The sequence below is a fragment of the Spirillospora sp. NPDC052242 genome, assembly GCF_040679555.1.
GTDB lineage: Bacteria > Actinomycetota > Actinomycetes > Streptosporangiales > Streptosporangiaceae > Spirillospora.
This window is the reverse complement of record NZ_JBFAUZ010000035.1, coordinates 1-57,671: the sequence shown is the minus strand read 5'-3', so window position 1 is coordinate 57,671 and position 57,671 is coordinate 1. Positions and strand designations below refer to the sequence as shown.

43 protein-coding genes are annotated in these 57,671 nt (G+C 72.5%); 20 read left to right on the top strand and 23 right to left on the bottom strand.

Features of this window, described 5'->3' with window-relative positions:
• Positions 1-262: 262 nt before the first annotated feature.
• From AB0L25_RS26715 to AB0L25_RS26695, 5 genes are all read right to left on the bottom strand, one after another.
• Positions 263-1,837: a protein kinase domain-containing protein gene (locus AB0L25_RS26715; RefSeq protein ID WP_500175435.1), complete on the bottom strand. Its 1,575-nt coding sequence runs from the start codon at positions 1,835-1,837 to the stop codon at positions 263-265.
• Positions 1,838-1,963: 126 nt separating this feature from the next.
• Positions 1,964-5,107, bottom strand: coding sequence for a type I restriction endonuclease subunit R (locus AB0L25_RS26710; protein ID WP_500175434.1), 3,144 nt, complete (start codon positions 5,105-5,107; stop codon positions 1,964-1,966).
• A 3-nt stretch (positions 5,108-5,110) separates the two neighbouring features.
• Positions 5,111-6,349 (bottom strand): restriction endonuclease subunit S, encoded by a 1,239-nt coding sequence (locus tag AB0L25_RS26705; protein ID WP_500175433.1) that lies wholly within the window; start codon positions 6,347-6,349, stop codon positions 5,111-5,113.
• Entirely contained in the window at positions 6,346-8,349 is a 2,004-nt protein-coding gene (locus tag AB0L25_RS26700; RefSeq protein WP_500175432.1) for a type I restriction-modification system subunit M, read from the bottom strand. Before AB0L25_RS26700 ends, AB0L25_RS26705 begins: the two co-directional genes overlap by 4 nt.
• A gap of 80 nt (positions 8,350-8,429) precedes the next feature.
• Entirely contained in the window at positions 8,430-10,490 is a 2,061-nt protein-coding gene (locus AB0L25_RS26695; RefSeq protein WP_500175430.1) for an N-6 DNA methylase, read from the bottom strand.
• Positions 10,491-10,621: 131 nt separating this feature from the next.
• On the opposite strand from AB0L25_RS26695, the gene AB0L25_RS26690 reads away from it, so the two are divergent.
• From AB0L25_RS26690 to AB0L25_RS26675, 4 genes are all read left to right on the top strand, one after another.
• Positions 10,622-11,548, top strand: a complete 927-nt coding sequence (locus AB0L25_RS26690) for an exonuclease domain-containing protein (protein WP_500175429.1) — start codon at positions 10,622-10,624, stop codon at positions 11,546-11,548.
• Between the two features lie 119 nt (positions 11,549-11,667).
• Positions 11,668-12,159: a DUF4352 domain-containing protein gene (locus tag AB0L25_RS26685; RefSeq protein WP_500175428.1), complete on the top strand. Its 492-nt coding sequence runs from the start codon at positions 11,668-11,670 to the stop codon at positions 12,157-12,159.
• 62 nt (positions 12,160-12,221) lie between these two features.
• On the top strand, positions 12,222-13,451 hold the full coding sequence (locus AB0L25_RS26680; protein ID WP_500175427.1) for a metallophosphoesterase family protein: 1,230 nt from the start codon (positions 12,222-12,224) through the stop codon (positions 13,449-13,451).
• A 5-nt stretch (positions 13,452-13,456) separates the two neighbouring features.
• Positions 13,457-16,909, top strand: coding sequence for an ATP-binding protein (locus AB0L25_RS26675; protein WP_500175426.1), 3,453 nt, complete (start codon positions 13,457-13,459; stop codon positions 16,907-16,909).
• Positions 16,910-16,963: 54 nt separating this feature from the next.
• Here AB0L25_RS26675 and AB0L25_RS26670 read toward each other — a convergent pair whose 3' ends face one another.
• A complete protein-coding gene (locus AB0L25_RS26670; protein WP_500175425.1) occupies positions 16,964-18,655 on the bottom strand; it encodes a sialidase family protein in 1,692 nt (563 codons plus the stop codon).
• 231 nt (positions 18,656-18,886) lie between these two features.
• On the opposite strand from AB0L25_RS26670, the gene AB0L25_RS26665 reads away from it, so the two are divergent.
• On the top strand, positions 18,887-19,786 hold the full coding sequence (locus AB0L25_RS26665; protein ID WP_500175424.1) for a Rieske (2Fe-2S) protein: 900 nt from the start codon (positions 18,887-18,889) through the stop codon (positions 19,784-19,786).
• Positions 19,787-19,826: 40 nt separating this feature from the next.
• Here the strand turns inward: AB0L25_RS26665 and AB0L25_RS26660 are convergent, their stop codons facing one another.
• Positions 19,827-20,558: a FadR/GntR family transcriptional regulator gene (locus AB0L25_RS26660; RefSeq protein WP_500175423.1), complete on the bottom strand. Its 732-nt coding sequence runs from the start codon at positions 20,556-20,558 to the stop codon at positions 19,827-19,829.
• Positions 20,559-20,732: 174 nt separating this feature from the next.
• Here AB0L25_RS26660 and AB0L25_RS26655 point away from each other — a divergent pair, with 174 nt between their 5' ends.
• Genes AB0L25_RS26655 through AB0L25_RS26625 form a run of 7 tightly spaced genes read left to right on the top strand, consistent with a single transcriptional unit; the run spans position 20,733 to position 28,998 of the window.
• Positions 20,733-22,319, top strand: a complete 1,587-nt coding sequence (locus AB0L25_RS26655) for an ABC transporter substrate-binding protein (protein WP_500175422.1) — start codon at positions 20,733-20,735, stop codon at positions 22,317-22,319.
• A gap of 33 nt (positions 22,320-22,352) precedes the next feature.
• Positions 22,353-23,312 (top strand): ABC transporter permease, encoded by a 960-nt coding sequence (locus AB0L25_RS26650; RefSeq protein ID WP_500175421.1) that lies wholly within the window; start codon positions 22,353-22,355, stop codon positions 23,310-23,312.
• Positions 23,309-25,309, top strand: coding sequence for a dipeptide/oligopeptide/nickel ABC transporter permease/ATP-binding protein (locus tag AB0L25_RS26645; protein ID WP_500175420.1), 2,001 nt, complete (start codon positions 23,309-23,311; stop codon positions 25,307-25,309). The genes AB0L25_RS26650 and AB0L25_RS26645 overlap by 4 nt, the downstream gene beginning before the upstream one ends.
• Entirely contained in the window at positions 25,306-26,322 is a 1,017-nt protein-coding gene (locus AB0L25_RS26640; RefSeq protein WP_500175419.1) for an oligopeptide/dipeptide ABC transporter ATP-binding protein, read from the top strand. The genes AB0L25_RS26645 and AB0L25_RS26640 overlap by 4 nt, the downstream gene beginning before the upstream one ends.
• Positions 26,319-27,266, top strand: a complete 948-nt coding sequence (locus tag AB0L25_RS26635; protein ID WP_500175418.1) for a dihydrodipicolinate synthase family protein — start codon at positions 26,319-26,321, stop codon at positions 27,264-27,266. The genes AB0L25_RS26640 and AB0L25_RS26635 overlap by 4 nt, the downstream gene beginning before the upstream one ends.
• Positions 27,263-28,312: an ROK family protein gene (locus AB0L25_RS26630; RefSeq protein ID WP_500175417.1), complete on the top strand. Its 1,050-nt coding sequence runs from the start codon at positions 27,263-27,265 to the stop codon at positions 28,310-28,312. Before AB0L25_RS26635 ends, AB0L25_RS26630 begins: the two co-directional genes overlap by 4 nt.
• Positions 28,309-28,998: a putative N-acetylmannosamine-6-phosphate 2-epimerase gene (locus AB0L25_RS26625; RefSeq protein ID WP_500175416.1), complete on the top strand. Its 690-nt coding sequence runs from the start codon at positions 28,309-28,311 to the stop codon at positions 28,996-28,998. The genes AB0L25_RS26630 and AB0L25_RS26625 overlap by 4 nt, the downstream gene beginning before the upstream one ends.
• A 50-nt stretch (positions 28,999-29,048) precedes the next feature.
• On the opposite strand, the gene AB0L25_RS26620 is transcribed toward AB0L25_RS26625, so the two are convergent.
• The gene (locus tag AB0L25_RS26620) at positions 29,049-29,999 is read right to left on the bottom strand and encodes an alpha/beta hydrolase (protein ID WP_500175415.1); all 951 of its coding nucleotides are present in this window, start codon (positions 29,997-29,999) and stop codon (positions 29,049-29,051) included.
• A 142-nt stretch (positions 30,000-30,141) separates the two neighbouring features.
• On the opposite strand from AB0L25_RS26620, the gene AB0L25_RS26615 reads away from it, so the two are divergent.
• A complete protein-coding gene (locus AB0L25_RS26615; protein WP_500175414.1) occupies positions 30,142-31,143 on the top strand; it encodes a hypothetical protein in 1,002 nt (333 codons plus the stop codon).
• 48 nt (positions 31,144-31,191) lie between these two features.
• Here the strand turns inward: AB0L25_RS26615 and AB0L25_RS26610 are convergent, their stop codons facing one another.
• The 4 genes from AB0L25_RS26610 to AB0L25_RS26595 form a co-directional block, all read right to left on the bottom strand.
• A complete protein-coding gene (locus AB0L25_RS26610) occupies positions 31,192-32,532 on the bottom strand; it encodes an SPFH domain-containing protein (RefSeq protein ID WP_500175413.1) in 1,341 nt (446 codons plus the stop codon).
• Between the two features lie 232 nt (positions 32,533-32,764).
• Positions 32,765-32,965, bottom strand: coding sequence for an NfeD C-terminal domain-containing protein (locus AB0L25_RS26605; RefSeq protein ID WP_500175412.1), 201 nt, complete (start codon positions 32,963-32,965; stop codon positions 32,765-32,767).
• Positions 32,966-33,030: 65 nt separating this feature from the next.
• Entirely contained in the window at positions 33,031-33,735 is a 705-nt protein-coding gene (locus AB0L25_RS26600; RefSeq protein WP_500175411.1) for a hypothetical protein, read from the bottom strand.
• Positions 33,736-33,816: 81 nt separating this feature from the next.
• Positions 33,817-34,491, bottom strand: a complete 675-nt coding sequence (locus tag AB0L25_RS26595; RefSeq protein ID WP_500175410.1) for a lysophospholipid acyltransferase family protein — start codon at positions 34,489-34,491, stop codon at positions 33,817-33,819.
• Positions 34,492-34,907: 416 nt separating this feature from the next.
• On the opposite strand from AB0L25_RS26595, the gene AB0L25_RS26590 reads away from it, so the two are divergent.
• Entirely contained in the window at positions 34,908-35,261 is a 354-nt protein-coding gene (locus AB0L25_RS26590) for an STAS domain-containing protein (RefSeq protein WP_500175409.1), read from the top strand.
• Positions 35,262-35,297: 36 nt separating this feature from the next.
• Here the strand turns inward: AB0L25_RS26590 and AB0L25_RS26585 are convergent, their stop codons facing one another.
• The 6 genes from AB0L25_RS26585 to AB0L25_RS26560 all read right to left on the bottom strand — a co-directional run bounded on the left by AB0L25_RS26585 (position 35,298) and on the right by AB0L25_RS26560 (position 43,432).
• On the bottom strand, positions 35,298-36,125 hold the full coding sequence (locus AB0L25_RS26585; protein ID WP_500175408.1) for a glutamate ABC transporter substrate-binding protein: 828 nt from the start codon (positions 36,123-36,125) through the stop codon (positions 35,298-35,300).
• Between the two features lie 28 nt (positions 36,126-36,153).
• On the bottom strand, positions 36,154-37,683 hold the full coding sequence (locus tag AB0L25_RS26580) for a GlnX family signal transduction membrane protein (RefSeq protein WP_500175407.1): 1,530 nt from the start codon (positions 37,681-37,683) through the stop codon (positions 36,154-36,156).
• Positions 37,680-38,354, bottom strand: coding sequence for an FHA domain-containing protein (locus AB0L25_RS26575; protein WP_500175406.1), 675 nt, complete (start codon positions 38,352-38,354; stop codon positions 37,680-37,682). Before AB0L25_RS26575 ends, AB0L25_RS26580 begins: the two co-directional genes overlap by 4 nt.
• Positions 38,355-38,358: 4 nt before the next feature.
• Positions 38,359-39,750 (bottom strand): vWA domain-containing protein, encoded by a 1,392-nt coding sequence (locus tag AB0L25_RS26570; RefSeq protein ID WP_500175405.1) that lies wholly within the window; start codon positions 39,748-39,750, stop codon positions 38,359-38,361.
• Positions 39,751-39,863: 113 nt separating this feature from the next.
• Positions 39,864-42,200, bottom strand: a complete 2,337-nt coding sequence (locus AB0L25_RS26565; protein ID WP_500175404.1) for a serine/threonine-protein kinase — start codon at positions 42,198-42,200, stop codon at positions 39,864-39,866.
• On the bottom strand, positions 42,197-43,432 hold the full coding sequence (locus AB0L25_RS26560) for a hypothetical protein (protein ID WP_500175403.1): 1,236 nt from the start codon (positions 43,430-43,432) through the stop codon (positions 42,197-42,199). The genes AB0L25_RS26565 and AB0L25_RS26560 overlap by 4 nt, the downstream gene beginning before the upstream one ends.
• Before the next feature lie 305 nt (positions 43,433-43,737).
• Between AB0L25_RS26560 and AB0L25_RS26555 the strand changes: the two genes are divergently transcribed.
• The 3 genes from AB0L25_RS26555 to AB0L25_RS26545 all read left to right on the top strand — a co-directional run bounded on the left by AB0L25_RS26555 (position 43,738) and on the right by AB0L25_RS26545 (position 50,180).
• A complete protein-coding gene (locus tag AB0L25_RS26555; RefSeq protein WP_500175402.1) occupies positions 43,738-45,249 on the top strand; it encodes a hemolysin family protein in 1,512 nt (503 codons plus the stop codon).
• On the top strand, positions 45,237-46,247 hold the full coding sequence (locus AB0L25_RS26550) for a hemolysin family protein (RefSeq protein ID WP_500175401.1): 1,011 nt from the start codon (positions 45,237-45,239) through the stop codon (positions 46,245-46,247). Before AB0L25_RS26555 ends, AB0L25_RS26550 begins: the two co-directional genes overlap by 13 nt.
• Before the next feature lie 117 nt (positions 46,248-46,364).
• The gene (locus AB0L25_RS26545; protein ID WP_500175400.1) at positions 46,365-50,180 is read left to right on the top strand and encodes a hypothetical protein; all 3,816 of its coding nucleotides are present in this window, start codon (positions 46,365-46,367) and stop codon (positions 50,178-50,180) included.
• Between the two features lie 70 nt (positions 50,181-50,250).
• Here AB0L25_RS26545 and AB0L25_RS26540 read toward each other — a convergent pair whose 3' ends face one another.
• Complete coding sequence (locus AB0L25_RS26540) at positions 50,251-50,640, bottom strand: phage holin family protein (protein WP_500175399.1); 390 nt, start codon at positions 50,638-50,640, stop codon at positions 50,251-50,253.
• Positions 50,641-50,732: 92 nt separating this feature from the next.
• Entirely contained in the window at positions 50,733-51,188 is a 456-nt protein-coding gene (locus AB0L25_RS26535) for a hypothetical protein (protein WP_500175398.1), read from the bottom strand.
• Between the two features lie 212 nt (positions 51,189-51,400).
• Between AB0L25_RS26535 and AB0L25_RS26530 the strand changes: the two genes are divergently transcribed.
• The 3 genes from AB0L25_RS26530 to AB0L25_RS26520 all read left to right on the top strand — a co-directional run bounded on the left by AB0L25_RS26530 (position 51,401) and on the right by AB0L25_RS26520 (position 55,154).
• Complete coding sequence (locus AB0L25_RS26530) at positions 51,401-52,060, top strand: HAD family hydrolase (RefSeq protein WP_500175397.1); 660 nt, start codon at positions 51,401-51,403, stop codon at positions 52,058-52,060.
• A 35-nt stretch (positions 52,061-52,095) separates the two neighbouring features.
• A complete protein-coding gene (gene recQ, locus AB0L25_RS26525) occupies positions 52,096-53,943 on the top strand; it encodes a DNA helicase RecQ (protein ID WP_500175396.1) in 1,848 nt (615 codons plus the stop codon).
• Positions 53,944-54,131: 188 nt separating this feature from the next.
• Positions 54,132-55,154 (top strand): alpha/beta hydrolase, encoded by a 1,023-nt coding sequence (locus tag AB0L25_RS26520; protein WP_500175395.1) that lies wholly within the window; start codon positions 54,132-54,134, stop codon positions 55,152-55,154.
• Between the two features lie 57 nt (positions 55,155-55,211).
• Here AB0L25_RS26520 and AB0L25_RS26515 read toward each other — a convergent pair whose 3' ends face one another.
• The 3 genes from AB0L25_RS26515 to AB0L25_RS26505 all read right to left on the bottom strand — a co-directional run bounded on the left by AB0L25_RS26515 (position 55,212) and on the right by AB0L25_RS26505 (position 57,548).
• Entirely contained in the window at positions 55,212-56,099 is an 888-nt protein-coding gene (locus tag AB0L25_RS26515) for an AurF N-oxygenase family protein (protein WP_500175394.1), read from the bottom strand.
• Positions 56,100-56,200: 101 nt separating this feature from the next.
• Positions 56,201-56,668: a macro domain-containing protein gene (locus AB0L25_RS26510; protein WP_500175393.1), complete on the bottom strand. Its 468-nt coding sequence runs from the start codon at positions 56,666-56,668 to the stop codon at positions 56,201-56,203.
• A gap of 43 nt (positions 56,669-56,711) precedes the next feature.
• Positions 56,712-57,548, bottom strand: a complete 837-nt coding sequence (locus AB0L25_RS26505; protein WP_500175392.1) for a metallophosphoesterase family protein — start codon at positions 57,546-57,548, stop codon at positions 56,712-56,714.
• Positions 57,549-57,671 lie beyond the last annotated feature (123 nt).

The window sequence follows — 57,671 nt, the reverse complement described above, 5'->3', positions numbered from 1 at the left end:
CACTGATGTCACTGCTTGCCGCCTCACCGTGCGCGCCGACGGGCTCGTGATGTAGGGCGGGGCAGGAAGGTCGTCCTCTAGTACCGCGCGGGGCACCGTCTCGTCGACGGGCGCCGATTGCCGGACGGCATGCTCGCGCGAGGCCGGGGCCATGGTCGGCCCGCAGGACGTCCCGCACCTCCGGGCGTCGCTGCGCCGGTTCGCCGGTGACCGCTACGTCGGTCGCCCGGCATGACCCCGCCCCGCCTCAAGGCCCGCCGCCTCACCCCTCGTCGGCTCGGATGCGGGCGAGGATTTCGGCGACCTCGCGGGTGCGGTCGTCGTTCGGGCCGTTGATGACGAGGTGGTCTTGGTGGAGCGCCTCGAAGACGTCCTCGGCCGCCGCCTTGTCTCCCTCGGAGTAGTGCAGCATGCCGATGCTGTACCGCACGTCCAGGGCGAGGTCACAGGCGTCGCTGTCGGCTTCCGCGACGTCCGTGAGCAGGTTCTGGAATTCCTCGAGCGCCGTGGCGCTCTGGCCGAGGTTGGCGCGGCAGTCCGCGGCGTAACGCCTGGACTGGAGCGCCATGTCGCTGGACGGTCCGACGGTGCGGGCGTACGCGTCGGCGAGGGCGTCGAACTCAGCGACCACGCTGCGGGAATCACCGCCGAGGAAGAGCACCAGCGCACGCTGGAAACGCACCTTGAGCAGCTCGGGATTCTCGGAGCCGAGCGCCTTCGCCGCGGGCGTGATGACCGCTTGCAGGACGTCGGCGGCCTGCGCGAACCGGGCGTCCTCCAGCAGTTCGAAGGACTCCTTGAGCGCGTCGCCGAGGGCGTTGCGAAGCTGCGTCGGCGGGGTGGTCGGCGCGTCCGACACCGTCTGCGGCGCCGCGACCGCGACCGCGACCGGCTGACGTTCACGCCGGCGCGGCTCGTTGGGCCTCCGGTACATGACGGTCGGGTCGGGAATGGTGAGCAGGCGTTCGCTCGTCCCGGGCATGGCCGACCCCTCCGGCGGCAGGAACGGCAGCAGCCGGTCGTAGACCTCGTAGGCGTCGGCGGGACGCTGCTCGGGCTTCTTCTTCAGCAGGTCCAGGACGAGCGTTTCCAGTTCGCCGTGCACGTCGGAGCGAAGCTGGCGCAGCGGCGTGGGGTGCCCGTGCATGTGCTGCTTCCACAGCCGGTACTGCCCCTCTGCGTCGAAGACGGGCCTGCCCGCGATCAGCTCGTGCAGGATGCAGCCCAGCGCGTAGAGGTCGCTCTGCGGGGTCACCTTGGCGGCCATGACCTGTTCGGGGGACATGTAGTGGTTGGTGCCCAGCGGCTGGCCGGTCGCGGTGATCTTGGTGACGTCCCGGCGGAGGATCGCCGCGATGCCGAAGTCGAGGACCTTGACCGTCCCGTCGAAGGTCACCAGGACGTTCCCGGGCTTCAGGTCCCGGTGGACGACGGGGATCGCGTGGGCGTGCGACAGCACCGTGGCGATCTGCGCCACCACGGCCGCTGCCCACGCCACCGGCAGCGGATCGGCCGGGTCGATGTAGGCCCGCAGGCCGGTCCCGTGGATGTACTCCATGACGAGGTACAGGCGGTCGGCGGAGTCCGCGTCGAGAACCGCGTCGTACACCTGCGGGACACCGTGATGCCGGATGCGGGCGGTGATCCGCGCCTCCCGGCGGAAACGCTCGGCCAGTTCGCCGACGAGCTCGGACGTCATCAACATCCTCGGATGGATGACCTTGACCGCGACTTCCCGGTCGAGGACCGAGTCGTATCCGCGCCAGACGACGCCCATGCCTCCCGAATCGATTTCCTTGATCAACTCGTAGCGCCCGGCGATGGTCCTGACCGGCATGTTTTCTCCGCCTGTGCTCGCATTTGCCCGCCTGCCCGGTCAGTTTCGCGGCGGCGTGGAACGCGTGTCCAGCCGCCCGCCGATTCCACGGCGGACGGCTGGATAAGCCTGTGAAACGGACGCGGCTCAGGCCACCCCGGCCTGTTCCCGCAGCAACTGCCAGGCCGCCCGGCGGGCCCGGCTGTTCAGCGCCGACCTGAACTCGGGGTCCTGCCCGAAGTACTGCCGGCCGAGGTTCGCCGTCGTGTCGATGTGGTCCATCATCTTCTCTTCGAACTTCTTGTCGAAGACGACGCCGAAGTTCTCGACATCGTTGTTGGCGACCGCGGCGGCCTTCACCTTCGGATCCGCCATCGCCTCCTCGAACGGCTTGACGAAATCCGCCTCGGTGAAGTCGGTCCCGAACTTGGCGTTGAACTTCTCGATCAGTTCGGAAAGGAGGGACTTCTCCGGATCCTTGGCACCGCCCGATCCGTCGCCGAAGCCCGGCACGACCTCCGGCCCCTCGGGCTTGAGGCTGATGTCATGCTCGCCGGTCTTGTCGACCCGCATGTGGCTGAGGTCGATCTCACCGACGTCCACCCCGCCATCGGACCGCCGGGGCAACCGGTTCAGCAGGTGCCGCCCGTAGAGGTAGAGCCGCTCCAGTTCGGCGTCCTGGTAGGGGATGATCTGCGCCAGGAACCCGTACTTGCGGACGTAGTCGTTCAGGTCCGCCCGGAAGTCCTCGGCGGTCTCGCGGTCGTCCTCGTCACCGTCCACCAGGGCGGTGAAGCGCTCGACGGCCGGGGCCAGCAGCCGGTACAGCTCGGCGTGCAGCTTCTTCCACTTCTCCTGGGACCCGCCCGCCTTCTCCTCCGCCTCCAGGTACGCGGAGACGAACGCGTCCATCTCGTCGTTCGTGAGGATCTGCGCGGCCATCACGCGACTCTGCGCCGTGTAGAGCAGGTTCGGGTCCGACGGGAGCGTCATCGCCTCTTCGTGGTACGGACGGAACGCCGCCTGGATGTCCTCGGCCTCGTTGACGAAGTCGAGGACCGCCAGGTCCGTCTGCGTCTTGCGCTCCGCCGTCCGGTTGAGCCGCGACAGCGTCTGGACGGCAGAGATGCCCGACAGCTTCTTGTTGACGTACATCGTCGTCAGCAAGGGCTGGTCGAACCCGGTCTGGTACTTCTCCGCGACGACCAGGATCCGGTACTCGGGCTGCCCGACCTGCGTCCCGATGTCGTCCGCCCGCGTGTACGCGAACGCCTTCGGGAGGGCGCTCTCCGCCAGCCCGCCGTTCTCCTTCGGCTCGGTGACCTCCTCGCCCTCGTAGGTCAAGGAGCCGGAGAAAGCCACCAGCACGCCGATGCCGTAGCCCATGTCCTTCACGTGCTGCTTGATCGCGCGCGACATCTGGACGGCGCTCTGCCGGGACGCGGTCACCACCATCGCCTTCGCCCGTCCGCCGAGCCGGCCGTGCGTGTGGGCGCGGAAATGCTCCACGATGACCTTCGCCTGCTGAGCCACGGTCGACGGGTGCGTCACCGCGTACCGCGCCAGCAGCGTGTTCGCCTTGGACGGGTCCACCTCGCGCTCGTCCGGGTTCTTGTTGACGAGCTTCCAGTACGTCCCGTACGTGACGTACGTCCGCAGCGGGTCGAGGATGAACCCTTCCTCGATCGCCTGCCGCATCGAGTACGTGTGGAACGGACGGTACGTGGGCTTGCCGTCCACGGTGTCCATCGTCCCGAACAGTTCGAGCGTCTTGCTCTTCGGCGTCGCGGTGAACGCGAAGTACGACAGGTTCGACGCCTGCGACCGCTCCGCCGCCTTCCGCCCGAGCTTCGCCTCGACGGTGGTCGCGCCCTCGTCGTCCGAGTCGGCGTCGAGCCCGAGGTCCCTCAGTGCCGACTTCACGGCCGTCGCCGCGTCCCCCGACTGGGACGAGTGCGCCTCGTCCACGACGATCGCGAACCGGCTCCCGGCGATCTCGGTCGGGTTGCGCTTCAGGAAGTCGATCAGTGCCGGGAACGTCTGCAGCGTCACCGTGACGATCTTCCCGGCGTGCTGCGACAGGGCCTTCGCGAGCTGCTCGGACTTCGCGCCGACCTTCTCGTCGATCTTCACGACGAGCCCGGCCGTCTGCTCGAACGACCCGATCGTCTCGCGCAACTGCGCGTCCAGGTTCCGCCGGTCGGTGATCACGATGACCTTGTCGAAGACCGGAACACCGGCCTTCAGCCCCGCCGCCACCGCCTCCGGATCCAGCTCGTTCACGTTGGTCGACGTGTGCAGCGACGACAGCCGATGCGCCAGCCACGCGATCGTGTTCGACTTCCCGGACCCGGCCGACGCCATCACGAGGTAGTTCCGCCCCGCGCCATGCCGTCCGGCATGCGCGGTCAGCTTCTTCACGACGTCCCACTGGTGGTAGCGCGGGAAGATCAGCGTCTTGGTCGTCCGTCCGCCGGCGCTCTTGGCCTTCTGCTCGTGCACGAACCGCTGGAGCATCTCCAGCCAGTCGTCCCGCTGCCAGACCTGCTCCCAGAGGTACGACGTCGAGTACGTCCCCGCCTTGGCCGGAGCCGGGTTCCCCGCCCCGCCCGGCAGGCCCGGCCCCTCGGACCCGGTGTTGAACGGCAGGAACCGCGTCTTCCGCCCCCGCAACTGCGTCGCGACGAACACGAGATCGGGATCGACGGCGAAGTTCGCCACCACCCGCTGCCGGAAGATCAGCTCGGTCGGGTCGCGGTCGGCCCGATACTGCTTCTTGGCCTCCTCGACCCCCTGCCCGGTCAGCGGGTTCTTGAGCTCGGCCGTCGCGACCGGAATCCCGTTGAGGAACAAGGCCAGATCAAGCCGGTTCCCCTTGTCCGCCTGCTTGGTCGCGTACTCCAGTTCCCGGACGACCGTCAGCCGGTTGGCCCGGTACCCGGCCAACACGGATTCATCGAGCACGAGATCCGGCTTGAAGTACGCGAGCCGGATCAGAACCCCGCGATCCTTCACCCCGCTCCGAAGCACGGAGAGAACACCGTCCTGCGCAATGGCCTGATCCAGCCGCTTCGCGAACCCGAGCTGCGCGGCGTCGGGATCATTCCCGTAGAGCCCGAGCAGCCGCTCCCAGCTCTCGGCCTGGCTCTCCCCGATGAACTTGTACAGCTCACCCGTGTCGAGCCCGAGTTCCGTCCGATAGTCGCGCGGATCCCCTTCCCGCCACCCACGCTCGACCATCGCCGCAACGATCGCGTCCCCGAACGCCCGCTCATGGTGCACAGGACTCATGCCCTACTCCGTAACCCCACGCCCCGAGGCCGTGGACACATCGAACTGCCCGGTCACCGCAGCCGTAATCAACGCCCGCCGCCGCTCCTCCAGCAACTTGATTTGCGACACAACACGTGGACGAAGATCTTCGATCTTGCGGCCATTTATCGCGACCTCGGCAACGAACTCACGTTGCGCATTCAGATCAATCACCGGCACCGGCCATGCCTTGATTTCCTCAAATCGAATATTCGCCATTGATTGCGAAGCGCCATTTGATGAAGCTGCACAAAGGGCGCGAATACGACTCCCTCGAGCAACAGTAGACACATACTCCGGCAGCATTGCACCTGAAAGCCGTACGCGGAATATCTTGTCCGACAAGAGAAGCTTTGGGCGGACATTTTTCACGACGGCCGTCGAACCTACGAGTGCAGGTGTATTGGCGCGCGTGATCAGTAGATCACCTTCTCGCACCTCACCTTCTCGGTGCGGTTCGATGTCATCAGGAAGCCGCTTATTTTCCTCCGACATAAAGTGACCAGGCCGAAGGCAGCTAACCCTCAAAACCCCCCATTCGCCTTCGGCGGCCGGAACTGCATCACATTGAGGGCTAACGCCCTGGTCGACGCTCCATATAAATCGCCTTAGAGGAGCCGAACTCGACTCCGCCACGAGCTGATCTATCCGTGCATCGAGATACGCCACCTCCCGTTCTTCGAGAGTCGCCATAAGCTGGCCTTGGACTTCAATAATGCGGTTGATCCGGGCGGTCTCGGCGTCGAGGAAGTCGGCGATGCGCCGCTGCCCCTCCAACGAAGGGAGCGTGACGCGTATGTTCGCCAAGTCTTCCGGATTTATCCGCGGCGTGCGAACTGACCCATTTTCTGTGCCACCAATTCCGCGCAGACGTGAGGACATCTCTCCAACAAACCATGCGGATCGGAATAGATGGTGCAGGTAACGCGCTTCGACTCCATCTCGAGGGCGCAAGACCATATAGTCTGGGCTGACCAGACCTCGCTCACTACTAAGTCCGATCGCCCCCTGGAATGCACGCATACGATTAAGCACTATGTCACCCGGCTCACAGAGCTTATAATCTCTCAAATCTTCCGCACGAGGAAGATCGTTCGTTAGCTGATGACGCGGCACAACCCCATGATGTATTGATACGGCAAGCAAAGGCGGCTGATCGCAACCAGCCCGCCGGTCTATAACTCGATAATTAAATTTCAGGCGAACTTCTTTATGCATCATTCTGTCACCTCGCTGAGGAGCTGCTGGATTTCAACTTCGAGGGTCTTCAGTTCTGCGTCGATCTCCGACAACGGGCGGGGAGGCTTGTAGACGTAGAAGTGGCGGGTGAAGGGGATTTCGTAGCCCATCTTCGTCTTCGTGTGGTCGATCCAGGCGTCGGGGACGTGGGGGAGGACTTCGCGCTTCAGGTAGTCCTCGACGTCCTCGTCGAGCGGGACGTTCTCGTAGTCGCGGAGGTCGGTGTCCGGCTCGATGGTGCCCTTTCGATCCTTCTGGACCTCGCCTTCGGGGTCGCGGACGCCGATGGTGTCGCGGACGGCCTTGGCGAACGGGGCGCCGGTGGGCCAGTGGAGGCCGGCGTCAACGACCGCGCCCATGAGGGCGTTGAGGGCGTCGAACTTGGTCGGCCACGTCGAGCCGAGGAGGGGGCGGAGCGCGTCGATGAAGCCTTCGGTGTCGTCCAGCTTCTGGACGGGCTTGGCGGCTTCGAGGGCTGCGAGGGTTTCCTCGGTCAGCTCGAAGCGGAGCTTGAGGGGGCGTTCGACGGTGATGCGCCGGTAGCCGAAGTCCTGGTTGTCGAAGACCTTCACCTTGGCGTGCAGGGGGTGCTCGGGGTCCTTCGCGACGTGGAGGGCCTCGCTGTAGAGCTGCGTCAGCTCGGCGATGTGGTTCGGGCGTCCGTTCTCGCCGTCGCCGATCTCCTTGCGCTTGTCGCCGAGGGACTTGCGCATCTTCTGCCAGTAGTCGCGGGCGTCGAGGAGAACCACCTTGCCCCGGTGGTCGACGTCCTTGCGGTTCGTGACGATCCAGAAGTACGTGGAGATCCCGGTGTTGTAGAAGAGCTGGTCGGGCAGGGCGACGATCGCTTCGAGCCAGTCGTTCTCGATGATCCACTGGCGGATACGCGACTCGCCGGACTCGGCGGCGCCGGTGAACAGCGGGGAGCCGTTGAAGACGATGGCGATCCGGCTGCCGCCTTTCTCCACCGGCTTCATCTTCGAGATCATGTGCTGCAGGAACAGGAACGAGCCGTCGTTGATGCGCGGCAACCCGGCGCCGAAGCGTCCGGAGTCGCCGAGACGCTCGTGCTCGAACTCGACCTCGTCCTTGACCTTCTTCCACTCCACGCCGAACGGCGGGTTGGCGAGCAGGTAGTCGAACGTCTCGTTGCGGTGGCCGTCGTCGCTGAACGAGTTGCCGAACGCGATGTTGTCCGGGTCCTGGCCCTTGATCATCAGGTCCGATCGGCAGATCGCCCACGACTCGGGGTTGAGCTCCTGCCCGTACACCTCGACGTTGGCGTCCGGGTTCAGCTCGGTGATGTACTCCTCCGCCGTGCTGAGCATCCCGCCCGTGCCGCAGGCCGGGTCGAGGACCTTGCGGACGACGCCCGGGACGCTGAGCGCGTCGGCGTCCGGGGCGATGAGGAGGTTCACCATCAGCTTGATGACCTCGCGCGGGGTGAAGTGCTCACCGGCCGTCTCGTTCGAGAGTTCGGAGAAGCGCCGGATGAGGTCCTCGAAGAAGTAGCCCATCTGGTGGTTCGAGACCACTTCCGGACGGACGTCCAGGTCCGCGAAGCGTCCCACGACCTTGTACAGCAGCTTCGCGCCGTCCAGCCGCTCGACCTGCTCGGTGAAGCGGTACTTGTCCAGCACCTCGCGCGCGTTCGGGGAGAAGCCGGCGACGTAGGCGGCCAGGTTCGTCGCCGCGTGCTCGGGGTCGCCGGAGATCTTGCGGAGCGTGTAGGACGTCGTGTTGTAGAACGACTGGCCCGACGCGCGCCGGAGGAAGGCGTCCGTGTCGATGCCTCCGCCCTTGAACCGCTCGACCGTCTGCAGAACCTCGTCCCGGGTGGGTTCGAGGACGGTCTCCAGGCGCCGCAGCAGCGTGAACGGCAGGATGACCTTGCCGTAGTCCGACTGCTTGAAGTCGCCGCGCAGCAGGTCGGCGACCGACCAGGCGTGGTTCACCAGTTCGGTGTGCTTGGCGGTGTCCAAAGGTTCTCTTCTCCTGTGGTCCCGAGCCGGCCGGGGAGTGGGATTCTCAAGTTTCCTCTACGGGCAGTGGGTCGCGCCCGTCATTCCGGGGATTCTCGCTCCGGCGGAAGTAGCGCTCCGCTGGTGAGTCCGGTGGTCAGCAGGTCCGCCGCTTCGGCCGCGCGGGCGGCGGTGGTGCGGGCGGCGGAGCGCAGGTCGTGGACGATCCGGAACGCGCGGCCATACGTCCGCTGCTCCGGCAGGGGAAGCAGTGGGACCCGCAACCGGGACGCGACCAGCGTGTGCGACGAGGTGCCCGTGGTCGCCTGGGCGACGTTGTCGGCCGCGCTCACGAAACCCGCGAGGAACCACGAGTCGAGGCGTTCGGGGTCGGGTCTCAGCAGGTACACGTGACTGCCGAGCAGGCATCCGGCGTCCTGCTCCCCCGCCACGCGGGCGGCCACGCCCTGCGGAGTGACGGCCTGGGCGAGCAGGACGTCTCCGCCTTGGACGATCGTCGGTTCGGCTAGGGGGATCTCGCGTGGATCGCCGCCGGCCTCGGCTCCCGCTATCAGGTCGCGTGCTCGCAGGATGCGGCGCTTCAGCAGTTCGGCGGGGGTCGGTTCGTCGGACGATCCCCGCACCCCGCGGTGGAGCGCGACGGCGCGTCCTCGGACGAGGTCGGCGACGGTCGCGGTGCGCCAGGTGCGGTTGGCGTGCCCGGCCGGTTCCCATGTGCCGAGCTTGGCGGACTCCGCCAGCGCCGCCACTTCGGCGGCGAGCAGGCGCGTGACGTCCGCGAGGTGGCGGGCGGCGGCATCCGGCTCGATGGCCGGTGCGGACCGGACGTGCCGGGCGGGGGTGAGGTCGATCAGGTCGTCGAGCAGGTCGATGGCGGGGACGGTCTGCGCCCGTCCGGGGACGGGGTCGAAGCCTTCGGGATCGGCGGCGAACGCCTCCCAGGTGCGCAGGATCGTCTCGCGGAGGGCGCCCTCGTCGGGCTTGGACTCCTGCGCGTCGGCCGACACCTCGTCGGTCGTGTCCATGAGGAGGACGAGGTCGGTGGCGGGGCGATCGTCCTCTGGGCGTCGAAGAACCCACAGGTGGAGGCCGATGTGGAACGGCACCGCGAGCCCGGGCGGGAGCGCGATGACCGCGCGGACGGCTCCCCGCCGCAGCAGTTCCTTGCGGATCCGGCGCCCGGACGAGCGTGACGCGGTGGCGGGCGGCAGCAGGAGCACCGCGTGCCCGCCCTCGTTCAGGTGCGCCAGGGCGTGCTGGACCCAGACCATTTCGGGTTCGCCGCGCGGCGGCACCCCGTACGCCCAGCGCTCGTCGAGGGCCAGTTCGTCGTGCCCCCAGTCGCGGTCGCCGTACGGCGGGTTGCACACCACGGCGTCCACGCGGAGATCGGGGAAGGCGTCGTCGCGCAGGCTGTCGCCGACCCTGACGGTCACGGAGACGCCGGGCGCCTCCTCCCGGATCCGGGCCTCGGCCTGCGCGGCCGCCACTGGACGGAACTCCTGTCCGTGGACGTCGGCTCCGGGGGCGAGCCGCGCCGCGGCCGCGGCGAGCAGGCGCCCGCCGCCGCAGGCCGGGTCGAGGACGCTGCGGGCCCGGCCGCCGCTCACGGCGAGACCCGCCATCGTTTCGGCGACGCCCGCCGGGGTCCCGTGGAGCCCGCGGACGCCGACGGGCGCCTCCGAGAGCTCCTCGACCACGGTGAGGGCGGCGAAGGCGCCCTCCCGCACGGTGACCTCCGCCGCCGAGCGCAGCAGTGAGGGCGGGACGTCCGACCGGCCCGAGGCGTCCTCGCACAGCTTGCCGAGTTCGCCGTCGGTGAGCGCCGCGACCCCGGCGCGTTTCCGCTCGTCCAGTCCGGCCAGGTGGGCGGCGAACAGGGCCACGGCCTCGCCGTCGCGCGATGGGCGACCGCGGAGCCCGGCGCGCAGGTCGTCCCGGGGAGACCGCGCCGGCAGCCGGCCGCGCGCGTCCAGCCACTTCTCAATCTGCCGCCGGTCGTAGGTGGGGCTGCCCTCGGTTCCGCCACTGGGCTGCGGAAAGTCGGAGTGACGGCGGCGCCAGTTGCTGACGGTCGCACGAGTCACGCCCGCGAGCCGGGAAATCTCGGCGGCGGTCAACTGCTCTGACTGCGATGACATCGGACCATCCTGCTCAGCTTTCACGACTACCACCACTATACACATCTCGTCTTTCGTTAGTCGTTTGACAGTGCTTTCACGTCATGCTCTCATGGTGATGCTTTCAGCGGTGCTCGACCCGAGGAGCAGACATGAGCAGCTGGGTGGCGATCGACTTCGAGACGGCGAACTCCTTCCGCGGGAGCCCCTGCGCGGTGGGACTCGTCCGGGTGAAGGAGGGAGAGATCGTCGAAGAGTGGTCGACGCTGATCAGGCCGCCGGACGGGCACGGCCGCTTCGACCCGATGAACGTCGCGATCCACGGCATCACCGCGGCCCGCGTGGCGGACGCGCCTCCCTGGCAGCGGGTGCTCGGCCAGATCACGGAGTTCGCCGCCGGTGACCCGTTCGTGGCGCACAACGCGGCGTTCGACGTGGGAGTCCTCGCCGACGCGTGCCGGGCGAGCGGCTCGGCCGTCCCCGACCTGGAGTACGCCTGCACGCTGGTGGTCGCACGCCGGGTCTGGGACGGGATGCTCTCGTACAAGCTCCCCGTGCTGGCCGGCGTGCTGGGCATCGAGCCGGCCCGGCACCACGACGCCGCCGCCGACGCGCGCGCCGCGGCCGAGGTGATGCTCGCCGCGCTCCGGCGGCACGGCACGTCCGAACTCGATCGGCTCCTCGGCGCCCACCGGGTCCAGATGGGTTCCTACCGCGGCGGGAACCGCCGGGCCTGCAAGCACCGGGGGCCGGTACGCAAGCCGCCGCCCGGCGCCGACCCCGACGCCGACCCGGACAACCCGTTCTACGGCCGCACCGTCTGCTTCACCGGAACGATCAACGGCATGACCCGCCCGGTCGCCGAGCAGCGGATCGCCGCGCTCGGCGCCCAGGCCGTCCGCGACGTCACCACGTCGGTCGATCTGCTGGTGGTCGGGGAGATCGACTTCCGCCGGCTCGCTCCGGGCGCGGCGAAAACCGGGAAGCTCGCGAAGGCCGAGCGGTACCGGAACGACGGCCACGGCATCACGGTCATCGACGCCGAGGAGTTCCGCGAGCTCCTCGCCGCCTGGACCTGACCGGTCACGTCCCTCGCCCGTCGCTCGTCCGGACGCCTCAAGCACCGAACGGGCGACGGGCCCGCATCTCGAACACCCCATTCCGCGCGGCGTACGCGCCCGCACCTCAAGGAGAACCCATGCGCAAGATCGTCCTGTGCGTCGGCCTCGCGGCCGTCCTGACCGCCGGGTGCGAGCTCGCGACGGAGCCCGTGCCCGTCCAGCCCGCCGAGGAAGACCAGAAGGCCGCCGGAGGAGGCGGCGGCGAGTCCGCGGACGGCGGCACGGCCGAGCCCGTTCCGATCAAGCTGCAGGCGAAGCGCGCCAAGGCGCGCAAGAGCATGCTGAGCACCGGCGACCCGCTGTCCTGCGTGAAGGTGACCGTCACCAACCAGACCGAGGAGAACCTCGAGGTCAACCCGCTGTACTTCTCGCTGACCGACACCGAGAACAGCAAGCACGACACGACCACGGCGCTCGGCGAGTACGAGGACCAGATCGCCGCCACGACGCTCGCGCCCGGCGAGAACACCACCGGGATCGTGTGCGCCCGGGGCGAGTTCCGTCCCAAGATCGTCGCGATGACGAACCCGCTGCTGTCCGAGGCGGCGCGGGCCAAGGTCTCCTCCTGACGGATCGGCGGGCCGCGCGCGGCCCGTCCACCGTCTTCCAGCTTTCCCCGGAAGGAAGACGCATGAAGCTTCTGCACGCCGCCGACCTGCACATCGACAGCCCGCTGCGGGGCCTGTCCCGCTACGAGGGCGCCCCCGCCGAGGACCTGCGGCTCGCCCCCCGGCGCGCGCTGGACAACCTCGTCCGGCTCGCACTCGAAACGCCCGTGGACGCCGTCCTGCTGGCGGGCGACGTCTACGACGGTGAATGGAACGACTACCAGACCGGGCTCTACTTCGGCAGGCAGATGGCCCGCCTGGGAGAGGCGGGCATCCCCGTGTTCATGGTCTCGGGCAACCACGACGCCAAGAACCGGACGATGCGGCACCTGAAGCCGCCGAAGAACCTCCACGTCTTCCGGACCGACGTGCCCGACACCCTCACGGAGGAGGGGATCGGCTTGGTGGTCCACGGCCAAGGCTTCGCCCGCTGGGACCTGAGCGAGAACCTCGCGGCGAGCTATCCGGCCCGGCGCGGTGGCCTTTTCAACGTCGGGCTCCTCCATACCGCCCTCGACGGCCGCCGCGACCACGCGCGGTACGCGCCGTGCACGGTGACCGATCTCGAGGCGCGCGGCTACGACTACTGGGCGCTCGGGCACGTCCACAGCCGTGAGATCGTCCGGAGCGAGCCGTGGATCGTCTACCCCGGCAACATCCAGGGGCGCCACGCCAGGGAGACCGGGCCCAAGGGATGCACGATCGTCACGGTGGACGACGACCTCAAGGTGCAGTCGGTCGAACCCCATGTCCTGGACGTCACCCGCTGGGAGCACCTCACCGTCGATCTCACCGGCGTCGACGACACGGACCAGGCCCTCAGCCTCGCCCAGCAGGAGTTCCAGAGGCTGCCTGACGACAAGCTGGTCGCCGTGCGCGTCACCTTCACGGGGCGCACGTCCGCGCATGCGGCCCTGTGGCGGGAACGCGACCAGATGCGCAACGAGCTGCGCGCCGCGGCGAATTACCAGCCCAACGTCTGGCTCGAGAAGGTGAAGTACGAGACCGCCCATGAGGATCTGACCGACGCCGACAGGGCCGGTCTCCTCGCCGATCTGCGTCGCACGCTGAAGAGCCTCGGCTCCGAGACCGGCGGGCTCGGCAGGAAGCTCGAGCGGCACCCGGTCTTCGGTGCCATCCCCGACGAGATCAAGGGCGCCCACGGCATCGCCCCGTCCGATCCGCAGTGGCTGGAGCGGACGGCCGAGGAGGCGTACCAGCTCGTGGAGTCCCTTCTGCAGGAAGCCCGGTGACCGGCATGCGCATCGAACGTCTCGACCTCATCGCCTACGGCCGGTTCGAGGGCCGGAGCCTGGACGGCCTGGGCGCGCCGGGCGTCCATCTGGTGCACGGCGCCAATGAGGCCGGCAAGTCCACCACGCTCAGTGCGCTGGACCAGCTGCTGTACGGCATCGATCACAACTGCCGGTACGCGTTCGCGCACGGCGGCAGTACGCGGCTGGGCGCCCGGCTGTCGACGACCGAGGGGGTCGCGCTCGAGATCGTCCGGAGGAAGAAGCGCAAGAACTCCCTCGTGGACGCCGCCGGAGAGCCGCTCGGCGAAGACGCACTCGCACCCTTCCTCGGCGACGTCGGCCGCCAGACCTTCGTCACCGAGTTCGCGCTCGGCAGCGATGAGCTGCGCAGGGGCGGCGAACTGCTCTCCTCGGGAGAGGGCGACCTGGCCCAGCTCATGGCCGCCGCCCGGTCGGGCATGCGGTTGAACACTCTCCTGGAGGTGATCGAAGAGCGCCAGAAGGCGTTGTATCTGCGGCGAGGCCACAAGCCGAGCGTGAACGCCGGTCTGGGGCGACTGAGAAACGCTCGGCAGGACGTTCAGGCCGCAACCCTGCGTCCCGAGCAGTACCGGGACGCCGAACGCGCCGTGGCCGACGCCGAACTCGAACTCGCGAACGTCTCCGCCGATCTGAGGAACGCGCGGCAACGCGAGCAGATGTTGCAACTGCTCAAGGCGCACCTCCCGGCCCTCGACGAACGTCGCGAAGTCGAGCAGCGCATCGCGGCGATCCGCGCGGACGGCCCCGCCGCCCCCGACGACATCCGCGAGCAGGCGCCCGGCCTGTTCACGGAACGGAGCGAGCGCCTGGGGATGGCGAAGGCGCACACCGCGGCGCTCGCCGACATCGATGCGCGTCTCGCGGAGGTCGAGGTGGACGAAACCCTGCTGCGGCACGGTGCGTCCATCGACCGGCTGAACCGGGAGGTTCTGGCGATACTGGAGGCGGTGGACGGGCAACGGTCGGGCACAGGTGAAGCCGAGCTGCTGCGGACACGGGCCGAAGCGCGGCTGCGCACCGTGCACCCTGACGCCTCCCTCACGGATACCGCGTTGTACCGGGTCCCCCGCGCCCTTCTCGCGAAGGTCAAGGAGCTGCGCGATCAAGGCATCGCACGCCGGGACGCCCTGCGCCTCGCTCGCGGCGAGGCGGAGCGGCGCCGGCACGCGCGCGAGCAGGCGGGCAAGCAGCTCGCCGAGCTTCCGCCGCTCGAGGACGTCTCCGAACTGCAGGCCGCGCTCGACGCCGTTCCCCGGGACCTGCTCACGACCATGACCGACGCCGAGATCGGCCACGAGCAGCAGGAACTCCGGTTCCGGCAGCTCGTGGCGGGGCTCGCTCTTCCCGACATGGCGCCCGCCGACCTCCTGCACCTGCGCCTCCCGTCCGGGGAGCGGCTGGCCGAGGTCGAGGCGCGGGACGACGAACTCGCCCAGGAGGAACGCGACCTCGACAAGGAGGTCGGCCGTGCGCAGCGCGAACTGGACGAATGCCGCGCGAAGCTCTCCGGGCTGACCTCCGGCCTCACCGTGCCGTCGCATGACCAGCTGCGCGCACTGCGGGCCGGGCGCGACGAGCTGATCGCCGTGCTCTCGGACGACCCGGCCCACCGCGCGTCGCTGCGCGCCGCCGTCCGGGAGGCCGACGAAGCCGCTGACGGCATGGTGCGGCACGCGAAGCTCGTCGCGTCCCGCACCGCCCTCGACGAGCGGATCGCCGCACTCGAGGCGCTGATCCCCCGGCACCGGGAACGGCTCGCCGAGCTGGCGGCCGCCCGGACGCGCACCCGGCAGGACTGGGCGGGCCTTTGGGAGACGTTCCCGGCCGACGCACCCGCGATCGGCGGTGCATCGGCCCTCGTCGCCGACGTCGACCGGCTCAAGGACATGGCCCGGACCCTGGCCGAAACGCGCATCGAGCTGGACCGCCGCGGCGAGCGGCTCGCCGAGCACGCCGCGAGGCTCGAGCACCTCCTCCGGCCCGCGCAGGACGGCCGGCAGAGCGGCGACCGCCCGTCGGCCCTCCTCGCGCACCTCGCGGAACTGCTGGAGGCGGGCGACGCCCGGCTCGCCGAGCATCGCTCCGCCGTGGCGCGACGCGCGGAGGCGGAACAGGAGCTCGGCAGAGCCGAAGCCGAGCTGGCCGACGCCGAAGCAGCCGTGGCCGTCGCCGAACGGGAACGCGACGAGCACGCACGGACATGGCGGCAGTTCCTGACAGGTGCCGGGCTGCCCGCCGAGCGCGACCTCGACACCGCCCTCGCCGATGTGGAGAGCCTGCTCGAGGTCGCGAAGGACGTCGACGAGGCAGAGCGGATCGAACGCGGTGCCGCACGGGACGAGCAGCGGATCGGGGAGTTCGAGCGGCTGCTGCAGGACACGCTTCGGGCATGCCGCCGGGATGTCCCCACGACTCCGCTCGGCTGGGAACAGGCGGTCGAGACGCTGGCACGGGACCTGCGGGAGCACCGGAACTCCGCGCGCCGACGGGACGAGTTGCAGGAGAACCGCCAGAAGCTGTCCGGCGAACTCGAACAGGGAGAGGCGGAACTCCGGGGTGTCGACGGCCGGCTGCAGGACTTCGCCGAACGGGTAGAGGTCGGTTCGTTCCAGGAACTCGAAGCCGCCGTGCGCAGGGCCGAGGAACTGCGTGAGCAGGCGTCCGCGCTGATGTCCGTGCAGAAGTCGCTGCCCAGGGGACGTGAACTCGACGTTCTCGTCGAGCAGGCGGAGCAGTGCTCTCTGGACGACCTGGGAAGCGAGCTGGCCGAACTCCGCGACGACATCGCCGGACTGGAGGAGCGCAAGGACGACTCGGCCGGGCGGCTGGCGGATGCACGCAGGCACCTTGACGGCCTCGACGGCAGCGGAGACGCCGCGCGGGCCGAGCAGGAGTTCGCGCAGATCTGCGCCGCCCTGGCCGACGACGCCGAGGAGTACCTGCGGTTGGAGACCGCGCGGCTCGCCATCGTCGCCTGCATGGAGGAATACCGCCACAGCGACCAGGACTCCGTGCTGGCCCGAGCCTCGGCACTGTTCGAGCAGCTGAGCCTCGGCCGATACAGCGGGCTGGAGCTGTCGGACGAGGAGCGCCCGAGCGTTCGGGCCCGCACGTCCGGCGGCCACCCGCGCACGCCCGGCGAACTGAGCGAGGGCACCCGCGACCAGCTGTATCTCGCGCTGCGTCTCGCCACCCTCGAGCGTCACGCGGACGCGGGCAACACGCTGCCCATCGCCGTGGACGACATCTTCATGACGTTCGACGAGGCGCGCACCGACGCTGCGCTCCACGTTCTCGACGGCATGGCTGACCGGTTCCAGGTCATCGTCTTCACCCACCACGAGCACGTCGTGCACAACGCCGAGAAGACTCTGCCCGCGGGCCGGTGCCACGTGCATCGCCTGACCCCCTGAAGGCGGGAGGCCCGGCCGGACGGGTGGTCCGGCCGGGCCTCGTGGGGCGGGGTGTCAGTTCTCTAGCCAGGGGAGGGTGAAGCGGGTGAAGACGATGCCGCCGGTGTCGCCGATCTCGTGGAGGGCGGCGACGGAGCCGTCGGGGAGGACGGCGAGGGTGGAGTAGCCGGACGCGCCGGGCTTGAGGAGGGCGTGGTGCGGCCAGCTCGCGCCGTCGTCGCGGCTGAGGCGGACGGTCAGGTCGGTGCGGGACGTGTCGGCGGTGTTGCTGTGCAGGGCGACGTCCGTGAGGGACGGGGTGCCCGCGCCGGGCCGCAGGTACGAGATCTCGTCGCCGTTGTTGCCCGGGTCGATCAGGCCGCTCTTCCAGGCGGTGCCCCACGGGGCGGTGACGTCGTCGGCCATCGCGTACCAGCGGTCGCCGCCCGCGTTGTGGCGCATGTTCTGCGCGACGCGGCCGGTGGAGCGCTGGATCAGCTTGCTCTCGTTGACGCCGGAGGCGGCGGTGGTGCCGTTGTGCCAGCTGGCGCCGTGGTCGTCGGAGTAGATGTTCGCGGCGTGGGTGGCGCCGCCTGAGTCCATGTAGACGATCGGCTGGACGAGGCGGCCGGAGTCGAGCTGGACGCCGTGGCCTGAGGAGGCGAACATGCCCGCCCAGTCGGGCTTGCGGACGTGCGGGTTCAGGTCGACCGGGGCGCTCCAGGAGGCGCCGCCGTCGGTCGAGGTGATGTAGGTGATGTGGGTGTTGGTGGTGGACGTCTCGGACGTGTCGCCCGGCGTGGAGCCCCAGAAGCCGACGCCGGGTTTCGGGGCGTACGTGAAGAAGCAGAAGATCTTGCCGGTGGTGCGGTCGACGAGGAGGCTCGGGTCGCCGTAGCCCTGCGAGGTCGTCGCCGGCTTCGCGATGATCTTCGGGGTCGTCCAGGTCGCGCCGCCGTCGGTGCTGCGGGTCATCGCGATCTGGATGTTGTTCGTGCCGCCGCCGAGGTCGTAGCTGCCGTCGACGCGGGCGTCCATGACGGCGACGATCGTCCCGTCGTTGGCGACGGCGAGGCCGGGGATGCGGACGGACTTCGCGGGCTTGCCGAGGCCGTCGATGACCGTGGAGGTCGTGAGGACGGTCTTGGCGTTCATGCCCGGCTCGCCGGACTGGACGCCGCACCCCGAGGTGCCCGAGACGGTGCGGGACCAGGAGCCCGACGACACGTTGAACGTGTACGGGGTTCCGTCGGGGACCGTCCAGTAGAGGCCGTCGTGGCCGGAGCGGGCGGGGACGTCGACGGTCCAGGGGGAGCCGGTGCGGCCGGGCCACGCGACGGTGAACCGCCTGGTGGTCTCCGAGCGGTTGTCGAGAAGCAGGCGGAGGCGATGCGGGGCGGCGCAGTCCATGGCGGCGCGGACGCTGAGCGCGTTCGAGCAGTCGAGGACGCCGGAGTCGGTCTGGTCGAAGCCCTGCGGGGTCGTCGTGCGGAACGTGTAGGCGGTGCCGGACGGCTTGGTGAAGTGGAAGTGGGCGCGGTCGCCGGGGGCGACGCGGGCGGTCCAGGTTCCCTGGCCGGGCCAGGTGAGGGTGAAGGTCGTGGCGGCCGCCGTGTCGTTGACGACCGTTTCCTGGATACGGCCGGACGTGCAGTCCTGCGTGACGGTGGCCGACTGGCCGGTGGCGGCGTGGGCGGGCGGGGCGAGGAGGGCGAGGGCGGCGACGGCGGCCGTGGCGACGGCCGCGGCTCGGGGGTGCGGGGGCATGTCTTACCTCCGATATGGGACATGGGATGTCCTCTTGCGGGGTGAAGTTAGGCGGGGACGGCGGCCGCGTCAACCCTCGGACGGCGGCCTGCCGGTGGGCTTTGGGGTTTTCCTGCGCGTCTGCCGGATAGGGAGGCGATGAACGAGGCAGGGCGACCACCGAGCGTGACCACCGTGAACGGGGAGGGCGAAATGAGCATGCCGCACCGGGCAGCGCGTCGACTGGGGGAGATGGAGGCGCTCGACGGCGTCGCGAAGCCCGTCTCCAAGGCCGCCGGACGGGCGGTGCGGCCGCGGGCGATCCGCAACCTGCTCAGCGGGACGAGTCTCGGGCATCCACTGCACCCGGCGCTCACCGACGTCACGATCGGCGCGTGGAACATGGCCGCGCTGCTGGACGCCATCGGCGGGCGCGCCGCCGAGCCCGCGGCGGACCTGCTGGTGAAGGTCGGGATCGTCAGCGCGGTGCCGACCGCGCTGACCGGGGCGAACGACTGGTCCGACACCCTCGGCGCGGAGCGGCGGGTGGGGCTGGTCCACGCGATGGCCAACAGCACGGCGCTGAGCCTGTTCGTGGCATCGATGGTGATGCGCGGGCGCGGCAACCGCCGGGCGGGCCGGGCGCTCGGGTACGCCGGGGCCGGCGTGCTGGGCATCGGCGGTTACCTGGGCGGGCACCTGTCGTTCGTCCAGGGCGTCAACGTCAACCGCACCGCGTGGCAGCAGGACCCGGAGGCGTGGACGCCGCTGCTGGACGACGCCGACCTCGCCGAGGGCGCGCCCCGCCGGGTCGAGGCCGACGGGACGCCGATCCTGCTGTACCGGGACGGCGGGCGGGTGTTCGCGCTGGCCGCCACCTGCACCCACATGGGCGGCCCGCTCGACGAGGGGTCCTTCGAGGACGGGTGCGTCACGTGCCCCTGGCACGGCAGCACCTTCCGGCTGGAGGACGGCGGCATCGTGCGCGGTCCGGCCAGTTCGCCGGAGCCCTGCTACGAGACGCGGATCCAGGACGGGCGCATCGAGGTGCGCGTCCCGCCGAAGGACGTCCCGGTGGAAGGCCGCGAGGACGCCGCGGAGCGGCCGCGGCGGAAGATTCGCGGGGGCCTGGCGCGGGCTTCCACCACCTGAGCGGTTCGTAGGACGGCCCACCTGACCCGTCGGCGGGGCGTCAGTTCCCGGCGGCGCCGAGTTCGAGGCGGTCGCGGATGCCGCGGAAGTGGGCCGCCATCGCGGCGGCGGCGGCCGACCGGTCGCCCGCGCGCAGCGCGTCGTAGATGTCGCGGTGCCGTTCGGCCACGTCGTGCGCCTCCTGGACGACCGGGGCGAGGTCGTGCTGCAGGGTGCGGTAGACGTCCCAGAACGCGCCGAGGAGCTGGTTGACGATCGGGTTCGCGAGCGGCCGGTAGAGCAGCTCGTGGAACAGCCGGTCGGTCTCGGGGGTGACCTGCCCCGCGTCGGCCTCCGCCTCCATCCGGCGCATGACCTCGTCGAGTTCGGGGGTGCCGGAGTTCAGGCCGCGGTCGATGACCTGGTCGATGAGGCCGCGCTCGAGGATCTCGCGGATGTCGACGAGGTGCGCGAGGTCATCGCGGCCCTGCCGCTTGGAGATGCGGGCGTGGAAGGTCAGCTCGTCGACCAGCGCGCCGAGCGACATGCTGCCGACGTACATCCCGAAACCGTGCCGGATCTCCACGATCCCGACAGCCTGGAGGGCCTTGAGGGCCTCGCGGAGCGAGTTGCGGCTGACGTCCAGTTCCTCGACGAGCTCGAACTCGGTGGGCATCGGGTCGCCGACGGCGAGGCCGCGCTCGAGGATGAGCTGCTTGACCCGCTGCTGCACCTCCTCGGTGCGGCTGTTGCGGCTGCTCGTGGTGCGTCCACGCGTGCGACCGGCGGTCATCGCGTCCCGTTCCCCCTTCGCGTCCGGTGCGCCCGGGTTCGTCCCGGGCGCCGCGGCCGGCTCGACACTTGACCGGGCCGTTGCCGACGCCTACGGTACACCGACAAGTGACGTTGGATGTCCTACATCCCTTCTCCCCGTCGCCCTCCCACCCCTCCGACCCCTGGAGACGACGTGACCGATCTCCCGCGCGGCGGCGGCCTCGACCGCCGCGACTTCCTGCGCTACACCGGCATGCTCGGCGCCGCCGCGGCCATCACCGCGAGCCTGTCGGCCTGCAGCGGACCGTCCTCGACCGGCGGCTCCGGGAACGGGACCGGCATCCAGGCCGCCCTCTCCTACGCGCTGTCCGGCGGCTTCGACCCGATGACGTCCTCCAGCGCGGTCGCCACCGCCGCGAACCAGCACGTCCTCGAACCGCTCGTCGACCTCGACCCGGTCACCCGCAAGCCGTTCAACGCGCTCGCCAAGGCCGACCCCGAGCAGGTCGACGACACCACCTACCGGGTGACGATCCGGGACGGCGCCGCCTTCCACGACGGGTCGGAGGTCACCGCCGACGACGTCGTGTTCAGCTTCGAGCGGGTGCTCGACCCCGACAACGAGTCGCTGTTCGCGCAGTTCCTCCCGTTCCTCGACGGCGTGAAGAAGGTCGACGCCCGGACCGTCGAGTTCAAGCTCAAGTACGCGTTCGCGCTGTTCGCCGAGCGGCTGTCGATCGTCCGGATCGTCCCGAAGAAGATCGTCGAGGCGGACCAGAAGAAGTTCGACGCGCTGCCCGTCGGGTCCGGGCCGTTCCGGCTGACCGCCGCGAACGCCGGCAGCGGCCTGAAGTTCGAGAAGTTCGACGGGTACAACGGGCCGCGGCCCGCGAAGGTCCCGACGATGACGTGGCTGCTCATCACCGACCCGTCCGCGCGCGTCACCGCCCTGCAGTCCGAGCGCGTCCAGGCGATCGAGGCCGTCCCGTACCTGAACGTCAAGGAACTGTCGAAGACCATGGACGTCCAATCCGTGCAGAGCTTCGGGCTGCTGTTCCTGATGTTCAACTGCAAGAAGAAGCCGTTCGACGACGTCCGCGTGCGGCAGGCGCTGCAGTACGCGATCGACACCGACAAGATGATCGAGACGGCGCTGCTCGGCAACGCCGCCGCCGCGACCGGGTTCCTGCCCGAGAGCCACCCCGACTACGCGCGGGCGTCCACGGTGTACGCGCACGACCCGGCGAAGGCGAAGAAGCTGCTCCAGGACGCGGGCGTGAGCGGCCTCGAAGTCGAGCTCGTCACCACCGACACCGACTTCGTCAAGGACTGCGTCCCGCTGATCAAGCAGAGCTGGGACGCCATCGGCGTGCGGACGACGCTGAACGTCGGGCAGTCCGGCGGCCAGTACGCCAACAAGGTCGACAACGGCAAGTACCAGGTCATGGCCGCGCCCGGCGACCCGTCGGTGTTCGGCAACGACGTCGACCTGCTGATGCGCTGGTTCTACGTCGGGACCTGGCCGGAGACCCGCAGCTACAACTCCGGGACGGCCGAGGCGAAGAAGGTCGTCGAACTGCTCGACGACGCCGCCCGCGAGACCGACGCCGCCGCGCGGAAGCGGATGTGGGCCGAGGCGATGAACATCGTCGCCGAGCAGGCCGCGCTCTACCCGATCTTCCACCGCAAGCTGCCGACCGCCTGGAACGGCGACGCGCTGTCCGGCTTCCGGCCGCTCGCCACGACCGGCCTGTCGTTCCTCGACGTCGGCCGCGCGTGACCGCCTGACCGCAGACGAAACGGACATCGATCCATGGCCACGATCCTGCGGATGGCGCTGGGCCGGCTGCTGCTCCTGGTACCGATGGTGCTGGGCGTCACGCTGCTCGTCTTCGTCGTCCTGAGGTTCTCTCCGAGCGACCCCGCCTACAACGCCCTCGGCGAGGGCTCCACGCCCGAGGCGCGCGCCGCGTACGCGGCGGAGCACGGACTGAACGACCCCCTGCCCGTCCGGTACGCCCGGTTCCTCGGCGACCTGGTGCGGGGCGACCTCGGGGTGACGGCGGCGCCGAGCCGTCCGGTCACCGAGGCGGTCTCGACCGCGTTCCCGCTGACGCTCCAGCTCGCGGTGCTGTCGGTGCTGCTCGGCGTGCTCGTCGCCCTCGCGCTGGGCGTCACGGCGGCGCTGTTCCGGGACCGCTGGCCCGACCAGGCCATCCGCGCGCTGTCCATGGCCGGTGTCGCGATGCCGTCGTTCTGGCTCGGCATCCTGCTGATCCAGTGGTTCGCGCTGCGCCTCGGCTGGTTCCCGACCGGCGGCTACGTCAACCCGGCCGACTCGGTGAGCGAGTGGCTGCGCAGCCTCGCGCTCCCCGCGGTCGCGGTGGCGCTGCCCGTCGGCTCGCAGCTCGCCCGCGTAGTGCGCACCGCGATGGTCGAGGAACTCGACCGCGACTACGTCCGGACGGCGATCGGCGGCGGGCTCCCGCGGTCGGTCGTCGTCGCGCGCAACGTGCTGCGCAACGCGCTCATCACCCCGCTGACCGTCCTCGGCCTGCAGATCGGCTACCTGCTCAGCGGCACGGTCGTCATCGAGGCGATCTTCGGGCTGCCCGGCCTCGGCACGCTCATCATGCAGGCCGTCACCGCCGGGGACCTCGCCCTCGTGCAGGGCGTCGTGCTGTGCGTCGCGGTCAGCTTCCTGCTGGTGAACCTGCTGGTGGACGTCCTGTACCTGTTCGCGAACCCGCGGCTGAAGGGAGCGACGCGATGAGCGGACCGCTCGGTGCGGCGACCGGCGCGGTGCGCCGGCTGCGGCCGGCGTCCCGGGCGGCGCTGGCGATACTCCTGCTGATCGTGCTGGCGGCGCTGTGCGCCCCGCTGATCAGCGGGCACGACCCGCTCACCACGGGCGTCGCCGGGCAGGCGCCGTCCGCCGACCACTGGTTCGGCACCGACCGGGTCGGCCGGGACGTCTTCGCCCGCGTCATGCACGGGGCGCGCTGGTCGCTCGCCATCGGCCTCGGCGCCGCGCTGCTGGCGCTCGTCGTCGGGGCGCTGCTCGGCTCGCTCGCGGCGACCTCGCACCGCGCCGTGGACGAACTGGTCATGCGGTGCCTCGACGTCGTGATGGCGTTCCCGGCCGTCGCGCTCGCCGCGGTGATCGTCACCGTGTTCGGCAAGAGCCTGCCGGTGCTGGTCTGCACGATCGCGTTCCTGTACGTGCCGCAGGTCGCGCGGGTCGTCCGCGCCAACGTCATGTCGCAGTACGGCGAGGACTACGTCGCCGCCGAGCAGATCATCGGCGCCGGGCGCGCGCACATCCTGCGCCGCCACGTGCTGATCAACTGCGCGGCGCCCGTCCTGGTCTTCGTCACGATCATCGTCGCGAACGCGATCGTGTTCGAGGCGAGCCTGTCGTTCATCGGCGCGGGCGTGCAGGACCCCGACCCGTCCTGGGGCAGCGTCATCGCCTACGGCAAGGCGCTCGTCCTGTCCGGCGGCTGGTGGGCGACGTTCTTCCCCGGCCTGTTCATCCTCGTCACGGTGCTGGTGCTGAACATCCTGTCCGAGGGCATCTCGGACGCCTGGGCCGCGCCCGCCGACCGGGCCGGCGGCAAGGACGACGGGGGCAAGAACGACGGGGGCAAGGACAGCGACGGCAAGGACAGCGACGGCGGCCGCACGGCGGCGCCGTCCGGCGAACCGGCGCGGGTGCTGAGCGACGGCCTGCACGAGGCCGGGCGGCGCCTCACCGAACGCGCCCGCCCCCTCCCCGAGGGCGAGCCGCTGCTGCGCGTCGAGGACCTCACCATCGCCTTCCCCGACCGCTACGGCGACGTGAACGTCGTCGACGGGGTGTCGCTGGACGTGCGTCCCGGCGAGGTCGTCGGGCTCGTCGGCGAGAGCGGCTGCGGCAAGAGCCTCACCAGTCTCGCGATCATGGGGCTGGAGCCGCGGGCGGCGCGGCTCGGCGGGCGGCTGCTGTTCGACGGCCGCGACCTGCGGACCATGCCCGCCCGCGAGCGGCGCGGGCTGCTCGGCCACGACATGGCGATGATCTACCAGGACGCGCTGTCGTCGCTGAACCCGGCGATGACGATCCGCGCGCAGCTCCGGCAGCTCACCCGCCGCGGCGGCACCCGCACCCCCGAGGAACTGCTGACCCTCGTCGGCCTCGACCCGCACCGGACGCTCCGCAGCTACCCGCACGAGCTGTCCGGCGGCCAGCGGCAGCGAGTGCTGATCGCGATGGCGCTGTCGCGGGACCCGCGCCTCGTCGTCGCCGACGAGCCGACCACCGCGCTCGACGTCACCGTCCAGGCCGAGGTCATGCGGCTGCTGCTGCGGCTCCGCGAGGAACTCGGCTTCGCGCTCATCCTCGTCTCGCACGACCTCGCGCTCGTCGCCGACGTCACCGACCGCGTCGTCGTCATGTACGGCGGGCAGGTCGCCGAGGCGGGCGTCACCTCCCGGGTCGTCGCCGCGCCCCGCCACCACTACGCGCGCGGCCTGCTCGGCGCGGTGCTGTCGCTGGAGACCCCGGACGCGCGGCCCGTGCAGATCCCGGGCGTCGTGCCGTCCCCGTCCGGCTTCCCGCCGGGCTGCCGGTTCGCCGACCGGTGCGCGGCGGCGACCGCCGCGTGCGCCCGGCGGCCCGAGCCGTCCGGCACCCCGGAAGGGCACGCGTTCGCCTGCCACCACCCGGCCGACGCACTGGCCGACGACGTGGCCGGGCAGGTTCCGGCCGAGACGGGAGAGCAGCGATGACCACCCCCGTGATGGAACTCCGCGACGTGCACGTGCGGCTCCCCGCGCGCGGCGGCTCCCCCTTCCGGCGGGACGTCGTGCACGCGCTGACCGGCGCCGACCTCGCGATCGCGCCCGGCGAGACCGTCGGGATCGTCGGCGAGTCCGGGTGCGGCAAGTCGACGCTCGCGAAGGTGCTCGTCGGGCTGCTGCGGCCCACGTCCGGCACCGTCCTGTTCGAGGGGGACGACCTCGGCGGGCTCGGCCGCGCCGAGCGGGCCGCCCGGATCGGCGCGGCCGTCGGGATGGTCTTCCAGGACCCCGCCACCGCCCTCAACCGGCGGCTGCCCGTCCGCACCATCCTCCGCGACCCCCTCGACGTGCACAAACGCGGCACGCCCGCCGAACGGGACGAGCGCGTCCGGGAACTGATGTCGCTCGTGGGGCTGCCGCCGTCGACGGCCGCCGCGCTGCCCGCGCAACTGTCCGGCGGGCAGCGGCAGCGCGTCGCGATCGCCCGCGCGCTGATGCTCGACCCGGCCCTGCTCGTCGCCGACGAACCCACGTCGGCGCTCGACGTGTCCGTCCGGGCGCAGATCCTCAACCTGCTGCTCGACCTCAAGGACCGGCTCGGCCTGTCGATGGTGTTCGTCTCCCACGACATCCAGACCGTCCGCCGCATGTCCGACCGCATCGTGACGATGTACCTCGGCCGGATCGTCGAGGACGCGCCCGCCCGGACGGTCGCCGCCGACGGCACCCGCCACCCGTACACCCGCGCGCTGCTGTCCGCGACGCCGAGCCTGCTCGACCCGATGGAGCCGATCCGGCTCGACGGGCCCGTCCCCTCGGCCGTCCGCCCCCCGTCCGGCTGCCCGTTCCGCACCCGCTGCCCCCGCGCCACCGACGCGTGCGCCGACGCGATGCCCGATTTCACCGCCGCGTCCGATCCGCTGCACCGGTACCGGTGCCTGCACCCCGTCACCGACCCGTCCGACCTCACCGTCCCGACCGCCTCCCAGGAGAAGCCGTGACCACCGCTCCCGCCCCCGCCCCCACCCGGCTCGGTGGCGTCGTGCCGCCCGTCTGCACCCCGCTGACCCCCGGCCTCGACGTGGACGTGCCGTCCCTGGAACGGCTCGTCGACCACCTCATCGGCGCCGGCGTGGACGGCCTGTTCGTGCTGGGCTCGACGAGCGAGGTCGCGTTCCTCCCCGACGGGCACCGGCGGACCGTCCTGGAGACCGCGGTCAAGCACGCCGCGGGGCGGGTGCCCGTCCTCGGCGGCGTCATCGACATGACCACCCCCCGGGTGATCGAGCACGCCCGCACCGCCGCCGAGGCCGGCTGCGCCGGGATCGTCGTGACCGCCCCCTTCTACACCCGCACCCACCCGGCCGAAATCGAGGACCACCTGCGGCGCGTCGCCGCCGCCGTGCCCGTCCCCGTCTACGCCTACGACCTGCCGGTGTCCGTCCACTCGAAGCTGGACGGCGCGATGCTGCTGCGGCTCGCCGTCGAGGGCGTCCTCGCGGGCGTCAAGGACTCCAGCGGCGACGACGGCGCCCTGCGCACCCTCCTCCTCGCGCAGCGCGACGCCGGGATCGACGGGTTCAGCGTCCTCACCGGCGCCGAACTGACCGTCGACACCGCCGTCGCGATGGGCGTCCACGGGGTCGTCCCGGGCCTCGGCAACGTCGACCCCGCCGGGTACGTCCGGCTGTACCGGCACTGCCTCGCGGGCCGGTGGGACGACGCCCGCGCCGAGCAGGAGCGGCTGCTGCGCCTGTTCGACATCGTCAACGCGGGCGCGACCGACCGGATGGGCCGTGGCTCGTCGGCGCTCGGCGCGTTCAAGGCCGCGCTGCACCTCCTCGGCGTCATCGACCACCCGGTCACCGCGCCGCCGCAGGTGCAGCTGGACGCGACCGAGACCGGACGCGTGCGCGAGCGGCTGGTCGCCGCGGGCCTGCTGTGACCGCCGTCCGGTACGCCGCGCTCGACATCGGCGGCACCAAGATCGCCGCCGCGCTGGCGGACGCGGAGGGAACGGTCCTGCACCGCGGCCGCGTCCCAACTCCCGAGGGCGGCGGGCAGGCCGTCCTCGCCGCCGCCGCCCGGCTGCTGGACGACCTCGCCGAGAACGCCCGCGACGAGAGCCGACCCCCGGGCGGCGGCCTTCCGCACGACGCCGACCGCGGCGCCCCCACGGCCGGAGCCGACCGCCCCTCGCGCGGCGAACCCCGGACCGAAACGCCGGACGACCGCCCCGCCGACCGCGGCACCGGCGGCACACCGCCCGGGGACGGCCGGACCACCGGCGTCGGCCCATCCGGCGGGACCGGCGAACGGCTGCGGGCGCTCGGGGTGCGGGGGCTCGGGGTCGGGGCTCCGGGGGTCGTCGACCCGGCGTCCGGGCGCGTCGTGTCCGCGACCGACGTGCTGCCCGGCTGGTCGGGGACGCCGGTGCGGGAGGCGCTCGCGGACCTGACGGGCCTGCCCGTCGCGGTCGCGAACGACGTCCGGGCCATGGGGCTCGGCGAGGCCCGGCGCGGCGCGGGCGCCGGGTTCCACCGCGTCCTGCACGTGTCGGTCGGGACGGGCGTCGGGGGCGCGCTCACCACCGGCGGACGGCTCGACCACGGGGCGCACGGCACCGCCGGGGAACTCGCGCACCTGCTGGTTCCCGAACGGGGGCCGGTGCCGTGCGGCTGCGGGCGCCGCGACCACCTGGAGGCCGCCGTCTCCGGCCCGGCCATCGCGGCCACCGGGGACCCCGGCCGGGCCGGGACGCTGCTCGGCCGGGCGCTCGCCGGGGTCCTCGCCGTCCTCGACCCGGACGCCGTCGTGATCGGCGGCGGCGTCGCGCAGCTCGGCGCGCCGTTCCTCGACGCGGTCGCCGCCGCATTCCGCGCGGAGGCGCTGCCGCCGCTGCGCGCGACCCCGATCCTGCCCGCCGCCCTAGGCACCGACGCGCCGCTCACCGGCGCCGCCCTGCTCGCCCGAACCATGGAGGATTCGTGACGCCCGAGGAGTTCGCCGCGCTCGTCCGGGGCCGGCTGATCGTGTCGTGCCAGGCCGGGCACGGGCACCCGCTGCGCGACACCGCCGCCCTCACCCGGTCGGCGCGGGCCGCCGAGGCGGGCGGCGCCGTCGCGATCCGCTGCGGCGGCGTCGGCGGCGTCGCGGACGTCGCCGCCATCGCGGACGCGGTCGCCGTGCCCGTCATCGGCCTCACCAAGGACGGGACGGACGGCGTGTTCATCACCCCGACCGTCGAAGCGGCCCGCGCGGTGGTCGCCGCGGGCGCGTCGGTCGTCGCGGCCGACGCCACGTCCCGTCCCCGCCCGGACGGACGCCCGGTGGCCGACTCGATCGCCGCCGTCCACGACGCGGGAGCGCTGTTCATGGCGGACGTCGCAACGCTCGACGAGGGTGTCGCGGCGGCCGAGGCGGGCGCGGACATGATCGCCACGACCCTGGCCGGCTACACCGGCCCCGGCCCGGTGCCGGACGGTCCGGACATCGGCCTCGTCCGCGCGCTGCGCGCCGCGCTCCCCGACGCGCTGCTCATCGCCGAGGGCCGCTACCACTCGCCCGACGCCGCCGCCGCCGCGATCGAGGCGGGCGCGACATCGGTCGTCGTCGGCACCGCCATCACCGACCCCCAGTGGATCACCGCCCGCTTCGCCGCGGCACTGTCGCGCTGACGTGACGCGGAAGAGGCCGGTCCCCACGGGACCGGCCTCTTTCCGTGCGGCTACCCGTCGAGGAGGTCGCGCAGGTCGGCCGTGGCGCGGGCGGCGGCGGTCTCGGCCGCCGCCGACACGCCGCCGAGCCCGAAGAACCCGTGGTTGAGCGTGGGCCACGTCCGGTGGACCACCGCGACCCCGGCGTCCCGCAGCGCCGCCGCGTACGCGTCGCCCTCGTCGCACAGCGGGTCGTACCCGGCGGTGTGCACGATCGCGGGCGCGACGCCCGCCAGGTCGGCGGCGCGCAGCGGCGACACCCGCCAGTCGTCGCCGGGACCCGCGTACAGCTCGCTGAACCAGCGCATGCCGTCCAACGTGAGCCCGTACCCCTCGGCCCGCTTCGCCCGGGACGGGTACCGCGCGTTCACGGCCGGGTCGGCGTAGCCGCCCGCGACGTCCAGGACCGGGACGATCAGCAACTGGCCCGCGAGCGGCACCCCGGCGTCCCGGCAGGCGATGGCGACGGACGCCGCGAGCTGGCCGCCCGCACTGTCCCCGGCGACGGCGACGCGCTCGTCCGGCCCGGACGCCCGGGCCACGTGCAGGGTCGCGGCGAGGCAGTCGTCGAACGCCGCCGGGTACGGGTGCTCGGGGGCGAGCCGGTAGTCGACGCCGACGACCGTCCGTCCGGTCCCGGCGGCGAGGCGGCGCATGTGCTGCAGGTGCGTGCGCATGTCCCCGGCGATCCACCCGCCGCCGTGGAAGAACAGGATCGTGGCCCCGTCGACACGGTTCGCGGGCTCGATCACCCGCAGGGGCACGGACCCGTCCGGGGTGTCGATCCGTTCGTCGCGCTCGTCCGCCGGGACGAACGGGTCCGCGAGCAGCGCCCGCGACCGGTCGTTCACCGCGGCCGAGTGCCGCCGCGCCCCCTCGACCGACGCGTCCGCGGCCGTCGGATCGAGCGCCCGCGCCCCCAACCACGCGGCGACGTCCGCATCGAACTCGCACTCCGCCATAAACCCTCCATCCTGGACATGGGACATCCTACCTCATAATGATCTTCCGGGTCGGTCCGCACCCCCGATGCGAATTTCGGACATCCCTTATTCGCACTTCATGAATAACCGAAACTGGAGACGATTTCACGATTTGTGTAGCTTGGTCGCTCGACGCCGCACGCTCCCCTCGTCGTCGGCCGGCACGCAGCTCTGGCCCGCGGCGCACATCGCCTGCGCGGTCGCGGTGGTCCTGTTCGCCGTCTTCGGCTGGGCGGGCGCGCGTGCGCAGCCGGGGCGGCTGCCCGTCCTGTTCGCCGGGCCGGAAGGGCTTGAGGGCGTCGTCGACGCGGAGCCGATCGAGCACGGTGACTGGTCCGCGGAGACCCCGGCCGACGTCCTGAAGACGTCGATCCTGTACGCCCGGTGGCGGGGCAACGCGTCCTGCTCGCAGGTCACGGCACCGGACGGCGCGATCGTCGCGCGGGTGCGCGAGATCGTGCATCCGGCCCGTGTCGACGGGCTCGCCGAGGCCCTCGGCTCGTCCGCGCGGATCGCGCCGCGGATCGTGTTCCGGTTCGAGAACCCCGACGGCACTCCGCTGTTCTTCGTCGACTTCGCGGAGATGGAGGAGGTCGGACCGGCGGCGACGTCCGGCCTGTCGATCTACCGTTCGTGCGTGGTCGTGCGGCCGGACGGACGGGTCGTCGGGCGCACCGGGTTCGATTTCTCCGACCACCCGTACGGCGAGTTCTGGGACCAGTTCCCGCGCGGGCTGGACGACGAGCTGCACCAGCGATACGGCTACTTCTACGACGTCCGGCGCGGCGTTCTGCGGTGCGCCAAGGTATCGATCAACATTCCGCAAGCGGTGAACCACGCGGCGAACTACTCGTCCTTCGTCGATGTGCACGGGACGGCGTTCGCGCAGATCGACCGGAACTCGGGCGTCCTGTGGGAGCGGCGGATCGTCCGGTTCAAGGAGCGGGTGCCGGACGACCTGCGCATGATCGCCCTCGCTTCGCTCGTCATCGAGGAGTCCGATCGGCGGGCGGCCGTCCTGACCCCGGATCCGGCCGCCGCGGAACCGTACCCGGGGTTCCGGGACGTCCACACCGACCACTACCGGCGGCTGCGGGCGGCCACGGACGTGCTCGCCGGTTAGGACGTGCGGAGGCCCCCGGCCGGTGGCCGGGGGCCTCTGTGGGTCGGGTCAGTCTTCCTTGGGGGGCGCGGGCTTCGGGATCTCCGCGGGGACGGGCTTGTCGGGGGCGTGGCCGTTGACCGCGGGCTGCGCGGCGGGCGTCGCGTTGAGGTTGCCGAGGAGCTGGCGGGCGACGCCGAGGCCGGTGCCGCCGAGCGTGAGGGCCTTGGCGAGCATGTCCTCGACGCCCTGGGCGCCGTTCAGGACCACCATGTTGTCGACGTTGCCGAACACCTCGGCGCCCGCCTCGACGATCTCCGGCCACTTCTCCGCGAGCTGCTGCGCGATGACCGCGTCGGTGTTCTCGGCGAGGGCCTCCGCGCGGGCCTTGATGGCCGCGGCCTCGGCGAGGCCCTTCTGGCGGATGGCGTCCGCCTGGGCCTCGCCCATGACGCGGGTCGCGTCGGCCTGGCGCTCCGCCTCCTTCTTGGCGGCGTCCGCGTAGGCGATGCGCTCGTCGCGCTGGGCCTCGGCCAGCTTGACCTGCTCGTACGCGCGGGCGTCGGCGGGCTTGCGGATCTCCGACTCGAGCCGCTTCTCGGTGCGCTCCGCCTCCAGCTCGGCGTTGCGGGTCTCGCGGAGGATGACCTCCTGGCGGGCCTGCTGCTCCGCCTGCTTCACCTCACCGTTGTACTCGGCCTTCTTGATCTCGGTGTCGCGGATGACGGCGGCGTTCTCCCGCTCGGTCTCCTGCTCGCGGCGGGTCGCCTCCTGGTTGCGCTCCGCCTCGGCGATGCGGGCCGCGGACGCGACGCGGGCGGCGTGCGGGCGGCCGAGGTTGACGATGTAGCCGGTCTCGTCGTCGATCTCCTGTATCTGGAGGGAGTCGACGATCAGGCCGAGCTTGCTCATCTCGTCCGCGGCCGACATGCGGGTCTCGCTGGTCAGCCGCTCCCGGTTGAGGATGAGGTCCTCGACGGTGAGGTTGCCGATGATCGAGCGCAGGTGGCCGGTGAACAGCTCGTGGATGGCGCCGTCCATGGACGCCTGCTGCTCCAGGAACCGGCGGGCCGCGTTCGCGATCGAGACGAGGTCGTCGCCGACCTTGTAGATGACGACGCCGCGGACGTGCACCGGGATGCCCTGCTGGGTGACGCACTGGACCTCGAGGTTGCCGGCGCGGCTGTCCAGGCGCAGCCGGCGGGAGGTCTGGAAGCCGGGGAGCACCGCGGTGCCCTTCCCGGTGACGATCTTGAAGCCGAGGCTGTCGAGCCCCGTCTCGGACTTCGACCGCGCCCCGAGCCCCGAGATGATCAGCGCCTCGTTCGGCTCGGCCACCTTCCAGATGAGCTTGAACAGGATGATCAGGACGATGATTCCGACGACGACGGCGCCGATGATTATGGCCATCCGGCCCCCTTCCGTGCTCGGGCGGCGGGCCCGGTACGGGAGGGCTCGTCCGCGTTACCGATAGGACGCGGCGGACGCGCGAACGGTTCTGCCATCGCGGAAGTTCCCGGCGAACGGGACGAATGTTCACCCGTGCGTGATCGCCCGTTCCCGGCGGGTGCCGCGCATGCCGCGTTTCCGGTGCATGCCGCGCGTCCCGATGCGTGCCCGTCGTCCCGGTGCGGCCCTCGGGTCAGCCGAAGGCGGGGGCCACGTAGACGGTTCGCGGGGGCTGGTGCTCGACGACGATGACGAGGGTGCCGACCGGGATCTCGTCGCGGGGGTCGACGGGGTGCGCGTAGAAGGCCTCGACGCCGCCGCGGATCGGGATCATGACCTCGCCGACGAGCCCGGGGCCGATCTTGCCGGTGACCCGGCCCTGCCTGCCGATCAACAGTTCTCCCGCCCATCGTCCGCACTGCCGCTTAGGGGAAGATTATCCGCTGGGCACCGCGGGTGTCAGGGGAGGAATCGGCCCGCGTGCTCGCGGGCCTCGGCGGCGATGCGCTCGGCCTCGTCGCGGGTCGCGTTCGGCCCGACGACGGTGATCGTCGCGAGGTAGTCGCGGCCCCGGAAGACGACGTACCACGCCTTCGTGTGGCCGGTCCCGGCGAGCGTCGTGACGCCGACGGTGCGGGAGCCCTGGCCGATCGCGCCGCGCGGCGACTCGGTGACGCGGTGCTCGGCCCACTTCGACCCGATCCGCGTCCGGAAGGTGAGGCAGCCGGACGGGACGCGCGCGTTGACCTGCTCCTCGGCCTCGTCCGCCGGCATCGCCATGAGGGTCTGGGTCGCGGTCTGGCCGTTGCCCTTGGCGAACGTGACGAGCGCGGCCGGGACGTTCGCGGGGATCCGCCCGCCGGGGCCGCCCGCGCCGTTCCCGCAGCGGGGCTTGTCGAGCTCCACGCCGTCCTGGAGGCGCGCGGCGTTGCGGATGGCGCGGAGCGTCCCGTACTCGCCGAGGTCGGGGTCGCCGCCGCGCTGGTAGCCGGTCAGCTCGGTGAGCAGCGCCTGGGCGAGCTGGTCGGAGGTGTAGCCGATGCCCGCTACCGCGACGCTCCCGCCGCCGCCGGACGTCCGGGCGGGTTCGTCGCCGCCGCACGCGGACACCGCCGCGGCGGTCAGGGCCGCCGCGAGGACGAGCGGGAGGAGCCGGTGCGCCATGCCCGCGACCTTACGGGCAGGGCGGGCGAAACCGGCCCGGCGACACGCCCGGCACGGCAGGTCCGGCCGGAGCGTCGGTGGTCACGCCTGGTGGTCGGCGCGCTCGTTGTAGCAGCCGGCGTAGTCCTGCCCGGAGAGCTTCTGGATGGTCTCGACGATCTCGTCGGTGATGGCGCGGCGGGCCTTCGCCGGGGGCAGGTCGGCGTAGTGGGAGAAGTCCATCGGGGGGCCGATGCGGACGGTGGGGCGCGGGCCGAAGAAGCGCGGCCAGGCGGCGCCGATCGGCTGGATCTTCTCGGTGCCCTCCAGGCCGACGGGCAGGACGCGCGCGCCGGACTCCAGGACGAGCCAGCCGATGCCGGTGCGGCCGCGGTAGAGGCGCCCGTCCTGGGAGCGGGTGCCCTCGGGGTAGACGGCGAACGCGCCGCTGTTGCCGAGCACGTCGGCGGCCTGCTCGAGGGCGCCCATGGCGGCGCGCCGGGCGCCGCGCCGGACCGGGACGTGCCCGAGGTTCGTGAGGAACCAGCGGACGAAGCGCTTCTTCAGCCCGCCGCCCTCGAAGTAGTCGGCCTTGGCGATGTAGGTCACCGGGCGCGGCACCGCGAGCGGGATGATGAAGCTGTCGATGAACGACAGGTGGTTGCTGGCGACGATGAGGGGCCCGTAGCTCGGCACGTTCTCCCCGCCCTCCACCTTGGGGCGGAAAAGCAGCCAGAGGATCGGACGCACCACGCGCGTCATGAACGTGTAGAACATCCAGCCTCCCGATTTCGCCAACGCCACTGTAACGCCCGGGTCGATCCCCGCCCGTGCGACCGCCCCGATTTTCTCACCACGGGGTGAGGGCGAAATGGTCCCGGTCCTGGTCAGGGGCCGCGCGGAAGAGAGTTCCCGGGAGGCGGCGCCGGTTCTGTGAGATCCATCCCATTGGACGCGGCATCCAATCCGCGGGGCCATTCATTACTGTAAGGTAAGTTTCTGCTGAGTAAGTTTTTGCCCGCGGCGGTGCGCCGCACCCCCCTCCGGGCGTGTTACGGTCCCGGGGACAAGCTCGGGCGACCTGGCCCTTTCACCGGCAAGCCTTGGAATGCGGGCGCCGAGTAGGTAATGCTGAGGAGTCACCTGAGAGGCCCCGGGGGGACCTCGTTGAGCAGGGGCGCGTGGAGGTGACCATGGACTTCGACATCAACCTCATGCGGGACGACCGCTGCACCCTCGTCCGGGTCAAGGGCGACATCGACGTGGTGTCCCGCGAACGCTTCGAGGAGACGCTGCTCGGGGTCGTGGACGCGGGCGGCCCGGTCGTCATCGACATGCGCGAGGTCACGTTCTGCGACTCCACCGGCCTCAACGTGATCGTCATCGCGAACCGGCGGGCCCTGGAGCGCGACGCCCACCTGGCGCTCGTCGCGCTCCCGCAGCGCGTCCAGCGCGTCTTCAGCATCACCGGAGTCGACAAGTACGTGCCGGTCCACGACACGCTGCGCGAGGCCCTCGCCGCCATGCCGTCCACGACCCGCGGCTGATCCCGCGGCCGCCCGGGTCCGTAGCCGGGACGGGCGTCACGAGCAGCCCTCGAACTGGGGGACGCTCGTGGTCAGCGCGAGTCCCGACTCGCCGAACCACTTGCGCAGCAGCCGCTCCGCCGTCCCGTCCTGGTACATCCGGGTGATCGCGCGGTTCACGGCCGCGCACCCCTCCAGGTCGCCCTTGCGCACCCCGACGCCGTACTTCTCGTCCGTGAACGGGTCGTTGATGATCCGGCCCGGCCCGTCCCCGGCGAACCCCGCGAGGATGAGGTCGTCGGTCGAGACGGCGTCGAGGTCGCCGCGCGCGAGGGCCTCCATGCACGCCCCGTACGTCGGGTACCGGACGGGCACGGCCGCGACCTCGCGCTCCTCGATGACGCGCCGCCACGAGTTCGACCCCGTCACCGCGCAGATCTCCCGCCCCGCGAGGTCCCGGACGTCGTCGACGCCCGGCAGCCCGGGACGGACGAGCGTGTCCTGGTGGGCCACGTAGTACGGCCCGGCGAACGCGACCTTCCGCTTGCGCGTCGCGGTGATCGAGTACGTCGCGACGATCATGTCGACGCGGCCCTCGGCGAGCGCCTCCTCGCGGACGGACGAGTTCGTGGTGGTGAACGCGATCCGCTCGGGCGGCACGCCGAGCCGCCCCGCGATGTAGGTGGCGACGTCGACGTCGAACCCCGCGTACGTCCCGTCGGGGCGCTTGACGCCGAGGCCCGGCTGGTCCTCCTTCACCCCGATGACCAGCCGGTGGTTGTCGGCGATGGTGCGCCGCTGCGGGCCGCCGATGCCGCAGCCGGCGACCAGCAGGACGGCGAGGGCGGCGGCGAGGGCCGGAGCGGCGGGTGGGGTCGCGCGCACGGGGTCCTCCTGGGTCCTGGTGACTCGGTCAGCGGAACTCGGCGAGCCGGGGCCGGACGCCGGCGACGGCGAGCAGCGCGATCGCGGCGACGGCGGCGGCCGGGACGGCGGTCCAGCCGCGCAGCCCGCCGTCGGCGGCGGCGATCGCGTCGTCGAACGCGTCCCGGTGCACCGACGTCAGCGCGTCCAGGGCGGCGTCGTAGGCGGCGAAGTCGTGCAGGGCGCCGGCGGTGCGGTCCATCCGCAGGGCGATGGCGGCGGCCCGGTCCCCCTCGGCCGTGCGCCGCCGGATCTCCTCGTCGGTCCGCTGGACCGCCAGGTACGCCTCCAGGGTCCGCTCCAGCGCGTCGGCCTCGCGCCCCCGCCGGGCGGCGCTCGCCGCGTCCCCGAAGAAGCCGAGGAACGGGACGTCCTGCCCGATGCCCGGCTCGTACGCGGAGAGCGCGCCCTGGAGCGCCGCGTAGTAGTTCTCCAGGTTCAGCGGACGGTCGCCCATGTCGGGGTAGACGACCGACAGCGACTTGTCGAGGTACACCTGGTCGTAGGTGTCGGCGCGGCCGGGGTCGAGCAGGAAGCGGCTCTCGTCGGCGAACGCGTTGTGGCTGATCGCGCGGGCCCGGGACAGCGCGAGGAGCGAGTCGAACCCGTCCTCCTTCGCCCGCTCGATGTGCCCGGCGTGCGCGGTCAGCAGCGCGGCGCCCACGGCGGTGAGCACGACCGTCCCGGCCGTCGCCAGGACGAGCGCGGGGTTCAGCAGGCGCCGGAACGTGCGCGCCAGGTAGACCTGGAGCGCGAGCAGAAGGCCCAGGGACGCCACGCCCAGCAGCAGCAGCCACGCCCTCCCTGCCAGGACGTCCGAACGTTCCGTCTCGTACGACATCTGGACGCTCGCGCCGCTGTCGAGCGTGATGTTGTACGCCTTCGGCAGGATCTCCAGCTTCATCAGGTCGGTCGCCTGCCGGTACGCGTCGACGACGTCCGGCGGCAGCTCCCCCGGCGGGTGCCCCGCCTGCTCGCTGAGCTGCAGCGCCCGGCCGACGAGCCGCTCGTACCGGCCGAGGCCGTCCAGGACGTCCTGGACGGTGCGGCGCAGCGCGGGGTCGCCGCCGGCAAGCTGCGCGGCCTGCACCGCCGCCGCGTCCGCCTGCGCCCGGCGGGCCTCGTAGATCCGCAGGCTCTCCGCCCGCCCGATGCCGAGGTCGTGGTCGTCGCCGATGAGCAGGACGTTCGACACCTGCGCGTCCATGTCGCTGAGCGCGAAGTACAGGGTGCCGGTGGCGACGACCTGCGGGCCCTCCTCGTGCCCGATCATCCGGACGGAGTCGCGGGCGTCGTCGACCGCGACGGCGAGCACCGCGAGCAGCCCCGCCTGCGCGAGCAGGACGAGCGCGAGCTGCAGGCGGATCCGCCCGGGGATCGTGCTGAGCGTCCGCTGCGTCCAGCCCGTCCGTGACGCCCCGGACGGCGCGGGCGGCGCAGGCCGCGTGGACGACGCGGACGGCTCGGACGGCTCGGCGGGTTCGCCGGGCGCGGGGTCGCGCGGGGGAGTGAGGGTCATGGCCCGCCCCGCCTGGTCAGCGTGATCGTCGTCCAGGCGCCCACGTGGATGCGGTCGCCGTCCCCGACGGGCACCGGCACCATCGCCTTCAGCGGCTCGACCTCGCCGTTCATGGTGGTGCCGTTGCGCGCGCCGTGGTCGGTGAGCGTCCAGGTGCCGTCCGCGCGCGCGTTGAGGACGGCGTGCAGGTGCGACACGCCGGGGTCGGCGGGCGGCTCGCCGAGGTCGATCGCCGGGGCGATGCCGCGGGACGCGCTGCGCCGCCCGATCCACACCTCGCCGTCGCGCAGCGGGATCCGGCGCTCGGGGCAGTACGGCGGGAACTCCAGGTCGGGCGCGTCGGGGCCCAGCTCGGCGATCACGGAGTTGTAGTAGGCGCGGTCGGCGTTGACCACGGCGACCCAGCCCTGCGGCGCGCTGACCGGCGGCCGCGGGCCCGGAATGCGCGGGATGCCCCGGTGGCCGGTGGACGCGTCGGGCTCCGGCCGCCGCGGATCCTCGAACCGCGTGCCGCAGCTCTCGCAGAACCGGGCGTCCGGGGTCCGCGCCGCCCCGCAGTTGCGGCAGAACCCGGCGATCGTGCTCGCGGGGATCGTCGCGTCCATCGGACGGCCGCACACGTCGCAGTACTCGGCGTCCTCGGACCGGTGACCGATCGGGCATACCGGCATGGCCTCAGCTCCCCGCCTCTCCCGGCGGCCCCGCCTGCTCGGCCCGGCCCGCCTCGTCCGATCGGCCGGATTGATCCGGTTCGCTGACATGATCTCTCGCCGGACCGGGCCGTGTCCGCACCGTCCTGACCGTCCGCACCGACCGGGTGTCGAGCGCCATCTCGTCCGCCTTCGCCACGCCCGACCGCAGCCGCACCGTCCCCGACTCGCCGTCCACCACCTCCACCACCCGGTCCAGCAGCCCCGCGATCTGTTCGTTCCCCACCTCGCGCGCCAGCACCACCGCCCGGCCGAGCCGCCGCGTCGCCGTCTCCTCGTCCCCGGCCCGGCGCGCCTCCAGCCCCTCCCGCACCGCCTCCGCCAGCTCCGACTGCCCCGTGTGGTGCGCGACCCGCCGGTTGATCCGGGTGGACCGCGCCTCGTCGTCCGTCCACTCGGCCAGCACGTTCCCGGACGCCAGCACCGCGCCGTCCGGCGCGACCAGCTTCACCCACGCCGCCCGCATCCGCTGCCCGATCCCGCCCGCCGGGACCCGCACGCACAGGTGGTACTCGCGCGCCTCGCTGCCCCACGCGCCCACCGGGTAGTCGCCCGTCCGCTCCCCGGACGCGACGCGGCGCGCCGTCAGGTCCTCGACCGCCGGGACCATCTGCTTCAGGAACCGCAGCTCGGCGGCCTGCGGCGTCCACACCCGCAGCGCCACGTCCGCGACCCGCTTGCCCATCGCGGCGCGCGCCATCGCCCGGAAGTCCGCCTCCAGGTCGGCCGGGTCGGGCACGTCCAGGAACCCGCCCAGCAGCGCCGACGCGATCTTGCGCAACTCCGCGACCTCCCAGTCCGTGCCGACGCCGCGCGCGTCGCACACGAACCGGCCCTCGCACTGCCGCAGCGCCGCGTCCAGCTCGTCCGCCGACTCGTGCTGGTTCTTGCCGTCCGTCAGCAGGATCGCGTGCCGCACCGCGCCGTCGTGCCCCGCCAGCAGCCGGTCCGCGAGCCGCAGCCACGACCCGATCGCCGTCCCGCCCGCCGCGTCCAGCCGCCGGACGGCGCGCGCCGCGCTCTGCCGCGTCCGCTCGTCCGCGCGCACCAGCCGCTCCCCCTGCGGGAAGATCATCCGGGGCCGGTTGGCGCCCGCGACGACCGCGAAGTGCACGCCGTCGCGCAGCACGTCGACCGCCGTGACCGCCGCCCGCTTCGCCGCCGCCATCTTGCCGCCGAACGACATCGACCCGGACGTGTCGATGACGATCACCTCGGCCGCCTCGGCGCCCGTCCCGGTGCCGGCCCCGCCGGGCGCCCGCGCCTCCACGGACACGATCGCGTGCATGTCCCGTCCGCCGTCCGGCAGGTACGGGTTCTGGTCGACGCTGATCCGGAACTCGGGAAGGTCGCTCATCGGGCGGGCTCCCTGGTCGGGGACGGGGGGCGGGGCGGAGGCGGCGCGGACGGCGACGGCGGCGCGGACGGCGAGGGCGGCGCGGGCGGCGAGGGCGTGGGGCGCGTCATCGGCTACAGCAGCGTTCTCGGGCGGACGGCGTTGGCCCGCTGGACCATCGCGTGCCGGACGTCCCACCCGTCCGCCAGCTTGGCGAGCAGCCGGTACGTCTCCTCCAGGCGCGCGCGCAGAGCGGGCTCTCGCAGCGGCGTCCCGAGCAGCCTCCGGCCGGACCGGAACCGCGCCGCGACCGACCCGGACCCGCCCGCGCCCGCCCGCACCCACGCCAGCGCCGCCTCCAGCACCTCCGCCGTGAACGCCGCGCGCCGCTCGGTGTCCAGCCGCAGCGACTCCAGCCGCCGCCCCGCCGCCAGCAGCGCCGCCGCCGACAGCGCGCCCGGCTCCCGGCCCCGCACCGTCGCCGCGACCGCCGCGAGCTGCGCCGCCAGGTAGTCGCTGGAGATGCGCGGCACCGCGTCCAGCACCCGCTCCGCGCCCGCCCGGTCCGCCGCCGCGAGCCGGACGCGCGCCAGCCCGAACGCCGCGCTGACGTGCGTCGGATCGGTCCGCCACACCGTCTCGTAGTAGGGCCCGGCGGCCGCCGCGTCGCCCCGGCACTCGTGGCAGAACGCCAGCGCCAGCTTCGGCGCCTGCTCGCCCGGCATCAGGTCGTACAGGCCGTTGAACGTGCGCGCCGCCGTCGCCGCGTCGCCGCCCGCCAGCGCCCGCACCCCCCGGTACCAGTCGACCCGCCAGTCGCCCGGCCGCTCCTCCTCGATCTCGTCGAGCAGGGCCGCCGCGCCGTCCGGGTCGCCCAGCCCGATCCGCGCGCGCGCCAGCGCCAGCTTCACCTCGGGCGACGCGACCGGCGCCGCGCTCAGCGCGGCCGCCAGGTCGCCCGGGTCGCGGGCGGTCAGCCCCGCGAGGAACGCCGACGCCGGATCCGCCGCCGGGACCAGCGGCGCGGGCAGCGCGGCCGCCGCCGCGGCCGGCTCCGGCACCCGCAGCACCCGCGCGGGCGCCGCGCCCCCCGGCCGCGCCGCCTCCACCTCCGCGCCCGCCGTGTACTGCTCGGGCCCGAACTCCGGCGACGGCGCCGGGCGCGGCCGTCCGTCCTCCGCCGACAGCACCTCGCGGAGCACCCCGGTCAGCTGGTCCGCCATCTCCGCCGCGCTCCGGAACCGGCGGGACGGGTCCGGGTGCGTCGCGCGCCGCAGCACCCGGTGGTACGACTCGTACCGCTCGAACAGCGGCACCTCGTGGCGCGGCGGCAGGCTCCGCAGGTGCCGCGCCGTGTACCCGCGGAACGGGAAGCTCAGCACCGCCAGCGTCCGGCCCACCGTGTAGAGGTCCGACGCGACCGACGGGCCCTGCGACGCCACCTCCGGCGCCTGGTAGCCCGGCGTGCCGAACACCGGCCCGTCCACGTCGAAAACCCGCCGCACCCCGCCGAGGTCGATCAGCTTCAGCTGCTCCTCCGACTGGATCGCGTTGTCGGGCTTGAAGTCGCAGTACAGCAGCCCCACCCCGTGCAGGTAGCCGAGCGCGCTCAGCACCTCCAGCCCGTACGCGATCACCTGCCCGAGCGGCAGCGCCGCGTCCTCGCCCTCCTCGTCGCGGCGGCTCAGCAGGATGTCCTTCAGCGACCGGCCGCCCACGTACTCCATCACGATGTAGCCGGAGTCGCCGTGCCGCACGAAGTTGTAGATCTTGACGATGTTGGGGTGCTCGACCTCCGCGAGGAACGCCCGCTCGGCCGCCGCCGCCGCGAGCGAATCCGCGTCCCCGGCGTCCAGCAGGCCCTTCAGCACCACCCACCGGCCGCTGACGTTGTGGTCGCGCGCCAGGTACACCCAGCCGAGCCCGCCGTGCGCCAGGCAGCCGAGCACCTCGTACTGCCCGCCGAGCAGATCCCCGGGGTGCAGCTTCGGCGTGAACGAGAACGCGTGCCCGCAGCGCGCGCAGAACCCCTCCGTGCGCCCCGGGCGCCCGTCGCGGCTCCGCCCCACCTGCTCCCCGCACCGGCTGCAGAACCGCCGGTTCTCCGGCACCACCGGGTCCCGCATGATGGCCGACGCCGGGTCGCGCGCCGGGACGGGCGGCACCTCCACCAGGCCGGCGCCCAGCATCCCGCGGCGCCCGGAGCCGCTCCCGCCCGACGACGCCCCCGAACCCAGCGTCCCGCCTGGCCCGTGCAGGGTGCGCGGCCCGCGCGCGCCGCCCGGCATCGTCGCCGCCGAGCCGAGGGACGAGCCGGAGGACGAGCCCGGCGTCGTCGCCGGGGCGGGCGCGGGCGCGGCGGACGGGGCGGATTCCGGGGGCGGCTCGTCCGGGGGCGCCATGCCGCAGACGTCGCAGAAGCCGTCCTCGTCCACGACGCCCGTACAGCCGGGCTGGGCGCACCGGATCATCGGGCGGCCTCACCCTCCCGGATCGTCCGCTGGTACTCCGCCAGCAGCGCCGTCGCCCGGCGCAGATCGCACGGCGCCGTCCACAGCACGTCCCGGGCCTCCTCGTACAGCGCGCCGAGCCGCTCGTCCTCCGCCAGCCCCAGCCGCGCCGCCTTCGCCCGGTACGCGTCGAGACGCCCCCGCAGCTCCGCCCGCCGGTCCAGCAGGCCCGTGCTCAGCCGCAGATCGCTGCGCGCCCGCTCCAGCGCGTCCTCCGCCGCCCGCTCCAGCTGCGCCACCCGCCCCGCCAGCTCCACCCAGCGGCCCGCCTCCCGCAGCCGCTCCAGCGCCGCCAGCCGGTCCCGCAGCCCCGCCGCCAGGTCCCGCGCCGGCTCCGGCAGCGTCGACGACCCGATCTTCAGCCGCACCGTCGCGTACGCCTCGGCCGCCTCCCCCTCGACCCGCTCGACCTCCGCGATCGACTCCGCGAGCTGCGCCGCCACCGCCTCGTAGCCGTCCCGCATCCGCGTGACGCCCGCCAGCTCGTCGGCCAGCGCCCGCAGCGTCCCGCACAGCCGGTCGAGCCGCGAGGTGTCCGCGCGGCCGTCCCGCACCAGCGACAGCGGATCGGTGCGCACCACCCGGCCCAGCGCCGTCAGCTCACGGCCCAGCCGGTCGAGCTCCGGATGCCGCGTGCCGTCCAGCGCGTGCGCCAGCTTCGCCGCGTCCCGCCACTGCGCCTCCGCCTCCTCCAGCGGCAGCAGCAGCGCCGACCACGCCGCGTCCGCCGCCGCGACCTCCCGCGCCACGAACGCGAACGCCTCCGACATCAGCGCCACCGCCTCGTCCAGCGAGACGCTCCGCTCGCGCGGCCCCAGCAGCGTCCGGTCCGCCAGCGGCACCTCGCCGTCCGGCAGCGGCACCGACGCGCCCGACAGCAGCCCCGACAGCTCCGCCAGCACCGCCACGTCCGCACCGGACGACCGGTCGCGCAGCCCCGCCGCCTCGTCCAGCACCCCCCGGTACGCCTCGAACAGCCGCCACAGCAGCGTCAGCCGCGCCCGCGCCGCCTCCCAGCGCCGGTACGTCTCCCCCGTCAGACGCGCGCCCTTCAGCAGCCGCAGCCCCTCGTGCCCCTCCAGATCGACCAGCGACGCCGAGATGCGGTCGCGTTCCGATTCGAGCCCGCGCAGGGCATGGTCGACCCCCTCCCGGCTCATGGGCGCGGCGGCCCCGGCCCCGCTCTCGTCCACGTCAGCCCCGCGTCTTCTCTAGGTCCCCGTGGGGGCGCGTCGCCCGCCCGTGCGTCTGGGAGCACGGATCGCACCAGGATCGGGCAGACACTCCCCATCAAGTGTGATCCGTGACACTAGGCGAGACAAGCTTCTTTCTCCACAGGCACCCTCCCGCGGCCCCACGGCTTCCGGCGTTCGAAAGCCGTGGCCGTACTCTTTCCACCGGGAACGTCATGGCGCAAGATGGCGTTACCCAGATGAGCCCCGACTGAAAGGAGCAGTGAGTCCGCAGTGTCGGACCCCAGTCATAGACCCGGTGCATCGTGGTAAGCGCTGTACTGGGTGTGCTCGCGGTGGTCGTCCTCACCGCCGCCACCGGCTATTTCGTCGCACAGGAATTCGCCTTCGTCGCCGCCGACCGCGCGACGCTCGAGCAGGCCGCCGCACGCGGCGACACCTCCGCCAAACGGGCCGTGAAGGTCATCGGCCGCGTGTCGTTCATGCTCTCCGGCGCCCAGCTGGGCATCACGATGACGACCCTCGTGGTCGGCTTCATCGCCAAACCGGCCCTCGCCGAACTCATCGAACCGCTCCTCGCCGTCACCGGAATCCCCGAAGGCGCCACCGGAGCGATCGCCCTCGCCACCGGATTCGTCCTCGCGACGCTCATCCAGATGCTCCTCGGCGAACTGTTCCCGAAGAACCTCGCGCTCGCCCGCGCCGAATCCCTGGCGCGCGCGCTGGCCGCGTCCACGCTCGTCTACCTGACGATCTTCGGGCCGCTGATCCGGCTGTTCGACCGTTCCGCCGAACGGCTCCTCCGCGCCCTCGGCGTCGAACCCGTCGAAGAACTGCACAGCGGCGCGACCCTGGAAGAACTCGGCGACATCATCGGCAAGTCGCACAGTTCCGGGCACCTGCCCGCCGACCTCTCCGGCCTCCTCGAACGCGCCCTGTCGTTCGGCGACCGGACGGCCGACGAGGTCATGGTGCCGAGGCCCCAGGTCCGCTCGATGGCCGCCGACGCCACCGCCGGGGACCTGGTCGCCCTCATCCGCGAGACCGGCCACAGCACCTACCCCGTCTACGGCACCGAGGTCGACGACATCGTCGGCGTCGCCGGCGTCCGCGAAGTCGCCGACGACGCCCTCGACCCCGCGACGCCCCTCGCCCGCATCGCCCGTCCCGCCCTGCTCGTCCCCGGCAGCCAGCCGCTGTACGGCGTCATCGAGCAGATGCGCGAGACCGGCGAGGAGTTCGCGTGCGTCGTCGACGAGTACGGCGGCCTCGCCGGCATCCTCACCTTCGAGGACGTCGCCGAGGAACTCGTCGGCGAGATCGCCGACGAGACCGACGCCCACGAGGACGCCCCGACGTCCGCGCCCGACGGCTCCTGGCTCGTCGACGCGGGCCTGCGCGTCGACGAGGTCTCCCGCCTCATCGGCCTCACCCTCCCCGAAGGCGACTCCTACGACACCCTCGGCGGACTCGTCATGGCCGAACTCCGCCGCCTCCCCACCCCCGGCGACCGCCTCACCCTCGACCTCGGCCTCCCGGCGACGCCCCGCGTCCCCGGCGACCGCGGCCGGGTCGAACTCGAGGTCGTCTCGATCGCGCGACGGGTGGCGCAGAAGGTGAAGATCAGCTTGGTGGGGGACGGGGAGGAGGCGCCGGTCGCCTCGGAGGCCGCGGGGGCCGGGGCTTCCGCGGGTGCTGCTCCTGCGGGTGCCGGGGCTCCTGCGGGCGACCGTCGTGAGGACGGTCGTCGGGAGGACGGTCGTCCGGGGACCGGGCGTCGGGAGGCCGTGAACCAGGAGGCCGCATGGACCCGCTGACCACCCTCCTGATCACCGTCCTGCTCCTCGCCGGCAACGGCTTCTTCGTCGCCGCCGAGTTCGCGCTCGTCGCCGCGGGCCGTCCCCAGCTCGAACGGGCCGCCGCCTCCGGCAGCCGGCCCGCCGTCGCGGCCCTCGCGGGCGTCCGCGAACTGTCGCTGATGCTCGCGGGCGCCCAGTTCGGCATCACGATGTGCTCGCTCGGCCTCGCCATCGTCACCGAACCCGCCTTCGAGCACTTCCTCGAACCGCCGCTGCACGCCCTCGGCGTCCCCGAAGCCGGATCGAAGGCGATCGCCCTCGCGTGCGCGCTCGCGGTCGTCACGTTCCTGCACATGGTCATCGGCGAGATGGCCCCCAAGTCCTGGGCGATCGCGCACCCCGAGAGGGCCGCGCTCATCCTCGCGCTCCCGTTCCGCGCGTTCGCGAAGGTCTCGCGTCCCGTCCTGGCGTCGCTCAACGCGACGACGAACGCCCTGCTGCGCCTCATCCGCGTCACGCCGAAGGACGAACTCGACGACCACACCGACCCGGCCCGGCTGAGCCACCTCCTCGGCGAATCCCGACGCCTCGGACTCATCGGCAGGCACGATCACGAACTCCTGCGCCGAGCCATCTCCGCGCGCGAGGTCACCGTGGGCCGCCTCGTCGTCCCCGCGACGTCCGTCACCACGATCGCCCCGGACGCGACCGCCGCACAGATCCGGCGCGTCGCCACCGCGAGCGGGCACAGCAGGCTGCTCGTCCGCGGGCCCGACGTCCCCGGCATCGTGCACGTCCGAGCGGCGATCACCGAACCGAACGGCGAACGCCGCGCCGCCGACCTCGCACATCCCGCGCCCGTCCTCACCGCCGAGACCACGGTCCTCGACGCCGTCAGCCGGCTCCGCCGAACCCGCGCCCCGCTCGCCGTCGTCAACGACGCCGAAGGAGAGTTCACGGGCATCGTCACCCTCGACGACCTGCTCGCCGAACTCCTCGCGACCAACCCGCACTGACCTCGTCCGTCCGTGAAGATCATCACGCGACCGCACTATCGGCGGATGTGAGACGTTAGACACGAGCAGAAGAGGAGAGAAACGGCCGCGAGGTCGATCGGGACGGGGATGGCGTCGGTGAACAAATCAACGAGCGAACCGGGGGACGAGGCCGTCCCCACGTACGTCCCCGAGTCCGAGATCCCCACGGCCGTATTCCCCCTACCGACCCCGGAGGCCCCCGAGGCTGCCCCGCCGGACGCCGAGCCAGCGCCCGGCGACACCGGCATCCCGATGCCCGCAACGGCCCCCGAGGACGCCGACACCGAGGCACCGGCCGTCACCGCCGAGGAAGAGGCCGGCGAGTCCGTTGACGCCGACGTCGAACCTTGGGACGACACCGACGACGCCCCGGCCGTCCCCGAAGCGGCGACGAACGTACCCGCGGCAACCGGCAGCCAGCCGGAGAACGCCCCCACGAGCGAACCAGCGGCCCCCAGCACGCCCGGCGCCACCCCGGCCCCGGAACGCGCACGCGAGCCCGCACGTGACGACACCGGCACCCCCAAGGCGGGACCGAGCATCAGCAAGGACGATCATCCCGCGACGACCTCGGAGAGCGTCGGCCTTCGCGAACACGACGCCCCCGAAGACCCGGGACTGCCGCACCACGAGACGACCGACACCACGAACACGGACGACAGCGACGCACAGACCCCACCCGTGGCGGCATCGACGGGTGTTGACCTTCGCACACCTGACGGCCCCGCAGATGCGCGAGCGCCCCACCACGGGACGTCCGGCACACCGTCGGCCGGGGAAGAGGCCATCGAGGCGGACGTCGAACCTTGGGAGGACGCCGACGACGGCGCGGCTGGCACCGGAGCGGCGGCTGACGTGCCTGCGGTGACCGGCGGGCAGCCGGAGGACGACACCGTGAGCGAGCCTGCGGTGCCCAGTGCGTCCGGCACCGGCCTGGTCCCGGAAGGTGTACGCGAGCCCGAACACGGCGACGCCGGTCCCGCACAGCCCGGAGAGGGCGCCGACGACGACCTGCCCTCGACCGGCTCGGAGATCGGCGACGCCGACGGCGACCGGGCGTCCGGCGGCACCGGCGACCACGGCGGCGGGGATGGGGGCTCGGGGGGCGCGGGTCACGGGCCCGGGGGGTTCGACGAGGGCGTCGAGCGGGTGTGCGCGGCGCTGATCGACGTCTACGAGCGGCTCGAGGAGTCGCCGCGCGGCGAGGGGACGGTCGGCTGGGCGGCCCAACTCGCGGCACTGCGAGCGTTCCGCGAGCGGCGGGTCGTCGGGGATTGGGATGCCCTCGCCCGGTTCGTCGTCGAATCGCGGGTTGAGACGGACGATGTCCGCATCGTGTCCGTGGCCGGTGAGGCACACGTGGCGGCGGCCGTCCGGGAGGTCGTGGACGGCATGCTCGCGGGCGGCGAGCGGGCCCTCGTGCTGGCTCCGACGGCGCTGCAGGCGGCCGCGGTGCTGCGCGCGTTCGAGGACGACGCCGGGGTGTTCGCGCTGGCCGTGGACACCGAGCCGGGGGACGCGCCGCCCGAGCCGCCCCGCAAGCCGCCGGCGCGGCCGAAGCCGCCGACGGGGACCGTCGAGTTCAAGCGGGTGCCGGACGTCACGCGGGCGCAGGAGCTGCCGGTGCCGTCCGCGCCGGAGACGTGGGTGCGCGGCGCGGTGCTGCGGGCGGCCGGGGCGGCGTGGCGGCAGTCGTGGGAGACGGAGCTGCGGATGCTCCGGCGCGGGTTGATGTGGCTGGAGCAGTGGCCGCGCGACCACGCGACGCTCGAGTCGGTGCGGGCCGCGGACGTGCGGCGGCGGGAGGCGTTCGAGGCGGAGCGGGCGGCGCTGGTCGAGGCGATCGAGGAGGCGCGGGGCGCGGCGGAGGTCGCGGCGGGCGCGGCGGCCGAGGCGTCGGCGGAGGCCGAGCGGCTGGACGTCGAGCAGCGTGCGGCCGAGGCGGAACTGGCGGGCCCCCGGGCGGAGGCGGAGCGGCTGCAGGCCGTCGCGGACACGGCGTCCGCGCAGGCCGGGGAGCTGACCCGCGTGGCGGACGCGGCGCACGCGCGGTGCACGGAGCTCTCCCAGCGGGCGCAGGTCGCCCAGGGCGAGATGCAGGCGGCGCGGCAGACGGAGGAGTCGCTGGCCGACGAGTTGCAGCGGGCGCGGGAGGCGCTGCCGGCGGCGGTCCGCGAAGCCGAACGGGCGGTGGCGGCGGACGCGGACGCGGCGGCGGAGGGGCACGCGAGCTACTACCGGCTGGTGTCGGCGGAGTCGGCCCTGTCGGCGATGCAGAAGAAGATGTCGCTGGGTCAGCGGCTGCACGTGGCGTCGCCGCCGTCCGGGCTGCGGAGCATGCGCGCCGAGGTGAAGGCGCGGCGGCGGGAGGCGGACGAGGCGGCGAAGCGGGCGGCGGAGGCCAAGCACGCGGCGGAGGAGGCCGACCGGCTGCGGCGCGGGCTCGACCAGTTCGTCACCGACGGGAGTGCCCGGATCGGGGCGGCGCGGGAGGCGCAGCAGCGGCTCGGCGAGGAGCTCGCCTGGCTCGCGACGGAGCGGGAGCGCGCGGACGCCGACCATCGTGAGCAGGCGCGTCTCGCGGCGGAGGCGGTGCATCGCGCGACGGAGGCGGGGCTGGAGGCCCGGGTCGCGAAGCAGGCCGCGCGGAAGATCGAGGAGCGTGCGGAGGCGGCGCGGGCCGCGCGGGAGGAGGCCCTCGCCGTGGCCGAGCGGGAGGGCGCGGCCGCCGAGGAGGCGGCGCGGCGCGCGGCGGAGGCGTCGGCCGAGCTGGAGCGCCGCTCCACGGAGACGCAGGACGAGTTCACCGCGCGTGACGCCGAACTGCAGGCCGCCGAGGAAGCGGAGGCGCGCGCGCGGGAGCACGTCGAGGAGATCTGCGGTTCCGACCCGTCGGTCGAGCCGGACGCGATCGCCGCGCACCAGTCCCGCGCGATGGCCCGCATCGAGGAGCTCACCGCGTACCTGGACGGCCGCGCCCCCGAAGGCGACGTCCTCCTGCGCACCGCCGACGTGGTCGTCGGGACGCCCGTCGCCGCGGGCCTCGCGCTGGACGACGCCGAGTTCGACGCGCTGATCACCGCGGGCGACGTCCGGGACGCGGACTTCCTCGTCGGCGCCGTCCGCACCCACCGCTGGGTCCTGGTCGGCCCGACCGGCGCGACGCCGCCCGCCCACCGCGAGTACGCCGGCGAGGAGCCCGCCGACCGCCTGACCCGCGGTCCGCTCAACCGGGCCGCCGCCACGCCCCGCGCCCCGCACCCCGAAGACGCGACGCCGGAGGACGCGGCGTCCGTGGACGTGCCGCCCGGCGAACCTGCGTCCGGCGAACCGGCGTCCGAGGACGCGCCCAACGCGGATACGCCACTGGACGACTCGGCGGTGAAGGACCCGAGGGACGTCACCTTCGGGGACGCCCCGTCCAACGACGAGACCCGCACGGACGCGACCCCCGACGAACCGACGGCGGCAGACCCCGCCCCCGAGGTCCCGACGCCTGAAGACGCGACGCTCGCAGACGCGACCCGCACGGACGCGGCTCCCGAGGACCCGGCTCCCGAAGACGCGACGCTCGCGGATGCGACGGCCCACGACCTGACGTTCGCGGACGAGACCCGCGTGGACACGACGCCCGAACACTCGACACCCGACGAACCGACCCTCGCGGACGAGACCCGCGTGGACGCAATGCCCGACGACGCGACGACCGACGAACCGTCCACGACCGGCCGCGGCGCGGGAACGTCCCACCCCGACGCCGCGATCCCCGACGAACCGTCCACGACCGGCCGCGGCGCGGGGACGTCCCACCCCGACGCGGCAACCCCCGACGAACCGTCCACGACCGGCCGCGGCGCGGGGACGTCCCACCCCGACGCGGCGACGCCCGGCGACGACGACGGGGCCCGGTAACGCGAACCGCCCGAGGAGCGGGCGGGCGTCCTCGGGCGGGGTCGGGCGGCCGGCGGGGCCGGGCGGGCGGTCAGTCGTCGTCGCCCACGAACAGGTTCAGCACCCAGCCGACGACGCCGACGACGATCGCGCCCCAGAAGGCGGGCCAGAAGCCGTCGACGTGGAAGGGGAGTTCGAGGCGCGCGGCGACCTCGCTGGTCAGCCAGAGCAGCAGCGCGTTGACGACGAGGCCGATGAGGCCGAGGGTCAGCACGTAGAAGGCGCAGCCCAACGTCTTGACGATCGGCTTGATGATCGCGTTGACGATGCCGAAGACGACGGCGACGCCGAGGAGGGTCAGCGCACGTCCGCCGGCGGTGTCGCCGACGCCCGAGACGCCCTGGACGGTGATGCCGTGGATCAGCGCGGTGGCGGCCCACAGGGCGACCGCGGTGATGCCCACCTTGAGAAGAATGCGCACATCACCAGGGTGCGCGGCCGACCCCGGGGCCGCCATCAGTCCGTGCGGGGATTCTGCGGGGTGCGTCGGTCACCGTCAGGTAGGAGACGGCCTCATTCGTTCCGGTCGAAGAAGGGCGACGCGGCGGACGGCCCCCGGCCGGCGGGGGCGGGCGCGGGGCGCGGCGGCCACACCTGGGGGCCGGGGCGGCCGGGCTGCCGCCCGGCGGACGGCGCCGCGCCCTCGCCCTGGCGGACGCGCGCGAGTTCGCGCTCGAGGCGCCGCTTCTCCATCTCGAGGGTGGTGAGCGATTCCTCGTGCTCCTCGCGCAGGTCGCGCAGGTCGCGGCGGGCGCGCAGGATGCGTCCGGCGCCCATGAACGTGAACATCATGCCGATGACGAAGACGGCCGCGACGGCGGCTCCGGCGACGAACACCTGCCATTCGTTGCCGACGCCGGGCACGTCCTGGCCGAAGACGACCAGTCCGGCGGGGTCGGTGTTGGCGAGCAGGACGCCCGCTCCGACCGTGATCGCCGCCGCTACCAGGAGGAATCCGACGAAAACCATGTGCAGAGCTCCTCTGCTGTGACTCCGGAGGGGGTACGGAGGAAACCCACCATGCCAGACACCCCCCAGCGAGTACCGAAAAATCAGCATTCGCCCGAATCGGGTTCCGCCCCCCTCGCCCCGGGTACCCATCGAGAACGCCGAGGCCGCCCGCGCGCGCCCGCGCGACACCCGAAACACCGGATCACCCACAGGAAACCCGGAGGACGACCATGCCCCTGCAGGCCATCGTGTTCGACCTGGACGGGGTCCTGATCGACTCCGAGCCCGTCTGGGAGGACGTCCGGCGGGCCTACGTCGCCGACCTCGGCGGGCGCTGGCTGCCGGACACGCAGGAGCGGCTGATGGGCATGAGCACCGACGAGTGGGCCGAGTACATCGCGTCCGACCTGGTCGGCGGGGTGTCCGCGGACGACGTCGCGTACGCGGTGATCGACCGGATGTCGCAGCGGTACGCCGAGCACATGCCCGTCCTGCCGGGCGCGCAGGACGCCGTCCGCCGGATGGCCGCGATCCGTCCGCTGGGCCTCGCCAGCTCGTCCCCGCGCGCGTTGATCGACCTCGTCCTCGGACGGCTCGGCGTCGACGCGCTGTTCCCCGCGACCGTCTCCACCGAGGAGGTCGACCGGGGCAAACCGGCACCGGACGGCTACCTGATGGTCGCCGCGCAGCTCGGGGTGCCCGCGGAGGCGTGCGTCGCGATCGAGGACTCGTCCAACGGCCTGCGCTCCGCGCACGCCGCCGGGATGCGGGTGATCGCGATCCCGCGGCCCGCGCACCCGCCCGCGCCGGACGCCCTGGCGCTCGCCGCGCACGTCGCGGACGGCCTCGACGACCTGACCGCGGAGGTTATCCACAAGGTGGCGAAGTGACGCGACGTGTCGGCGGCGGCTCCTAGTATGGGCGAATGTCCTCCCCCGAGACTCCCGAGTCCTTCGTGACGGACGAGATCGACGAGACGTTGCGGCGCGTGTTCGGCTACGACACGTTCCGGGACGGCCAGCGCGACATCGTCGAGCACGTGGTCTCCGGCGGGGACGCGCTGGTCCTGATGCCGACGGGCGGCGGGAAGTCGCTGTGCTACCAGATCCCGGCGCTGGTCCGGAAGGGCACCGGCATCGTGATCTCCCCGCTGATCGCCCTCATGCAGGACCAGGTGGACGCCCTGCGCGCCCTCGGCGTCCGCGCGGGCTTCCTCAACTCCACCCAGGACCTGGACGAGCGCCGCATCGTCGAGGCGCAGTTCGTGCAGGGCGAGCTCGACCTGCTCTACCTCGCGCCCGAGCGGCTGCGGCTCCCCGCGACCGTCGAGCTGCTCGACCGCGGCGACGTCTCGCTGTTCGCGATCGACGAGGCGCACTGCGTGTCGCAGTGGGGGCACGACTTCCGGCCCGACTACCTGATGCTGTCCGGGCTGCACGAACGCTGGCCCGACGTCCCGCGCATCGCCCTCACCGCGACGGCGACCGAGGCGACCCGCGCCGAGATCGCGTCCCGGCTCGACCTCGAACGGGCGAAGCACTTCGTCGCGAGCTTCGACCGTCCGAACATCCAGTACCGCATCGAGCCGAAGACCGACGCGAAACGCCAGCTCCTGCGGCTCCTGCAGACCGAGCACCAGGGCGACGCGGGCATCGTGTACTGCCTGTCGCGCAACTCGGTGGAGAAGCACGCGCAGTTCCTCACCGACAACGGCATCGAGGCCGTCCCGTACCACGCGGGGCTGGACGCCGAGACGCGCGCGGCGAACCAGTCCCGGTTCCTGCGGGAGGACGGGCTCGTCGTCGTCGCGACGATCGCGTTCGGCATGGGCATCGACAAACCGGACGTCCGGTTCGTCGCCCACCTCGACCTGCCCAAGTCCGTCGAGGGCTACTACCAGGAGACCGGACGCGCGGGCCGCGACGGGCTCCCGTCCACGGCCTGGCTCGCCTACGGCCTGCAGGACGTCGTCAACCTGCGCAAGATGATCGACTCCGGGGAGGGCGACGCGGCGTTCCGGCGCCGGCAGGCCGCCCACCTCGACGCGATGCTCGCGCTGTGCGAGACGCCCGGGTGCCGCCGCGTCCAGCTGCTGAACTACTTCGGGCAGGACGCCGAACCGTGCGGCAACTGCGACACGTGCATCACCCCGCCCGAGACCTGGGACGCGACCGTCCCGGCCCAGAAGGTGCTCTCGACGGTCGTGCGGCTCGACCGGGAGCGGCGGCAGAAGTTCGGCGCCGGGCACGTCATCGACATCCTGGTCGGGAAGAAGAACGCGAAGATCATCCAGTTCGACCACGACTCCCTGAAGACGTTCGGGATCGGCACCGAGCTCCGCGACGTCGAATGGCGCGGCGTCGTCCGGCAGCTCCTCGCCCAGGGGCTGATCGCCGTCGAGAGCAACCACGGGACGCTCGTCCTCACCGACGCGAGCGCCGAGGTGCTGCGCGGCGGCCGCCAGGTGATGATGCGCCGCGAACCCGAACGGACCGCCGCGAAGGCCGCCAAGTCCGCGAAGGACCGCAAGGCGCCCGTCGAGCTGCCCGCCGAGGCCGCACCGCTCTTCGAGCGGCTCCGCGCCTGGCGCGCCGCGACCGCGAAGGAACAGGGCGTCCCGGCCTACGTGATCTTCCACGACGCCACGCTCCGCGAGATCGCCACCGTGCACCCCACGACCCTCGCCGAACTCGGCGGCGTGAGCGGCGTCGGCGAGAACAAGCTGGCGAAGTACGGCGACCAGGTCCTCGAAACCCTCGCCGCCACCGACTGACCCCCTCCCGCACACGCTCACCGCCCGCCGCCTGCCGTCTGCCGCCTGCCGCCCGGCGCCTGCCGCCCGCCGCCCGGCCGACGTCCATCGGGCGGGGCTCGTCCATGCGCGTGGCGCGCAATCGGGTGTGCGTCTTTCGTTGCCCGCGTCAGGGGCCGCCTCCCGCGGGCGCACCTAGCTTCCTCCGCATGACCCACCTCACGCGCGCGCAGGCGCGCCGTCGACGGTTCCTCGCGGGCGCGGCGGGCGCCGCGCTGCTGTCCGTCGTGCCCGCTCTGTCACCCGTCCCGGCCATCGCCGCGCCGTCCTTCGCGCCCGCCGACACCGGCGCGCGCATCGTCGACCAGACCTGGCTGGACGACCGCACGTTCGACGTCACCATCGACACGCCGAGCCTCGCGCAGCAGGTCAAGACGCGGATCATCGTCCCGGAGAGCTGGACGCCGGACGCCGCGCGCACCTGGCCCGTCGTGTACGCGTACCACGGGGGCCGCGACAACTACGTGTCGTGGACGCGCAGCACCGACATCGAGCGGTACGCCGCGCCCCACGACGTCATGGTCGTCATGCCCGAAGCCGCCAACGGCGCGTACACCGACTGGTACAACGGCGGCGAGGGCGGACCGCCGATGTGGGAGACGTTCCACACCGTCGAGGTCCTCCAGCTCATGGAGCGCAACTTCCACGCCGGGACGACCCGCGCCGCGATGGGCATCTCGTCGGGTGCGGGCGGCGCGATGACGTACGCGGGCCGCCGTCCCGGGATCTTCCGGTACATCGCCGCGTCCAGCGGCGTGATGCACATGACGATGCCGGGCGTCCCCACCATGCTCGTCCTGACGCAGGCGCTCTACACCGAGACCGAGGACGCCACGGACGTCTGGGGCATTCCGGGCGTCCATGACGCGAACTGGCTCGCGCACGACCCGTGGGTGCTCGCCCGGAACCTGCGCGGCGTCGGCCTGTTCGTGTCGAGCGGCCGCACCGGCCTGCCCGGCCCGCACGACCGTCCGGCACCCGGCGAGGAGGAGTCGGTGCAGGTGCAGGAGGTCATCTGCGGCCGCACCACCGAGTCGTTCCTGCGCCGCCTCGACCTCCTCGACATCCCCGTCACGTCCCACGTCTACGACGACGGCTGGCACAACTGGGAGGCGTGGCGCCCCGAGATGGACCGCTACTGGGAGCCGATGATGCGGGCCATCGGCGCCTGACCCCGCCCCGGCCGGCCGGGCCCTTGGACGCCGGACGTCCGAGGGCCCGGCGGTCGTTCACCGCACCAGGCCGGTGTGCCGCCACAGCGCGCGGCCCGGGCCCTGCACGAGGCCCAGCTCCTCCAGGAACGGCATGATCTTCGCGCCCATCCACAGGAGCGTCTCCCGATGGTGCGGGTTCGCGAGGGCGATCGACCGGCCCTCCGCCGGTTCGAGCCCGACGCACCGGTAGACCTCGGGGTCGATCATGAAGCCGATCGGGGCGGTCGCCGTCAGCGCCGCGGTGAGCCGGTGCGCCGCCAGCCGCGCCCGGCCGAGTCCCCGCATGCTGCGGACGATCTCCTCCCGGGCGAACCGGACGTGCCGGGCCTCCTCGATCACGTGGATGCGGCTGACGTCCCGGACGAGCGGCTGCACGCGCGAATCGTCCATGATCGCGCGCTGCATGCGGTCGAAGACCTCCTCGCCGACGAGGAACGTCGCCCACATCGCCGGCCCGGACCCGATCGCCTTGTACAGCCGCCCGCCCCGGTGGACGATCGCGGGCAGCCGCGTGCGCGGCGCGCCGAGCCGGTCGAGGAGCCGGCCGAACATCACCGAATGCCGCGTCTCGTCACCGACCTCGGTCAGCGCGAACTGGGCGTGCGCGCTGCGCGGATCGAGGTCGTAGACGAACCTCATGAACAGCTGCATCAGCGACACTTCGAGCCACACGCCGACGTACGTCATGCTCGCCAGCTCGTGCCGCGACAGTTCGATGCGCTGCTCGTCGTCGAGCCGCCGCCACACGTCCGTCCCGTACAGGGACACGCGTTCGGGCGGCAGGAAGTACCTGCCCGGCTCCAGCGGGGCGTTCCAGTCGATCTCCGCACCGGGATCGAACGACGCCTTGGCCGCCGAACGCAGCAGCCGCCGCGCGGTGGCCTCCCGTTCCTTCACCTTCATCGCCGCTCCAGCAGACGGGAAATGGACGGACCAACCGTCCCCCCGCCGCGGAGCGGCGGCCATATTCGCCCGGCGCGTGCGGCCGCATCCGCTTTTGCGTCCTACTCATATACGGTCACGGCGACCCCCCGTTCGGCGAGCCGCCGTTCGACCAGAGGCTCCACCCGCTCCCAGCGGCCGCCCGCGAGCCCGCACCCGATCCGCGGCATGTGGACGCTCGCCGACAGTTCCAGCGCCTTCGCGCCGAGCGACTCCAGCGCCCGGTCGAGCGCGTCGTACCGGATCGGCGGCCCGTTCCGGCTGGGCCGGATCCCCCGCTGCGCGACCATGTTGGCCACCCACACGTACCGCTCCACCTGCACGTACTGGACGGCGCCCAGCCCGAAGTCGTTCTTCGCGCGCCCGCGATGCCACTCCCGGTACCGCGCCTCCGGCTCCTTCCACCGCCGCGACACCGCGAGGACGAACCCCTTCCCCCAGCCCCCGAGGTCGTTGCACACGTGCGCGACGATCTTCACGCCCTTCGCCTGCGGCGAGGTCGCGTCCCCCTTGACGTACCGGACACCCACAGCCGCACCGTAACCGCGGCGTCGGACACTCTCGAAACGGTTTTCACCCCGAAAGCAGCCGGACGAGGTCGAGTTCGTCGCCGTGCACGTCGGCGAGCCACGCGTCGTGGACGTACTCGAACCGCAGCGTCTCCGTGTCGAGCACCCCGATGCTCCCGGGCATGACCTCCTGCCGCGGATTGCAGGGCTCGCCGCGCTTCGCCTTCGGCTCCACCAGCTGCCCCAGGCAGTACGACACCGTCGCCCCGTACCGTCGCGGCCCGTTCTCGTGGTGGTAGTGACCGCTCACGTGCATGCGCGGCTGCAGCCGTTCGATGAGCGCGGTCATCTTCGCCGACCCCTGCACGGCGCCCCGGTAGCTCGACATCGCGTAGGGCCCGTCATGCGTGACGAGCACGTCGACGGTCCCGGGCTCCACGTCGAGGAGCTTCGCGTAGGCGTCGGCGTCGTAGTCCATGGTGTCCGTCTCGATCAGCCCCAGGAACGCGAACGTCAGGCCCGCCACGTCCACGATCGTCCCGCACGGCACATGGACGAACGCGCCCAGCGGGTCCACGGACCCCTGCATGCCGTCGAGCCACGCGTGGTCCTCGTGGTTCCCGCTCACGAACAGGACGGGCGGGATCCGCGCCAGCGCCAGCCGGACGCCCTCGGCGATCTCCGGCGTGGGCTCCAGCAGCCGGAAGAAGTCGTGCTGCGCGGGATGGCCGGCCCCGAACCGCTGCGACGCCTCGTCCCACCGGTCCGGCGAGGGGAACGCCCCGAGGTCCCCCACCTGGACGACCGCGTCGAGCCCCCCGCGCGCCTCCGCGAGCCGCGCGACGGCCCCCAGCGCGTGCAGCACGCACCCGTGCACGTCCCCAACGAACGCGATCTTCATCCCGCCTCCGATCTCCGATCCCAGCATCGAAACGGGAACCCCCGCCCGTCCGCAACACCCGGCGGGGATCGCGGGAGGGCCGACGCGCGGACGCCCCGGCCGTCCCCGGTCAGGCCGGGGACG

Excerpts from the sequence above, each read along its gene's own strand:
- AB0L25_RS26715 (WP_500175435.1), bottom strand. The coding sequence starts at position 1,837 with ATGCCGGTCAGGACCATCGCCGGGCGCTACGAGTTGATCAAGGAAATC.
- AB0L25_RS26710 (WP_500175434.1), bottom strand. The coding sequence starts at position 5,107 with ATGAGTCCTGTGCACCATGAGCGGGCGTTCGGGGACGCGATCGTTGCG.
- AB0L25_RS26705 (WP_500175433.1), bottom strand. The coding sequence starts at position 6,349 with ATGATGCATAAAGAAGTTCGCCTGAAATTTAATTATCGAGTTATAGAC.
- AB0L25_RS26695 (WP_500175430.1), bottom strand. The coding sequence starts at position 10,490 with ATGTCATCGCAGTCAGAGCAGTTGACCGCCGCCGAGATTTCCCGGCTC.
- AB0L25_RS26690 (WP_500175429.1), top strand. The coding sequence starts at position 10,622 with ATGAGCAGCTGGGTGGCGATCGACTTCGAGACGGCGAACTCCTTCCGC.
- AB0L25_RS26685 (WP_500175428.1), top strand. The coding sequence starts at position 11,668 with ATGCGCAAGATCGTCCTGTGCGTCGGCCTCGCGGCCGTCCTGACCGCC.
- AB0L25_RS26680 (WP_500175427.1), top strand. The coding sequence starts at position 12,222 with ATGAAGCTTCTGCACGCCGCCGACCTGCACATCGACAGCCCGCTGCGG.
- AB0L25_RS26675 (WP_500175426.1), top strand. The coding sequence starts at position 13,457 with ATGCGCATCGAACGTCTCGACCTCATCGCCTACGGCCGGTTCGAGGGC.
- AB0L25_RS26670 (WP_500175425.1), bottom strand. The coding sequence starts at position 18,655 with ATGCCCCCGCACCCCCGAGCCGCGGCCGTCGCCACGGCCGCCGTCGCC.
- AB0L25_RS26665 (WP_500175424.1), top strand. The coding sequence starts at position 18,887 with ATGGAGGCGCTCGACGGCGTCGCGAAGCCCGTCTCCAAGGCCGCCGGA.
- AB0L25_RS26660 (WP_500175423.1), bottom strand. The coding sequence starts at position 20,558 with ATGACCGCCGGTCGCACGCGTGGACGCACCACGAGCAGCCGCAACAGC.
- AB0L25_RS26650 (WP_500175421.1), top strand. The coding sequence starts at position 22,353 with ATGGCCACGATCCTGCGGATGGCGCTGGGCCGGCTGCTGCTCCTGGTA.
- AB0L25_RS26645 (WP_500175420.1), top strand. The coding sequence starts at position 23,309 with ATGAGCGGACCGCTCGGTGCGGCGACCGGCGCGGTGCGCCGGCTGCGG.
- AB0L25_RS26640 (WP_500175419.1), top strand. The coding sequence starts at position 25,306 with ATGACCACCCCCGTGATGGAACTCCGCGACGTGCACGTGCGGCTCCCC.
- AB0L25_RS26620 (WP_500175415.1), bottom strand. The coding sequence starts at position 29,999 with ATGGCGGAGTGCGAGTTCGATGCGGACGTCGCCGCGTGGTTGGGGGCG.
- AB0L25_RS26610 (WP_500175413.1), bottom strand. The coding sequence starts at position 32,532 with ATGGCCATAATCATCGGCGCCGTCGTCGTCGGAATCATCGTCCTGATC.
- AB0L25_RS26600 (WP_500175411.1), bottom strand. The coding sequence starts at position 33,735 with ATGGCGCACCGGCTCCTCCCGCTCGTCCTCGCGGCGGCCCTGACCGCC.
- AB0L25_RS26595 (WP_500175410.1), bottom strand. The coding sequence starts at position 34,491 with ATGTTCTACACGTTCATGACGCGCGTGGTGCGTCCGATCCTCTGGCTG.
- AB0L25_RS26590 (WP_500175409.1), top strand. The coding sequence starts at position 34,908 with ATGGACTTCGACATCAACCTCATGCGGGACGACCGCTGCACCCTCGTC.
- AB0L25_RS26580 (WP_500175407.1), bottom strand. The coding sequence starts at position 37,683 with ATGACCCTCACTCCCCCGCGCGACCCCGCGCCCGGCGAACCCGCCGAG.
- AB0L25_RS26575 (WP_500175406.1), bottom strand. The coding sequence starts at position 38,354 with ATGCCGGTATGCCCGATCGGTCACCGGTCCGAGGACGCCGAGTACTGC.
- AB0L25_RS26570 (WP_500175405.1), bottom strand. The coding sequence starts at position 39,750 with ATGAGCGACCTTCCCGAGTTCCGGATCAGCGTCGACCAGAACCCGTAC.
- AB0L25_RS26565 (WP_500175404.1), bottom strand. The coding sequence starts at position 42,200 with ATGATCCGGTGCGCCCAGCCCGGCTGTACGGGCGTCGTGGACGAGGAC.
- AB0L25_RS26550 (WP_500175401.1), top strand. The coding sequence starts at position 45,237 with ATGGACCCGCTGACCACCCTCCTGATCACCGTCCTGCTCCTCGCCGGC.
- AB0L25_RS26535 (WP_500175398.1), bottom strand. The coding sequence starts at position 51,188 with ATGGTTTTCGTCGGATTCCTCCTGGTAGCGGCGGCGATCACGGTCGGA.
- AB0L25_RS26530 (WP_500175397.1), top strand. The coding sequence starts at position 51,401 with ATGCCCCTGCAGGCCATCGTGTTCGACCTGGACGGGGTCCTGATCGAC.
- recQ (WP_500175396.1), top strand. The coding sequence starts at position 52,096 with ATGTCCTCCCCCGAGACTCCCGAGTCCTTCGTGACGGACGAGATCGAC.
- AB0L25_RS26520 (WP_500175395.1), top strand. The coding sequence starts at position 54,132 with ATGACCCACCTCACGCGCGCGCAGGCGCGCCGTCGACGGTTCCTCGCG.
- AB0L25_RS26515 (WP_500175394.1), bottom strand. The coding sequence starts at position 56,099 with ATGAAGGTGAAGGAACGGGAGGCCACCGCGCGGCGGCTGCTGCGTTCG.
- AB0L25_RS26505 (WP_500175392.1), bottom strand. The coding sequence starts at position 57,548 with ATGAAGATCGCGTTCGTTGGGGACGTGCACGGGTGCGTGCTGCACGCG.